The 57671-nt window shown below is 35.7% G+C and carries 53 protein-coding genes, 1 tRNA gene and 1 riboswitch (2 of these 55 only partly in view); of the genes, 19 read left to right on the top strand and 35 right to left on the bottom strand.

The window, feature by feature from the left end; genetic code table 11:
- A protein-coding gene (locus tag RAH34_RS11370) for an FKBP-type peptidyl-prolyl cis-trans isomerase (RefSeq protein ID WP_306596223.1) crosses the window boundary here: on the bottom strand, nucleotides 1–337 show its 5' portion. Its footprint begins 176 nt before the window's first position; 337 of the gene's 513 nt are visible here — the first part of the coding sequence; the start codon lies at nucleotides 335–337; the stop codon falls past the left edge of the window.
- Nucleotides 338–508: 171 nt separating this feature from the next.
- Complete coding sequence (locus tag RAH34_RS11365) at nucleotides 509–1579, bottom strand: branched-chain amino acid aminotransferase (protein WP_114822524.1); 1071 nt, start codon at nucleotides 1577–1579, stop codon at nucleotides 509–511.
- An 85-nt stretch (nucleotides 1580–1664) separates the two neighbouring features.
- Between RAH34_RS11365 and mnmD the strand changes: the two genes are divergently transcribed.
- Together mnmD and RAH34_RS11355 are read left to right on the top strand one after the other, a co-directional pair.
- Entirely contained in the window at nucleotides 1665–2339 is a 675-nt protein-coding gene (mnmD, locus tag RAH34_RS11360; protein ID WP_047431425.1) for a tRNA (5-methylaminomethyl-2-thiouridine)(34)-methyltransferase MnmD, read from the top strand.
- Between the two features lie 200 nt (nucleotides 2340–2539).
- Nucleotides 2540–2956 (top strand): NUDIX domain-containing protein, encoded by a 417-nt coding sequence (locus RAH34_RS11355; RefSeq protein ID WP_079241390.1) that lies wholly within the window; start codon nucleotides 2540–2542, stop codon nucleotides 2954–2956.
- Nucleotides 2957–2981: 25 nt separating this feature from the next.
- Here RAH34_RS11355 and RAH34_RS11350 read toward each other — a convergent pair whose 3' ends face one another.
- Nucleotides 2982–3686, bottom strand: coding sequence for a DUF4294 domain-containing protein (locus RAH34_RS11350; RefSeq protein WP_114822525.1), 705 nt, complete (start codon nucleotides 3684–3686; stop codon nucleotides 2982–2984).
- 51 nt (nucleotides 3687–3737) lie between these two features.
- On the opposite strand from RAH34_RS11350, the gene RAH34_RS11345 reads away from it, so the two are divergent.
- Nucleotides 3738–4811, top strand: coding sequence for a M42 family peptidase (locus RAH34_RS11345; protein ID WP_306596222.1), 1074 nt, complete (start codon nucleotides 3738–3740; stop codon nucleotides 4809–4811).
- A gap of 340 nt (nucleotides 4812–5151) precedes the next feature.
- The gene (gene rpe / locus RAH34_RS11340) at nucleotides 5152–5802 is read left to right on the top strand and encodes a ribulose-phosphate 3-epimerase (protein ID WP_034698534.1); all 651 of its coding nucleotides are present in this window, start codon (nucleotides 5152–5154) and stop codon (nucleotides 5800–5802) included.
- A 205-nt stretch (nucleotides 5803–6007) separates the two neighbouring features.
- Here rpe and RAH34_RS11335 read toward each other — a convergent pair whose 3' ends face one another.
- From RAH34_RS11335 to RAH34_RS11325, 3 genes are read right to left on the bottom strand one after another with little or no spacing between them, the layout of a single operon-like run.
- Complete coding sequence (locus RAH34_RS11335) at nucleotides 6008–6493, bottom strand: DUF1772 domain-containing protein (protein ID WP_306596221.1); 486 nt, start codon at nucleotides 6491–6493, stop codon at nucleotides 6008–6010.
- Nucleotides 6494–6530: 37 nt separating this feature from the next.
- On the bottom strand, nucleotides 6531–7616 hold the full coding sequence (locus RAH34_RS11330; RefSeq protein WP_306596220.1) for a DUF692 family multinuclear iron-containing protein: 1086 nt from the start codon (nucleotides 7614–7616) through the stop codon (nucleotides 6531–6533).
- Nucleotides 7617–7631: 15 nt separating this feature from the next.
- Complete coding sequence (locus RAH34_RS11325; RefSeq protein WP_034698538.1) at nucleotides 7632–7853, bottom strand: hypothetical protein; 222 nt, start codon at nucleotides 7851–7853, stop codon at nucleotides 7632–7634.
- Nucleotides 7854–8007: 154 nt separating this feature from the next.
- On the opposite strand from RAH34_RS11325, the gene RAH34_RS11320 reads away from it, so the two are divergent.
- The gene (locus tag RAH34_RS11320; protein ID WP_306596219.1) at nucleotides 8008–9855 is read left to right on the top strand and encodes an alpha-L-fucosidase; all 1848 of its coding nucleotides are present in this window, start codon (nucleotides 8008–8010) and stop codon (nucleotides 9853–9855) included.
- A 79-nt stretch (nucleotides 9856–9934) separates the two neighbouring features.
- Here the strand turns inward: RAH34_RS11320 and RAH34_RS11315 are convergent, their stop codons facing one another.
- The 9 genes from RAH34_RS11315 to RAH34_RS11275 form a co-directional block, all read right to left on the bottom strand.
- Nucleotides 9935–10351 (bottom strand): nucleoside-diphosphate kinase, encoded by a 417-nt coding sequence (locus RAH34_RS11315; protein ID WP_034687444.1) that lies wholly within the window; start codon nucleotides 10349–10351, stop codon nucleotides 9935–9937.
- A gap of 661 nt (nucleotides 10352–11012) precedes the next feature.
- The gene (gene rsgA, locus RAH34_RS11310; protein WP_306596218.1) at nucleotides 11013–11939 is read right to left on the bottom strand and encodes a ribosome small subunit-dependent GTPase A; all 927 of its coding nucleotides are present in this window, start codon (nucleotides 11937–11939) and stop codon (nucleotides 11013–11015) included.
- Between the two features lie 163 nt (nucleotides 11940–12102).
- Nucleotides 12103–13182 carry a chorismate mutase gene (locus tag RAH34_RS11305; protein ID WP_047431451.1) on the bottom strand — a complete coding sequence of 360 codons (1080 nt, stop codon included), beginning with the start codon at nucleotides 13180–13182 and terminating at the stop codon, nucleotides 12103–12105.
- 400 nt (nucleotides 13183–13582) lie between these two features.
- Nucleotides 13583–14158 (bottom strand): hypothetical protein, encoded by a 576-nt coding sequence (locus tag RAH34_RS11300; RefSeq protein WP_306596217.1) that lies wholly within the window; start codon nucleotides 14156–14158, stop codon nucleotides 13583–13585.
- A 38-nt stretch (nucleotides 14159–14196) separates the two neighbouring features.
- The gene (dnaX, locus tag RAH34_RS11295) at nucleotides 14197–15282 is read right to left on the bottom strand and encodes a DNA polymerase III subunit gamma/tau (protein WP_306596216.1); all 1086 of its coding nucleotides are present in this window, start codon (nucleotides 15280–15282) and stop codon (nucleotides 14197–14199) included.
- A 97-nt stretch (nucleotides 15283–15379) separates the two neighbouring features.
- Entirely contained in the window at nucleotides 15380–16012 is a 633-nt protein-coding gene (locus tag RAH34_RS11290) for a TetR/AcrR family transcriptional regulator (RefSeq protein WP_047375406.1), read from the bottom strand.
- A gap of 5 nt (nucleotides 16013–16017) precedes the next feature.
- The gene (locus RAH34_RS11285; protein WP_114822533.1) at nucleotides 16018–17274 is read right to left on the bottom strand and encodes an aminotransferase class I/II-fold pyridoxal phosphate-dependent enzyme; all 1257 of its coding nucleotides are present in this window, start codon (nucleotides 17272–17274) and stop codon (nucleotides 16018–16020) included.
- 428 nt (nucleotides 17275–17702) lie between these two features.
- Nucleotides 17703–18059, bottom strand: a complete 357-nt coding sequence (locus RAH34_RS11280; protein ID WP_114822534.1) for an AraC family transcriptional regulator — start codon at nucleotides 18057–18059, stop codon at nucleotides 17703–17705.
- Nucleotides 18060–18152: 93 nt separating this feature from the next.
- Nucleotides 18153–18890: a response regulator transcription factor gene (locus RAH34_RS11275; protein ID WP_306596215.1), complete on the bottom strand. Its 738-nt coding sequence runs from the start codon at nucleotides 18888–18890 to the stop codon at nucleotides 18153–18155.
- Nucleotides 18891–18980: 90 nt separating this feature from the next.
- Here RAH34_RS11275 and RAH34_RS11270 point away from each other — a divergent pair, with 90 nt between their 5' ends.
- The 3 genes from RAH34_RS11270 to RAH34_RS11260 all read left to right on the top strand — a co-directional run bounded on the left by RAH34_RS11270 (nucleotide 18981) and on the right by RAH34_RS11260 (nucleotide 23983).
- Nucleotides 18981–19628, top strand: coding sequence for a DUF1349 domain-containing protein (locus tag RAH34_RS11270; protein WP_114822536.1), 648 nt, complete (start codon nucleotides 18981–18983; stop codon nucleotides 19626–19628).
- Nucleotides 19629–20375: 747 nt separating this feature from the next.
- On the top strand, nucleotides 20376–23366 hold the full coding sequence (locus RAH34_RS11265; protein ID WP_306596214.1) for a HAMP domain-containing sensor histidine kinase: 2991 nt from the start codon (nucleotides 20376–20378) through the stop codon (nucleotides 23364–23366).
- A 5-nt stretch (nucleotides 23367–23371) separates the two neighbouring features.
- Nucleotides 23372–23983: a response regulator transcription factor gene (locus RAH34_RS11260; protein WP_114822538.1), complete on the top strand. Its 612-nt coding sequence runs from the start codon at nucleotides 23372–23374 to the stop codon at nucleotides 23981–23983.
- A 132-nt stretch (nucleotides 23984–24115) separates the two neighbouring features.
- On the opposite strand, the gene RAH34_RS11255 is transcribed toward RAH34_RS11260, so the two are convergent.
- Nucleotides 24116–24961: a hypothetical protein gene (locus RAH34_RS11255; RefSeq protein WP_114822539.1), complete on the bottom strand. Its 846-nt coding sequence runs from the start codon at nucleotides 24959–24961 to the stop codon at nucleotides 24116–24118.
- 272 nt (nucleotides 24962–25233) lie between these two features.
- On the opposite strand from RAH34_RS11255, the gene RAH34_RS11250 reads away from it, so the two are divergent.
- The 6 genes from RAH34_RS11250 to RAH34_RS11225 all read left to right on the top strand — a co-directional run bounded on the left by RAH34_RS11250 (nucleotide 25234) and on the right by RAH34_RS11225 (nucleotide 29960).
- Nucleotides 25234–26190: an AraC family transcriptional regulator gene (locus RAH34_RS11250; protein WP_114822540.1), complete on the top strand. Its 957-nt coding sequence runs from the start codon at nucleotides 25234–25236 to the stop codon at nucleotides 26188–26190.
- A gap of 116 nt (nucleotides 26191–26306) precedes the next feature.
- Nucleotides 26307–27509, top strand: coding sequence for an MFS transporter (locus RAH34_RS11245; RefSeq protein WP_306596213.1), 1203 nt, complete (start codon nucleotides 26307–26309; stop codon nucleotides 27507–27509).
- A gap of 196 nt (nucleotides 27510–27705) precedes the next feature.
- Entirely contained in the window at nucleotides 27706–28119 is a 414-nt protein-coding gene (locus tag RAH34_RS11240; protein ID WP_114822542.1) for a hypothetical protein, read from the top strand.
- Nucleotides 28120–28259: 140 nt separating this feature from the next.
- Nucleotides 28260–28859: a Crp/Fnr family transcriptional regulator gene (locus tag RAH34_RS11235; protein ID WP_306596212.1), complete on the top strand. Its 600-nt coding sequence runs from the start codon at nucleotides 28260–28262 to the stop codon at nucleotides 28857–28859.
- A gap of 65 nt (nucleotides 28860–28924) precedes the next feature.
- A complete protein-coding gene (locus tag RAH34_RS11230; protein WP_306596211.1) occupies nucleotides 28925–29545 on the top strand; it encodes a hypothetical protein in 621 nt (206 codons plus the stop codon).
- A gap of 13 nt (nucleotides 29546–29558) precedes the next feature.
- Complete coding sequence (locus RAH34_RS11225; protein WP_306596210.1) at nucleotides 29559–29960, top strand: DoxX family protein; 402 nt, start codon at nucleotides 29559–29561, stop codon at nucleotides 29958–29960.
- A 175-nt stretch (nucleotides 29961–30135) separates the two neighbouring features.
- Here the strand turns inward: RAH34_RS11225 and RAH34_RS11220 are convergent, their stop codons facing one another.
- Entirely contained in the window at nucleotides 30136–30783 is a 648-nt protein-coding gene (locus tag RAH34_RS11220; RefSeq protein WP_306596209.1) for a DUF1062 domain-containing protein, read from the bottom strand.
- A 495-nt stretch (nucleotides 30784–31278) separates the two neighbouring features.
- On the opposite strand from RAH34_RS11220, the gene RAH34_RS11215 reads away from it, so the two are divergent.
- Nucleotides 31279–32694, top strand: coding sequence for an aldehyde dehydrogenase family protein (locus tag RAH34_RS11215; protein WP_306596207.1), 1416 nt, complete (start codon nucleotides 31279–31281; stop codon nucleotides 32692–32694).
- A 114-nt stretch (nucleotides 32695–32808) separates the two neighbouring features.
- Nucleotides 32809–33606, top strand: a complete 798-nt coding sequence (locus RAH34_RS11210; protein WP_306596206.1) for an AraC family transcriptional regulator — start codon at nucleotides 32809–32811, stop codon at nucleotides 33604–33606.
- 1 nt (nucleotide 33607) lies between these two features.
- Here RAH34_RS11210 and RAH34_RS11205 read toward each other — a convergent pair whose 3' ends face one another.
- Nucleotides 33608–34318 carry a hypothetical protein gene (locus RAH34_RS11205; RefSeq protein ID WP_306596205.1) on the bottom strand — a complete coding sequence of 237 codons (711 nt, stop codon included), beginning with the start codon at nucleotides 34316–34318 and terminating at the stop codon, nucleotides 33608–33610.
- Between the two features lie 208 nt (nucleotides 34319–34526).
- Nucleotides 34527–36830 (bottom strand): 5-methyltetrahydropteroyltriglutamate--homocysteine S-methyltransferase, encoded by a 2304-nt coding sequence (metE, locus tag RAH34_RS11200; RefSeq protein WP_306596204.1) that lies wholly within the window; start codon nucleotides 36828–36830, stop codon nucleotides 34527–34529.
- Nucleotides 36831–37008: 178 nt separating this feature from the next.
- Nucleotides 37009–37195, bottom strand: a riboswitch (cobalamin riboswitch).
- Between the two features lie 195 nt (nucleotides 37196–37390).
- Between metE and RAH34_RS11195 the strand changes: the two genes are divergently transcribed.
- Nucleotides 37391–37852 (top strand): Lrp/AsnC family transcriptional regulator, encoded by a 462-nt coding sequence (locus RAH34_RS11195; protein ID WP_079241360.1) that lies wholly within the window; start codon nucleotides 37391–37393, stop codon nucleotides 37850–37852.
- 84 nt (nucleotides 37853–37936) lie between these two features.
- Here the strand turns inward: RAH34_RS11195 and RAH34_RS11190 are convergent, their stop codons facing one another.
- From RAH34_RS11190 to RAH34_RS11180, 3 genes are all read right to left on the bottom strand, one after another.
- Nucleotides 37937–38479 (bottom strand): hypothetical protein, encoded by a 543-nt coding sequence (locus RAH34_RS11190; RefSeq protein WP_306596203.1) that lies wholly within the window; start codon nucleotides 38477–38479, stop codon nucleotides 37937–37939.
- A 71-nt stretch (nucleotides 38480–38550) separates the two neighbouring features.
- Complete coding sequence (locus RAH34_RS11185; RefSeq protein ID WP_306596202.1) at nucleotides 38551–38919, bottom strand: VOC family protein; 369 nt, start codon at nucleotides 38917–38919, stop codon at nucleotides 38551–38553.
- 7 nt (nucleotides 38920–38926) lie between these two features.
- Entirely contained in the window at nucleotides 38927–39787 is an 861-nt protein-coding gene (locus tag RAH34_RS11180) for an alpha/beta fold hydrolase (protein WP_306596201.1), read from the bottom strand.
- A gap of 271 nt (nucleotides 39788–40058) precedes the next feature.
- Here RAH34_RS11180 and RAH34_RS11175 point away from each other — a divergent pair, with 271 nt between their 5' ends.
- Together RAH34_RS11175 and RAH34_RS11170 are read left to right on the top strand one after the other, a co-directional pair.
- Nucleotides 40059–40202 carry a hypothetical protein gene (locus tag RAH34_RS11175; protein ID WP_002980068.1) on the top strand — a complete coding sequence of 48 codons (144 nt, stop codon included), beginning with the start codon at nucleotides 40059–40061 and terminating at the stop codon, nucleotides 40200–40202.
- A 26-nt stretch (nucleotides 40203–40228) separates the two neighbouring features.
- On the top strand, nucleotides 40229–40375 hold the full coding sequence (locus RAH34_RS11170; protein ID WP_165835290.1) for a hypothetical protein: 147 nt from the start codon (nucleotides 40229–40231) through the stop codon (nucleotides 40373–40375).
- Between the two features lie 116 nt (nucleotides 40376–40491).
- On the opposite strand, the gene gwsS is transcribed toward RAH34_RS11170, so the two are convergent.
- From gwsS to RAH34_RS11105, 13 genes are all read right to left on the bottom strand, one after another.
- A complete protein-coding gene (gene gwsS / locus RAH34_RS11165) occupies nucleotides 40492–41580 on the bottom strand; it encodes a grasp-with-spasm system SPASM domain peptide maturase (protein ID WP_306596199.1) in 1089 nt (362 codons plus the stop codon).
- A 163-nt stretch (nucleotides 41581–41743) separates the two neighbouring features.
- Nucleotides 41744–42385, bottom strand: coding sequence for a hypothetical protein (locus RAH34_RS11160; protein ID WP_306596198.1), 642 nt, complete (start codon nucleotides 42383–42385; stop codon nucleotides 41744–41746).
- Between the two features lie 188 nt (nucleotides 42386–42573).
- Nucleotides 42574–43617, bottom strand: coding sequence for a hypothetical protein (locus RAH34_RS11155; protein ID WP_306596197.1), 1044 nt, complete (start codon nucleotides 43615–43617; stop codon nucleotides 42574–42576).
- A gap of 93 nt (nucleotides 43618–43710) precedes the next feature.
- A complete protein-coding gene (locus RAH34_RS11150; protein ID WP_306596196.1) occupies nucleotides 43711–44754 on the bottom strand; it encodes a hypothetical protein in 1044 nt (347 codons plus the stop codon).
- A 74-nt stretch (nucleotides 44755–44828) separates the two neighbouring features.
- Nucleotides 44829–45089 carry a hypothetical protein gene (locus RAH34_RS11145; RefSeq protein ID WP_047423286.1) on the bottom strand — a complete coding sequence of 87 codons (261 nt, stop codon included), beginning with the start codon at nucleotides 45087–45089 and terminating at the stop codon, nucleotides 44829–44831.
- Nucleotides 45090–45631: 542 nt separating this feature from the next.
- Nucleotides 45632–45716: transfer RNA gene (locus tag RAH34_RS11140), tRNA-Ser, on the bottom strand.
- A 216-nt stretch (nucleotides 45717–45932) separates the two neighbouring features.
- Nucleotides 45933–46427, bottom strand: a complete 495-nt coding sequence (locus RAH34_RS11135) for a hypothetical protein (RefSeq protein WP_306596195.1) — start codon at nucleotides 46425–46427, stop codon at nucleotides 45933–45935.
- An 82-nt stretch (nucleotides 46428–46509) separates the two neighbouring features.
- Entirely contained in the window at nucleotides 46510–46887 is a 378-nt protein-coding gene (locus RAH34_RS11130) for a hypothetical protein (RefSeq protein ID WP_306596194.1), read from the bottom strand.
- 148 nt (nucleotides 46888–47035) lie between these two features.
- Entirely contained in the window at nucleotides 47036–47626 is a 591-nt protein-coding gene (locus tag RAH34_RS11125; RefSeq protein ID WP_306596193.1) for an SMI1/KNR4 family protein, read from the bottom strand.
- A gap of 17 nt (nucleotides 47627–47643) precedes the next feature.
- Complete coding sequence (locus RAH34_RS11120; RefSeq protein WP_306596192.1) at nucleotides 47644–52377, bottom strand: RHS repeat-associated core domain-containing protein; 4734 nt, start codon at nucleotides 52375–52377, stop codon at nucleotides 47644–47646.
- A gap of 18 nt (nucleotides 52378–52395) precedes the next feature.
- Nucleotides 52396–53655, bottom strand: coding sequence for a lipopolysaccharide assembly protein LapB (locus RAH34_RS11115; RefSeq protein ID WP_306596190.1), 1260 nt, complete (start codon nucleotides 53653–53655; stop codon nucleotides 52396–52398).
- On the bottom strand, nucleotides 53655–55817 hold the full coding sequence (locus tag RAH34_RS11110) for a type VI secretion system Vgr family protein (protein WP_306596189.1): 2163 nt from the start codon (nucleotides 55815–55817) through the stop codon (nucleotides 53655–53657). Before RAH34_RS11110 ends, RAH34_RS11115 begins: the two co-directional genes overlap by 1 nt.
- Before the next feature lie 552 nt (nucleotides 55818–56369).
- Nucleotides 56370–57671, bottom strand: partial view of a S41 family peptidase gene (locus RAH34_RS11105; protein WP_306596188.1) — the 3' portion only. The gene runs 462 nt beyond the window's last position; the window shows 1302 of its 1764 coding nt (coding positions 463–1764); the start codon falls outside the window, past its right edge; it ends in the stop codon at nucleotides 56370–56372.

Raw genomic sequence — 57671 nt, 5'->3', positions numbered from 1 at the left:
CTCTTCTTTCAAAAGGCTGATCGTAGATTTTCGTCTGATCAAAATCATACAGATCATAAGAATAGGAAATTGTAGTTTCATCTTTCCTTCTTTCTCTCTGATCATAACCTTCTACCGTTACCCAATAATTAAGCTGCGTAGGATAATACTTCACAGACTGACCACTGATCCAATCCTGAATCTGCCCTCTTTCTATGACATTCAAATTTTTCATCCTGTTCTTAGAAACATCCAGATCTTTTTGGCTTAAAACCCCGCCTACAGGAGGATGGGCCGTCTGTGCATTTCTGTTGCAGCTCAACAGGCTTATGGCTGATATGAAGAGTATTTTTTTCATAAACTTTTGCGAAAATACACATTTCGCGAATCAATTACAAAACTTGACCCAGAAATATGTGAATGTTGTAAGGCATTGATCTCCGCCAAAACGTTTCGTATATTTTACGTACATACATAGATACGAAAAAGCCGGGAAAAACCCGGCTTTCATATCGTTATATCAATACTATTATACTGTTTCCAAAGCGTGATCTACCATCACTCTCCATCCGAATGGATCTTCAGACAGGTTGTTTTGAAGATCTACCAAATCTTTCTTAAGAAGAGCTGCGTAGCTTTCTTCATCTGACAATCTTGGAAGCTCAAGTTTTTCACCCTGGTATCCTAAAGCCTGGAACTGTGTAGTTACTACTGCTGTACCTACACCCCATACTTCTTTAAGCTCGCCATTCTTTAAAGCTTCAATCACTGTTTTCACAGGAATTGGTTCTACTTTTACTTCAATACCTCTTTTCTTAGCTAACTGGATGAAGCTGTCTCTTGTTACTCCGTCAAGGATTTTCTCAGACGTCGGAGGTGTATAGATGGTATCGTTAATTCTTACAAATACATTCATTGTACCACTCTCTTCAAAATATTCGTGAGTAGCATCATCCGTCCAGATGATTTGCTCATACCCTTCTTCAATGGCCAACTGAGTTGGATAGAAAGAAGCAGCATAGTTACCTGCAGCTTTTGCAGATCCTACTCCTCCGTTTGCAGCTCTTGAATAGTGATCAGAGATTTTCACAGATACCGGCTCAGAATAGTAGCTCTTCGCAGGTGTTGCAACGATGGCAAACATATATTTATTAGATACTCTTGCTTTCAAAGCTTCTTCTGTAGCAAAAATCAAAGGTCTGATATAAAGAGACATTCCTTCCCCCTGTGGAATCCACTCTCTGTCAATATCTACTAACGCCTTTAATCCGTCTAAAAACATTTCTTCAGTCACTTCCGGCATAGCAAGACGCTTCGCTGACTTATTGATACGTTCAAAATTCTTTTCTGGCCTGAAAAGGAAAACCTGCCCGTCTTTGTCTTTATAGGCTTTCATACCTTCAAAACAAGCTTGTCCATAGTTTACTCCCATCATGGCAGGTGTAAATGGAATCGGACCGTAAGGAACTAATTTTACATCACCCCATTTCCCATCTTCGTACTCACAAATGATCATATGATCAATAAAAGTACCACCAAATGAAAAATTGTTAGGGTCAAATGTAGAAATTCTGGAGTTTTCAGTTTTTTGAATTATCATTTTTTAAAATTTTTACGATGTTCTACAAATTTAACATAATTTTCTAAATATAAAAATTTTAGAGTAAATTTGACAAAAAAATAGCTTGAAAAGAGAAATAAAGACCACAAACGACGGAAGTAAAACATTGTTTATCAATGATTTAAATGAAAACTACCATTCTCATCACGGAGCCCTGCAGGAAGCCGAACACGTGTTTATCAAAAATGGACTTAATTTGATAAATGATTGCGAAATTAATATTTTAGAACTCGGTTTTGGAACAGGTTTGAATGTTTTGGTAACAATTAATGAATATTTAAAAACTGACAAAAATCATGTCATCAATTATTTTTCGCTTGAAAAATACCCCATAAATGAATCCGAAGTTAAGGATTTGGCTTACTTTGAACTTTTCGATAACCCAGAGTTTAAAAATATTTATCAGAAAATTCATCTGGCAGATTGGGAAAAGTCAGTAGAAATCATTAGTGGATTCAATTTAAAAAAGATAGAATGTGATTTTTTCGACCTGAAAGACATTGATCTGCCAAAAATCAACCTCGTCTATTTCGACTGTTTTGGAGCCAGAGTACAGCCAGACCTTTGGGAAAAGCCATTATTCGAACTGGTTTCTGACAAAATGGCCATTAACGGATTATTAACCACCTACTCATCTAAAGGCAGCGTAAGAAGAATTCTTCAGGAGCTGAATTTCCAGGTCGAGAAAAAACAGGGACCTCCAGGAAAAAGAGAGATGATTAATGCAATTAAGTTGTAGAAGGAAGCTTGAAGATGGAAGCTGGATGTTTACAGCCGAGTGCTAAATTAATTTTGATTTTTTATTTTAAAATAATAATCAATATAATATGATTCAATATTATTAAATGGTATTAAACTTCCAGCTTCAAGCTTCCAACTTCCGGCTTTTTCCAACAAAATTCCTTACATTAGCTATACAAAATATTATACATTATATATATGATAGATAAGATCAACATCAGAGTGTATGCATGTGCAGTAAAAGATAAACAAGTTCTGACTCTATTTGAAGAATATGCCGGTGAGCCTTTAATGAAATTTCCGGGCGGCGGATTGGAATACGGTGAAGGAGTACTGGAATGCCTGCATCGCGAGTTTGATGAAGAACTGAATGTAAAAATCAATGTGCTGGAACATTTCTATACTCAGGAAAACTTTCTGGTATCGCGTTTCAAAGAAAATGAGCAGCTTCTTACCATATATTATATAGTAGACATCGTTAACGAGGAAGACTTTATTATTTTGGATCCCTGCATCGAAAAAACAGAATGGATTGATATCGACAGACCGGATAATCCTTTTCCTCTGCCCATAGATAAAATTGTATTTGACAAATTAAAAGAAAAATTCCTGTAAGTATTCTTACAGGAATTTTATTATATTATTTCTTTACTTTAAAATCGTTCGCTCCGGGATAAGGCTGGAGATAACCGGAATTCCAATTAGACTGCAGTAATGATTCTATGAATTCATCACTTCTGTTGCTATGAGGATCATAGCGTTCTTTCAAATCAATATCAGCCATTTTTCCTTTTACATTCCACCAGAAAGCACTCCATCCGCCTCTTAATTCTTTGATAATCTCAAATACGTTTTTTCCGGTTGCTCTGTTCATCAGCTTTGCAAAAACCTGCCCTTCAGTAGTTGTAAGATCTCTTAATTGTTTTTCATATTGATCAGCAAGCATATTTTGTCTTTCTCTTACAAACTTTCTTTTGGCTTTGCTGTCCAGATCAGTCATATCTTTCTGTATATCTCTGTACTGCTGCAATGCGGTAACAAATAACGGATATACTCTGTAGAGCTTTTTATTCAGAAAATAATAGTAATTCTTATCCAGCTGATTGTTAAACCTCGGTTTATTAACCAAAACCAGCTCATCTAATACTACTACCGGTTCGCCATTGATCTCATACACTTTGATCTTTTGCTGTTCGTCGTAATAGTATTTATTCCCAAATTCATCCACTTTCAGGGATTCAGGCGGATACTGATTGAGTGGTTTTGCCACTATTCCATCTTTCTGACCAAAAACACTGACTCCAAAAAAGAAGATAAAAAGGCAGATAATCTTACTAAAATTCATTATTTTTACACTTATAAGAAGAAAAATTAAACGCAAAAATCATTCCTTTTTATGAAATTTGAAAAGAAATCTTTGAAATTTTTAGAGAAATATTTAAACACATCATCTCCAACAGGTTACGAACACAAAGGACAAGAAGTCTGGATGGACTACATCAGACCTTATGTGGACAAAATAGAAGTAGATCATTACGGAACCTGCTACGGAATCATCAATCCTGAAGCTGAATTTAAGGTAGTGATTGAGGCACACGCTGATGAGATATCATGGTATGTCAATTATATTACAGATGACGGATTGATCTACGTCATCAGAAACGGAGGTTCAGATCAGACCATCGCCCCTTCAAAAGTGGTTCATATTCACGGTGAAAACGGAATTGTAAAAGGAGTATTTGGATGGCCTGCGATTCATACCAGAACCAACCAGAATGAACCGACTCCAAAAATCGAAAATATCTTTATCGACTGTGGCGCTACTTCTAAAAAAGAGGTAGAAGAAATGGGAATCTTTGTAGGATGTATGATCACCTATCCGGATGAATTCTTTGAAATGAATGACAGATATTTTGTCTGCAGAGCCTTGGATAACAGAATCGGCGGTTTTATGATTGCTGAAGTTGCCAGACTTTTAAAAGAAAATAAGAAATCAATCCCATTCGGGCTTTATATTACCAACTCCGTACAGGAAGAAGTAGGTTTATACGGAGCAGATATGATTGCTGACACTATCAAACCGAATATTGCCATTGTAACAGATGTTACCCACGACACTACCACTCCGATGATTGAAAAGAAAAAAGAAGGAGATCAGAAATGTGGTGCCGGGCCGGTAGTATTCTTCGCTCCAAGCGTTCACCACACCATCAGAGAACTGATTATTGGTACTGCAAAGACCAAGAAAATTCCTTTCCAGAGAGCTGCCGCCAGCAGAGCTACCGGAACTGACACAGATGCTTTTGCCCATTCCAATGGTGGAGTACCAAGTGCTTTAATTTCCTTACCTTTGCGATATATGCATACTACGGTAGAAATGGTATCTAAAGAAGATGTAGGTAATGTCATCAAACTTATCTATGAAACAGTTCTTAAGATCAAGCCGGAAATGAAACTGAAGTATCATTAATTACAATGAAAAATGTCTTTTATCATCTGATCCGGAAACCAACTTTTATATCGGTTTTAACTGCTGTCTTTTTTAGTTACATCATCTTTCTGGCTGTATATAAAATATTTGATCCTCCCAAAATAGGGTCGGCATATAATATGATTCTTGAGATGTTGTTAATTGTCAGCGTTGTGCCTGTAGGATTATTTATAATTGACAGATTATTAGTTATTAAAATTAACAATATCAAATTAACAATCATTGAGGCTATTCTATTCGGAGGTATTTCTCTGTATTATTTTTTGGTTGTTAATCCATTTTAAAGAAAGAAATCTAAGTAAAAGTATAAAAAGTAAAAATGAAAACGAAGCTTATTGCTCCATCCCTTTTATCAGCAGACTTTGGGAATCTGCAGAGAGACATTGAAATGCTGAACAATTCTCAGGCCGACTGGTTCCACATTGATGTCATGGACGGAAGATTTGTTCCTAACATTTCTTTTGGTTTTCCGGTAATGAAAACCGTTCAGCAGCATGCTAAAAAATTTGTAGATGTTCACCTGATGATCGTGGAACCTGAGAAATATGTTGATGAATTCATCAACCATGGTGCTGATCTTGTTTCTGTACATTATGAAGCATGTACCCATCTTCACAGAACTATTCATCACATTCAGAGCAAAGGAGCAAAAGCAGGTGTTGTTTTAAATCCTTCTACTCCGGTATTGATGCTTGAAGATATTATTGCAGATGTGGATCTTGTATTATTAATGAGTGTAAATCCAGGATTTGGAGGACAGAAGTTCATTGAAAATACTTACAAAAAGATTGCAGAAACCAAGGATCTGATCTTAAGCAACAACTCTACAGCGCTTATCGAGGTAGACGGAGGAGTAAATCTTGACAACGCTTCTAAATTATTTGAAGCCGGAGCAGATGTTCTTGTTGCAGGAAATGCTGTTTTCTCAGCGGAAAGTCCGGAAAGAACCATTGAACTTTTAAAGATATAAAAGGATCAAAATAATAAACAAAAGGCAGCCAATGGCTGCCTTTTCTCTTGTTTGGAAATTTAAGTCGTCTTGGTTATAATCTTTTTTTCAACTTATTTGAAAATGTTTAAAACTATCTTGCTAACAACACAAAGATCTGAATAAAACCAGACGCACACATCGGTAGAAATACGTAATTTAATAATAGGTATTTTCACTTAATCCATTATAATTCTTTATGCCAGACACAGGCGCAAACTACAAAAATGATCGAAATAACTGAAAAGACCGTTCTGATATTATTCAGAAAATTCCATCTGTTTTCAAAATTTTCCCGCATCTGTCTGATGGCTTCTGCTGTAGAATTGGAAATATCAAATTTATCTAAAGCGTCATTCATCGGAACATTTCCGGCAACTGTTACACCGAAAACACCAATCAGATAAGCCAGTGTGGCCAAAAGAAGAAAGATAAAAACAGGCTGCTGGCTCCGGAGCAAAAATGTAGCTACAGGAAGAAAAATCACCGTTCCCATAAAGCTCATAAAGAAAACGGGGTTCAGAATTTCACGGTTAATATTCTGCATCGCCTTGAGATATTCTGTATCAGAAAGTTTTCCCAGTCCCAGAACAACCGAGCACGAATAAGCATAGAAAAGTCCTCCTATCAGAGCAGTGAGGACAGCGGTAATGATCAATACTAATGTTGTCATTTTCATATATTTTGATTTTGGTTATCAGAGAATAGAATTAATAGGGATTCCATTTTTTAATGATATTCTGGGCAGTAAGAATCATTTCAGCATCCCAGTTTTCTGTTTTGAAATAATGAAGGTCCAGATCCTTAATGGTTTCAACATTTGCATTATCATACAGAAGTCGGGTAAGCTTTGACTGCTCTTCATGTAAAAGCAAATCTTCCAGAGGTTTAGCAGAAAATTTAATTTCCTCTTTACGCCAACCGTTTTGTTCCCTCAGCTTCAGGTCTGAAGTTTCAATGATTGTTCTGACTTTATTAAAATCTTCCAAAAAATTATTCCTTTCTTCTTCTGTTTTCAAAGTGTGCCCTAGTCTTTCAATGATAATATATTCCAGATTTGGGCATTTTTTCATCACAGAGGGCAACACAGAAAGGATATCTTTAGGGATGACATCATCATGAGTATCCCTTCTCACCTGCTTTTTTCCATATACGCTATCCTGCCAGCTTCCTCCGGAAAGATGAATTTCTTTTACCTTGTCCAGTGGATACAAATCAATGATTTCGTGCATCTCTAATTCGAAATTACAGGACTGGCAGTAAATATTATGAAGATCAAGAATCAGAAAGCCATGGGTATCTTCCGTAAGCTTGTCAAGAAAAATGCCTTGTTCTTTAACATCTTCAATAGAAAATGAGAATGCCAGATTTTCTATCCCGACAGGAATACTTACAGCATCCTGAAGTCTGTATAATCTGTCTTTTCCTATTTGTAAAGTTTTGGAATGTAAAGATACCGGTAATGGTACTCCCTGATGAAAATTCTCAGTGTTCATGAACCCAAAATGTTCCGTGATATGATTGTATTTCCGCAGGCGCACTTCTTCTTTAAGTTTTTTTAACCATTCTTCCTGCCTTTCATTCCATGTTGCATCAAATAAAGAATAATAAACCCCATGTCCTATCAAGCGGTTATTTTCAGCGTAGAAATTCAACAGATCCCGAAGCCAATCCGGCTCATTGGTATGATAAAGGGTATCAAAAGACCATTCCATCACTTCGATGGAATTATCCTGTAATAATGGCAAAATAGCAGAAACAAAATCTGCTTCCGCCATCATTGATACTCCTAACATTGGCTTTCTCATCTTCTACCCCATTCCGCAAGCAGGACAACCATGACCACGAAGCACAAGGGTATCTTTTTTAACAACCGGCTTGGGTGTTCCCGGTTTTTTCTTTTCAACCGTATCCGTGGAAGTCGCTTTCTTTACTTTTTTAACAGGCTTTTTCGTTTTAGCTTCAGGTTTAGTAGTCTGTGCAGATACCCCTACCGCTAATAAACTCGCCATTAATATTGCTGGAATTTTCATAATTTCTTTTTTCAGATAATTTTACAATAAACGTTCCATTTATAAAAATACAATAATAAGAAACGTTTTGATAACAATTATCAGTAAATATCCGAAACTATTCTACTCTGTAATGTTTTCTTTATCTATATTTAATGTTAAAATAAATCTATATATGAAAAGCAGTCTGATTAAAGCTGTTTTCCTTGGATTGATATTATCTGCACATAGTATCGATGCACAGGTTCAGGCGGTTGACAACAGCAAAAAAATGGAATGGTTCAACAAGGCAAAACTGGGTATTTTTATTCATTGGGGAATCTACTCTGTCGATGGAATCTCAGAATCCTGGTCATTCTTCAATAATTATATTAATCACGAAAATTATATGAAACAGCTGAATGGTTTTTCAGCTTCAAAATACCAGCCCAAGCAATGGGTAAACCTCATTAAGGAATCCGGAGCAAAATATGCTGTCATTACCACAAAACATCATGACGGAGTTTCACTATGGAATTCAGGAGCAGAAAAAGCAACAACTATCCCTCAAAATTCTTTGGCTAAAAAAGATGTGCTAACCCCTTTTGTTTCCGCTCTGAAAAAATCAGGATTAAAAACAGGGCTTTATTTTTCGTTGCCGGATTGGAGTCATCCGTATTATGACATCAATACCCGGACAAAAAAACGCTACGAGCTCAAAAATGATCTAAAGCGCTGGCAGAATTTTATCAGCTATTATCAAGGTCAGCTCAATGAGCTTTCTTCCCAATATTCTCCGGATCTTCTTTGGTTCGATGGAGACTGGGAGCATACTTCCGAAGAATGGAAAGCGGCTCAGACCCTGGATTTACTCAAAAAATACAATTCTAATATTATCATCAATTCAAGGCTCAATCATCACGGAGATTATGATACTCCTGAGCAGGGCATTCCTGTTGTTCCGCCACAAAATCCATACTGGGAGCTTTGTTATACCATGAATGATTCCTGGGGATATCAGCCTTTTGATAAAAATTACAAAACCCCCAATATGATTGTCAGAACCCTGGCAGATGTGATCAGCATGGGAGGAAATCTGCTTCTTGATATGGGTCCGAAATCCGATGGAACGATTCCTGAAGAACAAATTGAAATTCTGAAAAACCTGGGACGCTGGACGTCAAAAAACCAGCATGCCATCTATGAAACCACCCGCGGTATTCCTTTTGACAATTATAAAGGGAAATCTTCTTTGTCGACCTCTAAAAAATCTTTATTCCTTTATCTGGAAGAAACCAAAAAATTCACAAAAATTTACGGACTGGCAACAAAACCTCTTTCAGTAAAGATCATCGGAGATCCGGCAGCTGTTATTACAATGGATTATAATGCTGAGAAAACACTGACACTGAATTTCTCCAATGTAAAATTTGACAAAGATGTCACTGTGGCAGAAATTACTTTTGACAGCCCTCCTTCATTTTTGACCGATTTTAAGAAGGAAAAATATTCTCTTCCCGAAATACTGGAAAGCAAAAATACCCAGGAAGCCGTCTATGATATCGCCAATGCTCTGAACGATGATCAGAATTTAGTTACCCATGAAGGTCTTACCCAAGATGGCCTTGACATGAAAATTAAGAAAACGTCTAAAACAAATCCGGAAACCATCGAATGGATAAGCAAGCATGCTGAAGCTTTATTTGAGACAGGAAAAGGACTTCCGGCTGGTCATTACTCAGGATTGAGCGCTTTATCAAAAGATAAACAGACGCTTTATCTTTTTGTGGAAGGAGCACCTACCGGTCCTATTGCTCTGAAGGGAATAAAAAATGAGATTGCCAGAATAAGAGTAGTTGGCGAAGGTACTATGCTGCCTCATACCATCTACAACAAGCTGTACTGGAGCGACAGACCGGGAATTATTTATATTGACGTTCCAAAGGAAAAATTGGATAAGCAAATGACCGTCATTGCTGTCTTACTGAATAAACCTCTGGAACTCTACAGAGAAAATGTGGGAGCTATTGAAAACAATCTTTAGTATATCTTAAAGATCAATTCATATAAAAACAAAATCCGGAGAAAATTCTCCGGATTTTTTATTTTGTAAGATGATTTTCTTAGAAAATCTCTCTTCCTGAAAAATGGAATTGAGCTTCGATTAATGCATTCTCGTCAGAATCTGAACCGTGAACAGCATTTTCTCCGATGCTTCTCGCAAACATTTTTCTGATAGTACCTTCTGCAGCTTCTGCAGGGTTAGTAGCACCAATTAATGTTCTGAAGTCTTCAACTGCATTATCTTTTTCTAAAACTGCAGCAACGATAGGACCAGAGCTCATAAATTCTACTAATTCTCCATAAAATGGTCTTTCAGCATGTACTTCATAGAATTTTTTTGCATCAGCAACTGTAAGCTGAGTTAATTTTAAAGCTTTGATTTTAAAACCTCCTTCAGCAATCTTACCTAATATAGCACCGATATGTCCGTCAGCAACAGCATCAGGCTTAATCATAGTGAATGTAATGTTAGACATAAATGTATATTTTTTTAATGGCGCAAAATTACAAAAAATATCTTTGATTTTTATTTTAATTTTTTTTTAACATAAAAATAACTTTTATTAAGAAATCGTAAACTAAACTTTGGCACAGTAATTGTTTATTCTATTCCGATTCTCATGTTTAATTTGAGTTTTCATGGTTATTAGTTTTTACCCAGCTTCGGCTGGGTTTTTTATTTGCAAAAAACAGCCTTATTTTTTATTAATTATATAATTTTACAATTAATATTGGATCATATTTAATGATTTTCTCCATTTTGTTTCAATTGGTGAAATAATTTTATTTTTTAAAAATCCAATCTCATGGTGGTCAGAAATATGACAAAAGTGGAGTTATCTGCCAAAATTGTAAAGTTGAAAAGTAGAGTTATTTAAAAACGAATATTTTTTCATTTAAAATTAAAAAAAATAATTACAAGAAATAAAATATCCAGAATACATTAAATTGATCTTTAAAAAAAATAATAACAGTAAATATTATTCTTTGAGAAAGTGACCCTTGTCAAGGTTTGAAACCTTGACAAGGGTGCCATTTCGGCAAAACAGTTCTAAACAAAAAAAAGAGACCATCTAATGATAGTCTCTGTATTATTTCTAACAAAATCTGTCCCTGTTAAATAAAGGATTTTATTGATTATTTTTGGGAAGCTTCTTCTGCCTCGTCCATCAGTTTAATGTAAGTAGCGTAACGCGAATGCTGAATCTCGCCTGTTTCAAGAGCATCGATAACAGCACATTTCGGTTCATTGATATGAAGACAGTTGTGAAACTTGCACTCTTCTCTCTTTTTAAAAATTTCAGGGAAGTAATGCTGTACTTCTTCTTTTTCAATATCAATCATTGCAAATTCACGAACCCCCGGAGTGTCGATAACGTTTCCGCCAAAATGCCAGAAATGCATCTGGGCGAAAGTTGTGGTGTGCTTTCCTTTCAGGTGAGTGTCAGAAATCTCAGACGTTTTTAAGTTTAATCCCGGCTGCAAAGCATTCACTAAAGTAGACTTTCCACAACCAGAGTGACCGAAGAACACTGAGGTTTTATCTTTAAGAATATCCTGAAGCTGATCCAGATTCAATTTTGAATAGGAGGAAATTTCCAAAGTATCATATCCAATTTCCTGATATAGGAATTCAATGTCCTTTACAATTTCAATTTCTTCTTCGTGTAAAACATCGATCTTATTAAAAAGAATCAGTGGAGTAATATTATAGGCTTCACAGCATGCCAGAAACCTGTCCAGAAATCCTAAAGAGGTTTCAGGATGTTTCAGAGTAAAGATAAAGCAAGCCAAATCAATATTGGACGCAATAATATGGGCTTCTTTTGAAAGGTTTACTGATTTTCTGATCAGATAATTGGAGCGCGGTTCAATTTTTGTGATCCATGCGATATCATCTTGCTCCAGTTGAAACTCAACAAAATCTCCTACTGCAAGTGGATTGGTAAGTCTGGTTTTTATTAATTTGAATTTCCCCCTGATTCTGGCCTCGAAAATTTTATGTGTTTCCAATTCCAAAACCTGGTACCAACTGCCTGTAGATTTAATGATTTTTCCTTTCATAGATAATGCTGGTGCAAATATACGCAATTAGGGCTTAGCATTCAGGAAATAGGTTTAAAAACACATGTTTCAATTGCCCTAAATGCTGATGTCTAAGCCCTAATTTATTTTTTAGCTGAAAATTTAGTAGAAGTATTAGTCTCTTTTACTTTTCATCTACAGCTTATCTCTCAATCATAATATTATTCTGAACCTCAATAGACTCTTCGTGAATTGCCTTGAATACTTTTTCAATAAACTCCTGAGACATCCCTGTTTCTTTTGCTTTTTGAGTAGCGTACTCAGTGATCACTTTCCAACGTTCAGGCTGGAAGATCGCAATGTCGTTCTCTTTTTTAAGTTTACCGATCTTTTCAGAAATTTTCATTCTTTGAGAAAGAAGTTCAATTAACTGGAAGTCAAGATCGGAGATCAGAGTTCTGTGTCTTCCCATCTCTCCTTCAAAACCAGCAAGATTAGAACTTCTCACTTTCAGATTTCCGATAAGGTCTGCAAGAACTTCCGGAGTAATTTGCTGTGAAGCATCACTCCATGCTTCATCAGGATTGCAGTGAGATTCAATGATCGCTCCCTGGTATCCCACGTTAAGGGCTTCCTGTGTAATATCAGCAAGACCAGTTCGGTTTCCGCAGATGTGAGAAGGGTCGATTAACATTGGAATATTTGGAAACTGACTCTTGAAATCAAGGGCAATCTGCCAGTTCGGGTTGTTTCTGTATTTTGTTTTCTGGTAGGTTGAAAATCCTCTGTGAATAACTCCCAGGTTTTTAATATCCTGTCCTAAAAGCCTTTCCAAAGCACCAATCCATAATGCAAGATCCGGATTAACAGGGTTTTTCACGAATACAGGCTTATCTGTTCCTCTTAAAGCCATCGCAATTTCCTGTACTGTAAACGGGTTCACTGTAGAACGTGCTCCGATCCAAAGAACATCTACATCTGCTTCAAGGGCTGCAAAGACATGGTGTGCGTTGGCTACCTCAGTCGCTGTTTTAAAACCGTACTCTTCTTTTACTTTTTTCAGCCAGTTCAAACCGATCACTCCTACTCCTTCAAAACCGTTTGGTTTGGTACGGGGTTTCCAGATTCCTGCACGGAATACGGATACATTGGCATTGGATTCTTTAATTCTCCTGGCCGTTTCAAGCATTTGAGCTTCACTTTCCGCGCTGCATGGTCCTGCAATCATTAGAGGCTGTGTAAGCCCATCGATCCACTCATTTTTTAAATCATTTAAATTCATTATTCTAAATTTTATTGTTTTTTTATATAATTTTTTCGTTAACAGCAATAGCCCTTTGGATTATAAAATTTAATTTATAATTCTTTTCAAAAAATGCCGTTCAAAATTGTTTAAAGGAATCAGGAAAATAATAGGGCTCTACTTCTCCTGTATTTTTTGGAAAGAAATTCAGTTAACAGTACCAATAAAATCGGTAATACGTTCTGAAATTTCTATAATAAGAAGCAGAAAAACTAAAATAACCGCTAAAAAAGTAATTAGCGGGTGCAAAAAAAGACTGATATGTGTTAGTCAAATTTTCCATTTTATTCTGGAAATGTCTTTATTTAGCGTTTCTGTTTATAATTTGTTTTTGTCAAAAAATGATTTTCGACAGAAATATTTGACAAATATATAAAAATTATGTCAAATCAAACTTCATTAAATCATCAAGATCTTTCAAAAGTGGATTTTTTTCTATAAATTTTTCAAACATTTTTCTTTTCGTCACCACCTCAATCTTCAGATTTTCAACGTCTCTGACGTATTCTATCTCAATAATATAATTCTGAATTTTTCTTTTAAAATGATTAAAAAATTCTCCACTTATTTTATCAAATTCTACTTTTGCAGAATCTGAAGGGAACAAAACTTTGATTTTATGCTCTTCAGCTTTTACCAGTTTGAAGGTCTTGACAGCATTAAATACAAAATTATTTTTCACCTGAAGCTGTTTAAGCATAATTTTCCATTCCACCTGCAGGTCTGTATCTGTAAAATGGTTCTGAGGAAGATTATCAGTTTTTACCACAACATCTTCTGTTGTTTCTGCTTTATCTTCTTTATTCAAAAAGGAATTGATGCTGAAACCGGAAGAGATTCCCGGTCTAGATAATGGTTTGTTGGTTTTTGCTACTGAAACTTCCTGAACTGTCTGGGAAGCTGCAGGTTGTAGTTCTGCTTTAACTTCTTTCTTCTCCGGGGCTTTTTCCGGCATCTTCACCTCCTGCTTCTCACTGAGAAACGGAGCCAGTATCAGGAACTTTTTTTTTTAGTATCGCCTAAATTAGCTGTCAGTGAAGCCAGCTGCATTAAAGCAATTTCAACCGTAAGTCTTGGGTTTTTGGAATTCTTATAATTAATATCTGCATGATTACAGATTTCAATACCATCTATAAGCTGCTGGGCGGCCCACTTCTGTCCTTGCTCTACAAATTTAGCCTTGGTCTTCTCTCCCACTTCAATGAGTTCCATGGTGGAAGCATTCTGCGCCATCATCAGATCTCTGAAATGATTTCCTAATCCGGCAATGAAAATATGGGGATCAAAACCTTTCTTTACAATCTCATTGAAAGCGAAAAGCACTTCAGGAATTTTGTTTTCATTGGCGAGATCCACAATGTTCAGATATTGATCATAATCCAGAATATTGAGTACTTCGGCGGCTTTTGCGAGGGTAATATTTTTCTGGGAGAAGGTAGAAAGTCTGTCGAAGATAGAAAGTGCATCTCTTAATGCACCGTCTGCTTTCTGGGCAATCAGATACAGGGCATCATCTTCGTACTGGATGCTTTCTTTCTGGGCAATATTTCTCAGATGATTCTGTATGTCTTCAATAACAATTCTCTTGAAGTCATAAATCTGACAACGGGATAAAATTGTGGGGATAATTTTATGTTTCTCCGTGGTTGCCAAAATAAAAATAGCGTGGGCAGGCGGCTCTTCCAGTGTTTTAAGGAAAGCATTGAAAGCGGCAGAAGACAGCATATGAACCTCATCAATGATATATACTTTGTATTTACCAACCTGAGGTGCAAAACGTACCTGATCTATAAGTTCTCTGATATCATCTACAGAGTTATTGGATGCAGCATCCAGTTCATAGATATTGTAAGCAAAGCCATCTTCTGAAACCGAGCCATCTTTCTCATTGATCTTTCTTGCCAGAATTCTGGCACAAGTAGTTTTACCCACACCACGAGGACCGCAAAAAAGTAATGCCTGAGCTAATTGACTTTCTTCAATTGCATGTTCTAAAGTATCCGTAATATGGGATTGTCCTACAACCGTATCAAACTCCTGAGGACGATATTTTCTTGCAGATACTATAAAATTTTCCATTGGTCAAAAATAAGAAATATAGTTTTAATTTGAAAATTAAAAGTTTTCAAATATCAACAAAAACATATTTCTGCTCAAATCGGAAAACTTTTAACTTCTACTTTTTTTTGCTGTATGCAAAGTCAATTAACTCAACAATAGCGCCTTCAATCTCTTTTCTGCCTTCTTCAGTTTTCAGGTCAATCCCACAAAACTTATTGGCATTGTATCCTGTGTAAAGGTTAAGATAGTAAGCTCCGGAAACAATCAGAGCCATAATTGCTCTATGTCTTGTAGCTACCCCTTCACCAAAGTAAGGATCTGAGATGTTTCCAAATAAAACCTCTCCTACTTCTTCACGTTGTTCTACGAGTTTCTTGAGAATAGGTTTACTTTCCGAAAGCTCCCAAAGGATAATCTTCTGAAGTTCTTTATTTTTCTTCAGGTTTTCGAACTGGTTCAATACAACCATTTTAGTAAGTTCGTGCCCACCGTCCGAGAAATCCATATCAACATCCTGGTTGACCTGGCTCCAGTAATCCTGAGATTTGATATACTCATCGATCAGTTTATCTGTACTTCCAAAGTACTCATAGATCAATTTTTTATCAAATCCGGCAACGGCAGCAATCTTGCTTACTTTTAATCCGGAATATCCTTTTACTCTTAAAATTTTACCAACTGCAGCAAGCAGTTTCTGCTTTGTTTTTTCTTTGTCCCTAATGGGGCCCTGCACTACTTTTCTAGGCATAATTATTATTTTTTCGCAATATGCAATTTTTTATTAATATCATCAAACGCATTAAGCGTTTTGTCGAGATGTTCTTTTTCGTGTCTTGCCGTTACACTCATCCTGATACGTGCGTCTTTTCTTGGTACAGCCGGGTAAAGAATCGGATTGGTATAGATTCCTTTTTCTATTAGTAGTTTTCCGGCTTCACCTGTTACATAAGGATCTCCAATTTTTACGGGAATAATTGCAGAGCACGTAACACCTGTATCTAACCCTAAATCGTCAAGTCCTTTTTTGAAATAATTGATGTTATCCCAGAGTTTTTCTCTCCAGATTGGTTCTTCGTCAATTAAATCAATGGCTTTAACAATTCCTGCGGATGATGGTGGAGCTGTAGCGGAGAAGATCTGCTGGCGGGAATGGAACCTGATGAATGCAGCTATTTTTTTATCTGCAATGACATATCCTCCCAGATTTCCAAATGTTTTGCTGAATGTACCTGTGATGATGTCTACTTTATCCAATAACCCAGCCTGTTCCAAAGTACCTCTTCCGGTTTCTCCAAGGATGCCGACACCATGTACGTCGTCTACCATCAGAAAGGCATTGTACTTTTTCACAAGGTTATAGATCTCATTAATACGGGAGGTATCACCATCTTGGGAATACACACCATCCACAATAACGAGTTTCGTACGGTACAGATTTTCAGATACCTTCAAAATGTGTTCCAAAGATTCCAAATTATTGTGAGGAAATGTTTTTTTATTGGTAAAAGCACATCCCTCGTGCACGCTGGCATGTACAGCCATATCTAAAATAGCAAGATCTTCTTTCTGCATTAAACATTGTAAGCTCGCACTATTAGCGGTATACCCTGTTGTAAATACTACGGCTTCATCTTCTGTTCTTTTAAAGAAGCTTGAAATTTTCTTTTCTAAAGCATTGTGGTAATCAAAATATCCGCCAATAAGAGGAGTTGCTCCTGTACCGGTACCATATTTTTCTATTCCCTCAATAGCAGCTTGTTTTACTTTCGGGTGCTGCGTAAACCCTAAATAATCACTTGATACAAAACTAACAAATTCTCTATTGTGATCTGCAATATTTACGTTCAGTATTGCATTCGTTCCTGAAGTATTCTTCAGTCTGTAGTTCATGTGGCCATTAGACTTTACAAAGTCTAAATATTCATAAAAAATTTCAGCCCTTTGAGCCATATCATTATCTGGTATATTCTCAAAGTCTTTAATAGTTGCTGTTGTGAAATTGATGCTCATCCTTAATCTTGTTTGTTGTGGTTTAAAAGAAACAAATATATAACTATTTAAAAGGCCTAAGCGTCTCCGCTAAGATTAAATATTATTAAAGACACAATATTTATCTCTTATTATCTGGAAACCAAAGTATTTAAATATACATCTATCTTTTTTAACGTTTTTCGCTTTTGAATTAATTAGTTTTTTCTTACCTAAATTTAATAAAAAAATCAAACAATAAAGAAATTTTAATACATAAATAATAAAAAAATGTAATTATTTTTCACAAACAGCTCATTTATAAAAGATTATTTTTTTATTATTTTAACATTTTAATTCACTAAACAGCTTTAAAAATACAACAATTTGAGCGTTCAAATCCCTATCCTGAGATAAAAACCAGCGCAAATCTCTTGCAACAACAATATTAAACAAAAAAAGTAGTCAATTTAAACTTTTTTGGAATTTCTGAAATTTCCGGGAGTAAAGCCGGTCATTTTTTTGAAAAATTTTGAGAAATTGGAAGGATCATAAGTAAAAATACGGGCAATTTCTGCCACAGATTGGTCGGATCTCACCAGCATTTGCTTGATCTGATCAATAATTTTTTCATCATAGAAGGAACAAGGGTGCTGTCCGGTTTCTTTTTTAACGGTATCAGAAAGGTGCTTATGGGACACAGCAAGCTCTCTGGCAATTTCATTCAGTTCCATAAATTCAGGAACAGCTCCGGAAATAACGTCCTGAATATGCTTGTCTAAAAAAGTAAAATACTGACGGGTAATTTCTTCGCTTCTTTTCATCATGTCTGGTTCTTGCTAATCTGTATTCAAGATATAAAATTAGTCATAAGAGACAAAATAACACGGTGAACTTTTCGGATGTTTGAATCTGAATATTTAAGAAAAACTGTCTTTAAAAGCCTGGGTAGAATTTTTTACTTTCAGCTTTTCCAGGATATTCTGACGGTGTCTGTTTACTGTATTAATGCTTATAGAAAGAAGATCTGCAATTTCTTTGCTTGCATAGCCCTCTCCAATACATTTTAAAATCTCCAATTCTCTGGCACTTAATATATTTTTATAATCGAGTTTATCTTTTACCACCACTTCCCCTTTTATGACATTAACAATCATAAAATCTGAAACATTAGGTGAAGTCAATGCCATATTATAAAGACAAAGCGCCAATCTTAACCGTCCGTTATCGGGAGAATAAACATAAAACATACGATGTTTCACCCACCTGTATATCTCATTTTTATCCTTCATTCTTATTTTTGAAACGACACTATATGCTTTACGTTCGCTTATTTCCATGAGATCCAGTAATTTGAAAAAACGGAGTTCATGGATGTATTTTTTCAGACGGTCATCAGGATGTATTTTTTTCAGCATCTCTTCTTCCCATATGGAGTCTATTTCTGCAGGGTTTTCATCCATTTTTAGCCCGAGTTCATCTGCAGCGGCAGATTTGTAAATAAAACTCTTATTCTCCTGCATATCACTCAGTACACATATTGCACCTTCCATCTGAGAGTATGCTAATGCTCTCTGTTTATAGATCTCCAGATCAAGCCGGCATTTTTTTGAACTGTTATCAAGTAATCTGTCACTAAGCTGTTCGCGGATTTTCATAATGGTTATTTATCAGTATTGACGGAAATGAGGTTTAATAATACTTTTGCTAAAATAATAATTTACCCTTAGAAATTATCCCCAAAGAGAATGAAGAAACTGATTATCGGCCTATGCACCTTATTCCTGATTCAAAAGTTTTCCGCTCAGAGCCTTGAAAAAATGAACTGGTTTAATGAACCTGAAAAATGGGAAATCAAAAACAACAGCCTTTCTATGTTTGTAACACCCCGAAGCGATTACTGGAGGATTTCCCATTATGGATTCACGGTAGATGATGCTCCTTTCTATTATGCTACTTATGGCGGTGAGTTTGAGGCAAAAGTAAAAATAACCGGCAGTTATAAGGCAAGGTTTGACCAGATGGGACTTATGCTGAGAATAGATCAGGAACATTATATCAAAGCCGGAGTAGAATTTGTAGATGGCAAATACAATCTCAGCACGGTGGTCACTCACCATAAAAGCGACTGGAGCGTCATTACGTTAGAAAAAACGCCTCCTGCCCTATGGATAAAAGCGGTGAGAAGATTGGATGCTGTTGAGATATTTTATTCTTTTGATGATAAAAATTATATCATGATGCGGAATGCACCTCTTCAGGATAACATTCCTGTAATGGTTGGGTTAATGGCAGCCTGTCCGGACGGAGAAGGGTTCAATGCAGTTTTTGAAAACTTCAGGGTAAAACATCTGCCGGATCAGCGCAGACTGAAGTGGCTTGAAACCCATCAATAACGATTGAATTACACTTCAATATACAGTCAATTTTATTCACCTCCCATCATTTCCGGGAGGTTTTTTGATTAAAAAGGGGTTCCGGGAGTTTGACATAAAAAAAGAGACTGTTTACTTTTTGATACAGTCTCTTTTGTTTTGAGATAAAAACCGTTTGTGTTCTTAGAATCATTATTTTAACAATAAAGCTTCTATACTTTTGTTGTGAGAATATTTTTGCAAAAATATGAATATCCATAAGGCCTGACAAAGTTATCATGTAGAATAAACCGTCTTTTTTTTGTCAAACTTTTACTACAAAACTAAGAATTGGACAAAACTTCAACTATTAATTAAAAAACTAAAAAAATTATTCAGACTCAATAGTATTTCTCATTTATAAAATTTTAATACAAACCACAAATCCATTGCAATACGGACATCTACAAATAAGAATTTAAAATGAATACAATATAAATTTATCACTTATTGTTGAAATATAATAATGCAGTAAAGAAAATTGAATGATTTATAGCCTGCAATACATGATAAAACTTATAGAAAACAAAATACCCAATACTAATTTTTCTCCATAATTTCACTATTTTTACACGATCAAAAAATATAAAACACAAAAGACCTGAAAACTTCAATGATAAAAATTTATTTTCAATCGTTCCTGCCCTTTAAAAAAACTTTGACTTGTACAAATACTATTATTAACCGTCTATTGCAATAGCAGCAGATATAGATCAGTTTTGCACATATATGAGAGTTTGGGCATTAATTTTTGCTTGCATCTATCTAAACATTTCCGGGCAGCATTATACGTCTACGTGGTACAACATAGACAATGGGCTTCCACAAAGCAGTGCAAAGGCCATTGTTAAAGACAAATATGGCTTCATCTGGATTTCTACGGAAAACGGACTGGTACGGTATGACGGAAGTTCTTTTATTACCTTTAATAATTTCAGGGTAAATAATCTGCATTTTGGTGAATTCATAGGAGATCCGTGCCTTGACAGTATTACCGTTCTTAATAATTTCCAGGAAAGTAAAATCATTATCAGAAACAGGTTTCCCAAACTGGCCAGCCTTACTGCCGGTGACAAAATGACCTATTCCAATGGTACAGATATTCTGCATCGTATTGCCAATAATATCATTACATCGGATTTCTATAATGACACCCAGTATTTTATTCAGCTTAAAAATTCTGTTTATCATTTTACAGAAAAGAATGCCATCATTTACAAGGAAGGAAAAAAGGAAATAAAAATTACTCTCCCTTTTACCCATAAAGATCTGAACTATATTTTTGTTCTGAATAATCACCTGTTCATCAATGATCTGAAAAAAAGAAAAACCTACTCTATTTACAGGGGACATCTTTCTGTTTCAGATCAACCTACACTTTTTAATCATCCCGACACTAAAATTTATTGGCAGCAGATTACCAATCAGACTTTTATTATCAACCATGACAATATTTATCTTTTAGAAGGAAATGAAAAGGATCTCCGTTTGAAATTTCTTGTAAACTTCGAAGAAATAGGGAATCACTCTTATTGTTCTATGTACTACGATGAGAGTTTCAACAAATTGTATCTGGGAACTCTCAATAATGGATTGAATGTGCTGCAGCTTTCCAATTTCTATATTGCAAGGAAAGAAGCTGATTTTTCCAGTAATGTCTATTTCGCGTCCCTTCCTTTCAGTCAAAATACAATTATTGCTGAGGACGGAACAGAGTTCGGAAGAAAGGGTATCGTGAAAAACCATCTTTTTGGAAACAATGACAATTATCTGATGATGTATGACAATTCCGGAAATATTCTGATCAGAAAGCGGAACCGTATTATCAGGTTTTATAAAAATTCAGGATATAAAAAGAAGGATTCCATTTTTATTAAAAAGGGGCTTGAAACGTTTATGAAAAGCGGAAACCTTTATGGAACAACCTTTACAGACCTTTCTGGAACACAGCTTCATCTGTACAGGAAAGATATATTTAAGCAACCGGATTTCACCTATACTTTTAAAAGCTTTGTCAATGTTTTTTATCAATACAACGACAGTGAAATTCTGACAGGAAACAGCGACGGACTTTATTCTATAACACTTGGAAGCAATACCATCACTCCCATAGTGAAAAATATTCATGTCAAAAGTATTATCAAAACGAAGGATCATCTGATATGGATTACAACAGAGAAAAACGGCTTCTATCTTTTCAGAAATCATAAGCTTATCAAGATGCCGAATGACATGAACGGTTATCTTCAGTCGGCCCATTATATTCTTGAAGATCAAAAAGGGTATTATTGGATTTCTTCAAATAACGGGATGTTTAAGGTTGCAAAAAAGCAATTGCTGCAGTATGCAGAAAACAAAAATACTCCGGTTTTTTATTATCGCTTCACCAAAAAAGAAGGTTTTCTCACTAATGAATTTAATGGAAGTTCAGAACCTAATGCCTACGCTCTTGAGAATGGAGATTTTGTATTTCCTTCAATGGACGGTTTTGTGTTTTTCAATCCTGAGAATATTCAGACTTATTATCCTGGAAGAAGTAAAATTTACATTGAACGGGTAAAAATCGGAAATTCTGAACCTCAGTATTTTCATCAGATTCTTGATTTGAAAAACGACTACAAAACGGCAGATGTCTTTATCGATATTCCTTATTTTTCCAATCCTGAAAATCTTTATATTGAAGCAAAAATATCAGGAAAAGAAAATACTGAATGGGAAAAGATTGCCACAGGAAAAGAATTAAAATATACCATCAGTAATCTTTCTCCCGGAGATTACACCCTGAGTGTAAGGGTATTGATTTCTGCTGACGGAAGATATGAAGAAAAGGCAATACGTTTTAAAATTCAGCCTCTTTTTTATCAGACATTGCTTTTCAGAGTGTCTGCGTCCGTTATTATTCTTATTCTCATCATCATTATCGTTCAGTTAACCACCAATTTTCTAAGGATAAAAAATAAGGCTTTAAAACAAATTGTTCATAACAAAAACTCTGAACTGAAGGAAACCTCTCTTCATCTGGAGGTCGTAAAAAACAACCTGCAGAAAGAAACAGAATATCAGAAAAAACTGGTGGAAACCATCAGCCATGATATTACCACTCCCATCAGATTTATTGCTATGCTGTCCCAGAAACTTCATGAGTCTGATGATGTGGAGCTTCAGAAAAAATATTTTGACAGTATTTATAAATCTTCTGAGCAGCTGTATCAGTTTACCCTGAATCTGAAAGAGTATACTGAACTTTATAAGGCTGAAAATATTTTTGAAGAAAAAGAATATCCCATCAACAGAATTCTGGAAATCAAGAATAAATTATTCTGTGAAATTGCAAAAGAAAAAGGGACTACCATTACCAATCTTACAGAGGGCCTCATTTATTCTAAAGTAAATGAAAGTATTTTAACAGCCATTATTCATAATATTCTTGATAATGCGGTGAAAAATACTTTTGAAGGAAATATAACCCTTACTGTTACAGAAAATCCACAACAATCCACCATACTCATTACTGATACAGGAACAGGAATGTCTGAAGAACAGATTTCTGTTTATATGAACCTGTTCAGAAATCCTAAACTGGAAACCCCCAGTTTTAAAGGAAAAGGCTTGGGTCTGCATATGGTTATCCATCTGGTAAAAAAGATCAATGCTGAAATGAACTTCAGACAAAACCATCCTAAGGGAACTGTTGTGGAAATAACACTCAAAAAAAACTAATCTTTATGAATGAAAGAATTTTAATCGCTGATGATCATTATGTGGTAAGGGCAGGAACCTCTCTGGTTCTTGAAACTGCTTATCCGGGACTGAATATAGATTTTGCGGAAAATTATGACCAGGTAAAAAAGAAGCTTGGAGATCAGCGGTATGACCTTATTATTTTAGATATTGACATGCCGGGAACTCAATATAAGAAAATGGTCCCGGAGCTTAAAGATATACAGAATGATCTTAAAATCCTCATATTCTCAGGATATGACAAAGATGTTGCCATTCAATACATCAGAGAAGGTGCTGAAGGCTATCTGAATAAACAAAGCAGTGAAGAAGAAATTAAAAATGCAGTGAAAACAGTCATTGAAAAAGGTTATTTTTATCCTGCAGAGCTGATTGGACTTATTATTCAGAACAAAAGAAATAATCCGGTAGAAAAATTATCATCCAGGGAATATGAAATTTTCAAACTTCTGGCAGATGGGAACGGAAATCTGGAAATTGCCAACAGACTCAATATTCAGATGTCTACCGTAAGCACTTATAAAAAAAGGATTTTTCAAAAGCTTAGTGTCGGAAATATTGCAGAACTGATCAAAGTTTATGAAATGATGCATTAAGAAAACGGGGCCGGAATTTAATAGTATTCCAGCCCCAGAAAAAACACAAATCTTAGATTTTTAAACAGCTAACCCATTGATTTTGTATATTTTTATTAAATCATTGTATTTTTAGAATCTTCAGGCGATTAATTAATAAAGCCTTTGTACGGAGAGAAACAACTCTCTTGTATTATCTGAAGTATTGGAATCTGTAGTTGTAGCATCACTGCTTCCCGTTGTAGATTTATTATCTACGCGGAATGCATAATACACTCTGTACCATCTTGGCTCCGGTTCTTGTACTGTAATATCGAATGTTACGGTTTCATTATGGGTCTGAGTAAGATAAACACCATCATCAAACTGCCGGTAAGCTCCTGGTGACAATTTAATATTTCCGTTGTCGGAGTCACCGGTATGGGTCGACATTTCTGAAACCCAGATTTTCACATCAGAAGTTCCTACATTATAGAGTCTGGGATTAAAAGTGGTAGCCGCTCCGGTTCCAGCTGAACTGCTGTTAAATTGTGCATCAAGTCTTAGGAAACCTCCCAAAACCGGAAGGTCAGTAAGATAAGTACTGGCTAATGTGGCGGCACCTGAAGTACCTGCAGGAATGCTCCCATGATAATAGATTAAATCTCCAATGGTAATATCATCATCCTGTCCCCCAAAAGCAAATTTCCAGGTGGTCCCGTTAAACATATAATAACCGGCTTTATCTACTTTTGCTGTTTTTACAGAAGGTGCTGTTACAGCCTGGGTTACATAGACCAAAGCTCCGGTCTGGGCTGCCAGATAGACATTATCTTTAGCTCTTAACTGATCTCCAGTCATTCTGGGAGCCATCACTCCATCAGCCGCAGTAGCCACATCGGGCTTTCCTTCTACATGTAATGTTACTTTAGGAGAATCTGTATTGATCCCTACTTGGGAAAATGCAGCTATTGAAAAACACATCATTATGCTGGCAAGAGGTAATTTTATTTTTTTCATTTTAGTATATTTGTTTAAAAATTATTTGATTTATTTAAGAATTGAATAAATCGTTTAGGGTTAATTGACAGATCATCAATCAGCCTATGTTGAGCTAGCTGGTGCAAAGTTATGTGCATTGATCAATCAAACTCAGCCATAATCAATGAAAAACCGGAAACGGCTCAACAAAACACAAACAACTAATAATCAGAATGTTAACCAAGTCATTTTTTGAAAATTGACTGTTATGGAAATATATTGAAATGATTTAAAATTACCTCTTACCACAAATGACCACTGAAAAAGACATAAAAATTGAACAGTACAAAAGACAGCTCGTTTATTATTATAATATTCTGATGTCTGTCATCCTTGCTGTATTTGGTTTGATATACACCTTTATCATTCCTGATAAAATAATGGCATGGTATCTTTTTGGGGGACTTTTTTTAATGGTCTATACATATCTGATTGTACGCAAAACCTACTCGGTGAATGTCATGGTGCATTCTTACATCATTATTGCGACACTTTATAATTTTTATATTATGCTGGCTTTCTGGAACAACTCTATAGCGAGTTTTGTCTGGCTTATCCCCATTCCCCTGGCAGCCTATGTTTTCTTTGAAAGAAAATATGTCTTTATTTACAGTATGTTTGTTTTGTTGAATATTATTGCAGGATACCTTATTTCCAAAACCTTCAGCTTTAAATTCCCGATACACAGACCTGAAGATGTGAGAATTACCGATACGATCCTTATGATTTCCAACGTTGCTGTAATATCACTCCTGCTCTATTTTAAGGATAAAATAAAACGTGTTGAAATTTACCATGAATTTGAGGAAAAGAATTCAAACACAGTAATTCAGCCGGTTTCCGTAGCAGAGAAAGCACCATTTGCAGACGAATTGTTTGAAAAAATTGAATCGGTGATGAGAGATAAACAACTGTATAAAGATGTTAATTTTAATATTTCAAAACTTTCTACAGAAATGGATATTAACAGCAGTTATATCTCTAAATCAATTCGTGCAAAAGGATATCCCAACTTCAATAATTACCTGAATATGCACAGAATTGAGTGTGTAAAAAGGTTACTTCATGAAAATGATATTGAAAAAGTAACTCTTATGTATATCTATACTGAGGCTGGTTTCTCTAATCAGTCTACCTTCAACAGGGTTTTCAAGCAGATGGAGAATATTACTCCTTCAGAATATATCAACAGTCTGCAGCTTCATTGATTTGTTTCACCAATCAAAATCATTGAGATAATGATTTTTAAATCCGGAAAATAATCAGGAAATTTACAAGACTTAATTTTTCTGTCAAACACTGCATTGTAATTGCAAAAAAAATCATGAATTCATCTGAAAAAGCACTTCAGGGAAGCTCACGTTTCCGATATATAAAACTTTGTATTTTCTTTTCGGGACTCTCGGTTTTTGCACAGCTTTATCTTTTCCAGCCGATGCTCCCAATGGCTGCAGAACAGTTCGGAGTGTCTGTAGGTGATACTTCCCTGCTGGTATCATCATCCACAATAGGTATGGCAATGGGATTACTGTTTTTCGCTTTTAAAGCGGACAGCTATTCCAGAAAAAATCTCATGGTTTTTTCGCTGATTTCATCTGCTGTACTTACTATTATTTCTACCTGGATCCCGAGTTTAAGCCTCCTGATTGCTATCGGAGTACTGAAAGGATTCGTGGTTTCAGGTGTCTCAGCAGTTGCCCTTGCCTATCTTACCGAGGAAGTGGATGCTCTCGCAGTACCAGCAGCCATCAGTATGTATCTCAGCGGAAATACAATCGGAGGAATGAGCGGAAGGATAATGGCGACTCTATTTGCGGGAGAATTCGGATGGCGCAATGCTGTTCTTCTGATCGGCGTAGAAAGTTTTATACTCGGTGCTGTATTCTGGAAGCTGTTTCCGGAATCAAAATTTTTCAATCCTCAGAAAACAGATTATCATCTTAAGGTAAAACAGATGAAGTTCTTTCTTACCAATCCTTACATGCTCCGTTTATATTGTACCGCAGCATTATTAATGGGTGTTTTCGTGAGCGTTTATAATTACCTGACATTCAGACTGGAAGCCAAACCATTTGCATTAAGCCACTTTATCATTGCCTTTATCTTTCTGATGTATATTTTTGGCGTTTTCGGAACGATGATCGTAGGCCGCCTTTCAAGGAGGTTTCCCATGAATAATATTCTTAAAGCATCCATCCTGTCTATGATTATCGGAGCTGCTTTACTGCTGTCTGAAAACATTTATATCCTTATTTTTGGACTCGGGCTTTTCACCCTTTCATTCTTCGCTGCCCATACTATGGCCAGCCAGATGACCGCACTGTATGCCAAACGAGGAAAATCTTCGGCTACTTCTATTTACTGGCTTTTTTATTATTTTGGTTCAAGTATTCTGGGAAGTGGTACCGGTTATCTGCTTCATGCCTATTCATGGAATATTTTTATAGGAGTTCTTATCATATCCGTTATCATAGCTCTGCTTCTTACCACTTTTAATACCAATCCAAAAGTGGCAATAAAAAACTAATACCACATAGATACCACATCCAGTATTTCATGATTATGTGACAATTCACGTACAGTGTACTATTTTAACGTATTATTAATTTTTTATATCAAAAATTTAACCTAAAATCATTCAAAACAAGATTTAACAATGCAATGTCGGGCATACTATTTGCTATTTTACTAAAGACAATATCACCATTTAAAATCAAAATATTATGAACGTAGCAGATCTAAAAATCAAGAACTTGGTTGAGTATAAAAATCAGATTTATACCATTACTGAGATCTTTCAAAATGTCGAACAGGCTTATTTTGTTAAAATTGAAAATGATATTCAAAGTATTTCAGTTCCGGCAGCCTCCATCAAACCTATTAAGATCACTGAAGAATGGCTTGAAAAGCTTGGATTCTTAAGAACGTACAGTTCCGAGCAGAGTATCCGGTATGAAAGACCGGAATCTTTCATAAAATATGACATAGACCTGAGTTCCAGAAAAATACTGGAAGGATTAAAGATATACGGGAACGCCATAAAGTGTAAATACATCCATGAGTTTCAGAATATTTTCTCAAGCTTATTCGGAAAGGAAACTGTTTTACATTATGGTTATTTGAAAACAGAATCGTAGTTAAATAGTTCTTAGTTGAGGAAGACCACAATTTAGCCCGTAAATTGTGGTCTTCTTATGTATCATTGTGTCATTTCAACAGGAATAATTTAATATTTCTGTAAATTTGTATCTGTACGCTATACGCACACAATCCCGCAATGAATACAGATACAATACTTTCGCAACTCATAGAGCACTTTAAGGAAATCGTCTTTTTAGAAGAAAAAGATATTGACTGTATTACTTCCAGATTAGAAATCATACAACTTAAAAAGAAAGATTATCTGCTTCGCGAAGGACAGGTTTCCAGACACATGCGCTTCATTGCACAGGGAAGTCTGTATGCCTATCATATTGATGAAAAAGGAAAAGAAAATACCACTCAGCTGGGCATTGAAAACTGGTGGGTGAATGATCTTTACAGCTATCTGAGTGAATTACCTTCGAGAATGTTTATTCAGGCCAATGAAGATACCACCATCATCCAGATCAGTAAAAATAATCTGGAATCATTGTACAAAGAAGTTCCGGCTGTCTCAGAATTCTGGCGTCTGAAAATGCAGTCTGCCTATGTTACTTTACAGGAAAGAACCTTTGAACATTCCCGTGTTGATGCCTACACCAAATACCGCACATTTGTTACTACCTACCGAAATATTGAACAGCGCTTTCCTCAATATATGATTGCTTCCTACCTTGGAATAACGGTAGAATATCTAAGCTATCTGAGAAAAAAACACCTGTCTGACGTTTCTTAAGATTTCTTAAGTTTATTCCGTTCCGGCCTGAATAATTTTGCTCACAGAAATTTAATGAGTGAAATATGAAGGCAAAAATTATCGCTATAACAGCTCTTGCATCAGCTTCCCTGAACCTGAATGCACAGAAACTTTCCTATACCCCGGATCTTGTTTTAGGACACCGCTCCTATACTTATATGCACAATATCAATTATCAGCTGAATGAACAGTTGAAATTGAATAATCTTACCCTATTTGATACAGAGTATACCAGGGACAAGGAAAATATATTCTTCATCAGAAATACTCTCTCGTATAATCTTACCAAAAGACTGAGTGCCAATGCTGCATTGGGAATGAAAAACCCGGGAGCATTTTTCAGTGCTTATCTGCAGTATAAAATTATCCAACCCTCTTATTCTCTCTCCTATTCTATAGGAACTACGTATCAGAAAGGATTTTCCCTGGAACAGTCCATCTCATTTGAATATACACCGTATCTGACAGAAAATTTCAAAGGATATTTCAGTGTACTCGCTATTGGGAATATTGATGACAGCGGATATCCCAGAGGGCTGCAGTTTGTCAGACTGGGAATAAGACACGATAAAATGATGTACGGACTGGCTTCCAATTTCGACCAGTTTAACAACGCAAAAAAGACCCTGGAAAATATCGGGGCATTTGTAAAATATAACTTTTAAATAATTATAAGAAATGAAAAAGAACATTGATTTAGGACTACTTATCACCAGAATAGCAATTGCATTTCCCATGTCGGTGTATGGAATCAGTAAACTAATCCATGGAGTTGGGTTCATTGAAGATATGATGACCATGCACGGTCTGCCATCATTTTTTGCATACGGTGTGTTTGCCGGAGAAATTATAGCTCCTGTCCTGCTGATCATAGGATTCCGGGCTCGTCTGGCAGGGTTGATCTTTGCTGCCAATTGTTTCACGGCTACTATTCTGGCACAAACAGCCAATATTTTCAAACTTAATGAATTCGGAGGCTGGGCTTTGGAACTTCTTGTAATTTATATGCTTGTAAGTTTAAGCTTTTTCTTTACCGGAGCAGGAAAATATGCAGTTTCTACCCAAAATAAATGGGATTAATCCCAATGAGATACCACCAGATCTATTATGAACTCAATATCAGAAGGATCAGAAACGTCTCATATGACTAAATGACATGCGGATAGCCAACTTTGTACAAACAAATTAATTTTTTTAAAAACCAAAGTGAGTATCAATAAAAAGCCTCCCGCTTAATAACCGGAAGGCTTTTTAATTATTGATCATCTGCTGTATTGAGAAAAAAATCTTCTTTTCCCATAAGGTATGTATTAATCAATGCATGCCTGTTGATCTCGATACGATCGCCGTTGGTAATTTTATATTTCTTCTGCAAAGGTTTTTGATTAAAATAAACCGTACCTGAATCAAGCAGGAAGTTCAATTTAGAGGATGAAAGGCCTAAACAGGTTCTGAGTACCGTTGAAACTCTCCTATTAAAATTAAAAAGAGACTGTATTTGAAAAGAAACTATCTCGCTGTCCATATTGATAAGATCTTCTACTGGAAGGTTGGGATATAGAATTTCATATTCCACACTTTCCCAGTCGGCCTCTACATTATTTTTTCTTATTATCTCCTGTGAAAAAGCATATTGCCAGGCCATTTCCGTATTGTTTTCTGACAATTTGTTGAATACTTCTTTACTGATGGATTCTGTTCTGATTCTTGAAAACACCGTCATATTATAGGTGTTGTTGCATTTTACACATCGGTAAATCAGCCATATATCAATATTCTTTTTCTGAGCATTCAGTCTGAATTTATCACTGCATTGAAATCTGTCGCTGCTACATTGATTGCATTTCTTTTTGAGTAAGGGAGTATTTTTCGCTTTTACCTCCCAGATATGTTGGGTGTTCATTACTTATAATCGTGCTTAAAATTCTTTGTTGGATTTTTTCCATAGTATTCACGCATTACAAGGGATCATATGCATCCGGATTATAGCTCAAAGATTATTTCTTAAGCCCATACCTTACTGTGTATTTCAGTTTTGATTAATACTCAAAGCTAAAACAGCAGATAAAATCACCCTTTACAGGTAATACGATAAATAATATGATGAAATAAAAACCTGTTCGGGCAGAATTACCCAAACGAAAGAACGATCAGCCTGTGGTTACGGAGACTGATACTAAGCGAAAATAAGTTTAAGAGTGGTTCTCAAAACGAGTTATTTACTTGGTTATGATAAAAGTAGTTAATTTTATTGAAGAACAAAACATTTTCATATATAAATTCAAAAAGTAAAAATTCAAAGCTTTTAAAATGAACCATACAACAAAGAAAAATTGAACTATACAACAAACCTCTCCTTTCCTTTTCTGCCGAACTTTGTGGTATTAAAATCATCAAAATGAGACAGATTAATAAAATTTACATCAACGGCGAATTTGTTACGCCAAAAGGAACAGAAACTTTTGATCTTATCAGTCCTGTTACCAATCAAAAAACAGGAGAAGTAATTCTGGGAAATGAAGAAGATACCCGAATGGCTATCGCAGCAGCAAAAAAAGCTTTTAAAACATTTTCAAAAACAACTAAAGAAGAGAGAATAAGCCTTCTTAAAAAACTGCATGCAGCGGTAAGTAAAAGAGAAGATGAGCTGGTTCTGGCTATGGTGAATGAATATGGCGGAACATTACAGTTCTGCAGAATGAGTGTTCAAAATGCAATTTCTGCCTTTACAACCACCATCAATACCTTAGAATCTTATGATTTTGAAAGAACAGTAGGACATTCTAAAGTACGTTTTGAATCTTTAGGTGTCGTTGGGATTATCACTCCATGGAATGCCAGCAACAGCTTCATCTGTAATAAACTGGCCACTGCCATTGCTGCCGGATGTACAGCCGTCATCAAACCCAGTGAAATGAGTGCAGTACAAACCCAAATGCTTACAGAATGTTTTCATGAAGCAGGCCTACCGGAAGGAGTTTTCAATATTGTCAACGGGTTAGGAAATGTGGTAGGAAATGAAATTACACAGCATCCTGATATCGCAAAAATCTCTTTCACAGGATCTACATTAACGGGAAAAGCAATTGCCAAAGGAGCGGTAGATACCATGAAAAGAGTAACCTTAGAACTTGGCGGAAAGTCTCCTAATATTATTCTTGAAGATGCTGATCTTGATAAAGCGGTTCCTATGGCTGTTTTCGGAGCTTATATGAACAACGGACAGGCATGCATTGCTCCTACCCGGCTTCTTGTTCCGAAAAACAGGCTGGAGGAAGTAAATGAACTTGCTAAAAAAGCTGCAGGACAGGTAAAAGTAGGAAAACCTAACGAAGAAGACACTCTTGTAGGCCCGATGGTAAGTGCCAAACAGTTTGAAAGAGTACAAAATTATATCCGTCTGGGACAGGAAGAAGGAGCAGTTCTGCTTGCAGGAGGTGAAGGTAAACCGGAAGGCCTTGAAAACGGTAATTTTGTAAAAGCGACCATCTTTACTAATGTTCGTAATGATATGCGTATTGCTCAGGAGGAAATTTTCGGACCTGTACTGTCTATTATTCCTTATACCAATGAAGAGGAAGCCATTGCCATTGCCAATGATACCACCTATGGTCTGGCGGCTTATATCAGCTCTGCCAGTCAGGAACATGCCGAGCGTGTAGCCGCACAGATTGATGCCGGAAGAATCTGTATTAATGGGTTTGCCCATGATCCTTATGCTCCTTTCGGTGGTTTCAAGCAAAGCGGTATCGGGCGTGAGTTTGGTGTATTCGGATTGGAAGCTTACCTGGAACCCAAAGCAATTCTTGTTTAATCTGATATTCTTCACAGCAAAATATTCTTATGATTGTTTTGCTGTGAAGATTCTATCATCCTAAAAAGTTTTGTAAGTTTGAATAAGAATCTATCAAAAATACCTGCCTGAGCTATGAGCGAAAATAATATTCCTTTTCCCATCAATTATTCCTGCCATTTTTCAGAATTCAGGGAAGGAGAACAGTTTGCGCGGATTCACAGTCTGGGGCTTGTTCTTTCCGGAGAAATGGAACTGAATGACGGGATCACAAAAACAATTTTTAAAGAAGGAGAACTCTATTCTGCGAGAAAAAACAGTTTATTGAAATTCGCCAAATATCCTCCTAAAAATGGAGAAATCAGAACGATATCCATCTATTTTGATGATGCCATGCTTCATGATTTCAGCCGCGAGTATGGATATCAGGCCGAAAAGAAAGACAATGTTCCTGCCTATATAAAACCTGAGCAAAAGGCATTACATTCTTTTATGTATTCATTATTGCCTTATGAAGACCTTCCTGCTTCTGAGGAAATTCTTCGGCTTAAACAAAAAGAAGCCCTCCTCTTGCTGTTGAATTATGATCCGGGTCTTAAGGATATTTTATTTGACTTTTCTGAACCATATAAAATTGACATTGAATCTTTTATGAATAAAAACTTTCATTTCAATGTCAATGTAGAGCGTTTTGCTTACTTAACGGGGAGAAGTCTGTCTGCGTTCAAAAGAGATTTTCAAAAGATATTCGGAGTCCCTCCGAGACAATGGCTGCAGCTTCGAAGATTAAAGGAAGCCCATTTTCTGCTTACTCAAAAAGGAAGATCCGTTTCTGATATTTATCTGGATCTTGGATTTGAAAATCTATCCCATTTCTCGTTTGCGTTTAAAAAACAGTTTGGCTATCCGCCAAGCGCATTACAGGCAAAATAACTTAGACTTCCTCTAAAAAGAAATACCTAAAGGCAAGAATCACCAGAATAACGACTGCTATTGTAATGATTTTCACTTTCATATCGCTCTTAAGATTTTCCGGAGCGTAACGCAGTGTTTTTTCATCAAGATAAAAGTCTTTATATACTTCAGGATTGATTTTCAGATCCGGGCGAAACACATGTATACCTTTCAAAAAATGCCCGATAAGATCATAACGGTTTTTAAGTGGAATCACATCCAGATTGATCAGTTTCTTTTGAGGGTTTCTGTTTTCATCTTTTTCATGAACATACAGATTCTTTCTGAAATCGCTATACTTTCCGGAAGCTCTGGATTCTGAAAATATATCTTTTGTATAGGGATTGTCACTCTTTACCAAATCATAGTATTTGATTACTGACAGCACTTCATCATTCCTGTTGAGAAACAGAATTCCCTGATGATTGATGAGCAGACCACTGATTTTTTCATCCTGATTCCTCATCATTTCATACACCAGCCAACCCGCCAGTGAACCTGCAATAAGAAACAGTAATAAAAAGATCATATCAGAAGCGATGTCTGTAGAAGGATCGGATAAAGCATCAATAAAAAACCTCAGTAAAACAACAGCAACGGCAGCAAAAAGAATGACAATACTCCACCTTACTCCTGCAATGTATTGAGGATTATAGGTTTCCGATCTCATTTCAGGAAATGCTTCTTTCATGGTTTTAATGTATAGTATATTAGTTTGCTCAGCTTTTAACATCAATTTAAAAGATCATATGTCAAAATTTGCCGAGCTGCAAAAATAGAATATAAAAATGAATAGAATATTATAGGATATCCATTATTTTAACCTTTAAAAATAACAGATCGTGCTATGAAAATCATAACACGATCTGAATTATTGAATCTAATTATTTTAAATTTTTCTAAACAGCATATTCTACTGAAGCTTCTTTAGCAGCGGCAACCATTGCGATTAAAGCTTTTTCAGTTTCTTCCCAATGTCTTGTCTTCAGCCCGCAATCAGGATTTACCCAAAGTTGATTGGCTGGAATGACATTCTGAGCCTTTCTCAGCAGCTCAATCATTTCTTCTTTTGACGGAACTCTTGGTGAGTGAATATCGTATACTCCAGGACCAATTTCATTCGGATATTTAAAATCTGCAAAAGCATTCAGCAGTTCCATCTGAGAACGTGAGCATTCTATGGTAATGACGTCAGCATCCATATCGGCAATGTTTTCAATAATATCATTGAATTCCGAATAACACATATGCGTGTGGATTTGGGTAGCATCTTCTACTCCACTTGCTGAAATTCTGAACGCTTCCACAGCCCATTTCAGATAATTCTGCCAGTCTGTTTTTCTTAATGGAAGTCCTTCTCTGATCGCAGGTTCATCAATCTGAATAATCCTGATCCCTGCTTTTTCCAGATCCACCACTTCGTCACGGATTGCCAAAGCAATCTGCTTACACGTTTCTGAACGAGGCTGATCATCACGTACAAAAGACCACTGTAAAATGGTAACCGGACCTGTCAACATACCTTTTACCCATTTTTCAGTCTGGGATTGTGCATATTCAGACCAATATACGGTCATCGGAGTCGGGCGGGAAACATCACCAAAGATCACAGGAGGTTTCACACAACGGCTTCCGTAGCTTTGTACCCAACCGTTTTTAGTGAATACAAATCCTTCCAGCTGTTCTCCGAAGTATTCCACCATGTCGTTACGCTCAAATTCTCCATGAACCAATACATCGATTCCGATGTCTTCCTGCCAGCGGATTGTTCTCTGCGTTTCCTGTTTCAATAAGGTATCATATTGTTCTGCAGTAAGCTCTCCTTTTTTGAATTTTGCTCTCCAGCTTCTTACTTCTGTGGTTTGCGGGAATGATCCGATAGTGGTGGTTGGAAATAATGGAAGCTGCAATACTTCCTGCTGTTCTTCTTTACGGATTTTGAAGGTATTTATTCTCTGAGCGTCTTTTTCAGTAACGGCATTCGCTCTTTGTTTTACCTGATCATTATGGATAAGAGAAGAAGTTTTTCTGCTTTCAATGGCTTTTTTATTTTCTTCGAATGCTTCAAGAATTTGTTCATTTTCCGTTCCGGAAGCCAGTTCTTTAAGTGTTACGACTTCTGTCACTTTTTGTTTTGCAAAAGCCAGCCAGTTTTTAATTTCAGGATTAAGATTGGTTTCAAAATCAAGGTCACAAGGTGAATGAAGCAATGAACATGATGGTGCAATGAAGATCCTTTCAGATCCTAATTTCTCAACAGCTTTTCTGATGAAAGACAATGATTTTTCATAATCATTTTTCCAGATATTTCTACCGTCAATTACGCCTAATGAAAGACTTAAGCTTTCCGGAATAATATTCAGAATATCATCCAGCTGTTCAGGATTTCTCACCAGATCAACATGTAATGTATTCACCGGAAGGGAAACTGCAAGTGATGCATTGTCTTTTAATCCGTCAAAATACGTAGCTACAATAAATTTCAGTTTCGGGAAACGTTTTCTGATTTCGGCATACACAGAAAGATAAGTTTCTTTGGCTTTTTCTGTTAAATCCAACGCCAGAAAAGGTTCATCAAACTGAATCCATTCTGCACCCTGATCCTGAAGTTTGGTTAAAATCTCTATATAAACAGGAAGAAGATTTCCAGCCAGATCCAATTTATCGAAGCCTTCTTCTTTTTCTTTTCCTAATAACAGATAAGAAACCAGTCCGATAATTACAGGTTTTGCATTGATTCCCGCTTGTTTTGCTCCTGCAAATTCATTGAAAATCTTATCTGAGCTCAGTTTAAACTGTTGATTTTTATAAAATTCCGGAACGATATAATGATAGTTGGTGTCGAACCATTTGGTCATTTCCATGGCAGTGATATCCAATCCGTCTTTCTGATAGCCTCTTGCCATCGCAAAATAAAGATCCAACTCAGTATTGTTCTTTTTAAGCACTACTTCATGATAACGTGTTGGAATTGCTCCTACAACAAGGCTCATATCCAATACCTGATCATAGTATGAAAAATCATTACATGGGATAAGGTCTATGCCTGCTTCTTTCTGGATATTCCAGTTTTGGTTACAGATAGTTCTTCCTGTATTCAGAAGTTCTTCCAAAAGGATTTTACCTGACCAATACTGCTCGCAGGCTTTTTTGAGTTCTCTTTTGCTACCAATACGCGGATAGCCAAGAATGTGAGTTTGCATTTTTTTAAACTTTTTAATTCAACTTATCGGGAAAGTTCTTTAAAAGGCTTCGTAATGTTTTATCGGAAGAAGTTTCAGGAAAGTCATGACATAGCAGACAGCGTAATTTCCTTTACAAAAGAAAATACCCGAATCCGATATATCATCTGTATGACCTCAAAGCTTCAGACCGCGAAAGCATTGTCAATTCAGTAAAGGCAGGTCTCCTGACTTGTAACAGTTTCCGTCATCCTTCCCGCTTTTGGCAGTGGATCTGCAAGGACAGAAACCTTTGGTGTGTTACTTACAGTTGCGCGACAGCTCGTGATTTGCACACGATTCCCTATTAATCTACCTTAAGTAAAACCTTTCCTGTTTGATGAAGTATCTGTAAAGAACTGTACTTTTACCTTTAACCATGGTCATCAGTAAAAGTTTTTAATTTTGTGTAAAATTAGCAATACAGAATAAAACTACAATCAATATTAAATAATTAAGCAAATTAAACTTTTAAAAATTAAAATTAAAGTATATAATTCTGTACATTTGACTGTTTTAATCATTTAAAAGAATAATATTCTGTGGAACAACTCGATGATAAGGATTTACAGCTGCTCAGGCTGCTCCAGAAAAATGCTAAACTGACCGTTAAGGAACTTGCAAAAGAAGTAAACCTTTCTACCTCCCCTGTTTTTGAAAGGGTAAAAAGACTGGAACAGGATGGTTTTGTTAAAAGATATGCAGCGGTTCTTGATGCTGAAAAACTGAACCGCGGATTTACGGTTTTCTGCCAGATCAAACTCAAAATTCATGACAGATCTGTAGGTTATGATTTTGTAAAAGAGATTTTAGAAATTGAAGAAGTTGCCGAATGCTACAATATTTCCGGAGATTTTGATTTCCTTCTGAAAGTTCAGGTAAGAGATATGAAGCATTATCAGGATTTTGTATTCAATAAGCTGGGATCGGTAGATTCCATAGGGAGTACCCACAGTACGTTTGTGATGGCTGAGGTAAAGAATAACCATGGGCTGACGATATAGCTTTCGCTTTACGTTAATCTGCTTCAGATATAAAAACATCCGTCGATAATGACGGATGTTATTACTATTTTAATTTTCCAGTATTTAATTGGCTGCCCGATCAACAAGCGTTGGTGTTAAACCTAATGATTTCAACCTGTTTTTACTGTCAAAAAACAATGTTGCATAATGTTTTCCTTTTTTAAAAGTCAGTTTTGATCCACCTGGGAATTCACTGTCAGCTCCTAATTTTTGTGTTTTAGCATTGTATTGAGTGAACCTGGTTTTACTATCCTGTAATGTACTTTTATTCAGGACAAGGCCAAAAGGAAGCCCTTCCACTACTAAAGATGTATTGTCTGAAGTTTCGAAAAACATCTCATTGACAGCGTTATTTTTCCCAAGACCACAATAAAGCTCCAGCCCTGTTTTCATGGTCCATTTTGCATATTTTTCTTCATTGGCATCTTCATAAAAAACGGTTTTTACATTTAGTGCTTTTGATATTTTATCAGGTGTCTGTGGAAATATAAATTCTGAATTTTTGTCCAGTAAAGAGTTCAAAGCTGCTGTTTTCTGTGAAAATACAGTCACACTTAATACCAGAAAAAAGAGGGTTACAATGAAATTGAATGGTTTCGTCTGCATGAGAATGTTTTAAAATTTTAATGGTTTGATGGTTAAAGTTATTAAAATTTTCTGCATTATTCTGTCTTTTATTATTTTCTTTCCTGTACATTGAACACAGTACCTGCAGGATCAGTAATCCAGTGCATGTTGTCAGGAAGTTCTTCAATCTCGTCACAGGTTTCCACACCGTTTGACCGTAAGTATTCTGTGGCCGCTTCTACATCCGGAACCGTGAGCTGCAGCCAGGTTTCGGAATGGGTATAATTGTCGACACAATCCAGCCAAATAATATTATTTCCGAATTTTACCTCGTGAGTTCTGGAAACCGTAGGATTATTAATGGGTCTTTCCTCCACTTCTAATTTCAAAATTTCTCTGTAGAAAGCAACTGTTTTTTCATATTTATTTTTGGGAATTTTTATAGCGATATTAATTCCTGCTTCAAATTTTGGATTCATCCTCAAGCTATTTTAAAAAATTATTCAGGTAGTTCAGAATCATTGCCGTCTGCATCATCAGACTCACGTGGGTTTGCCCCGGAGCAATAGCTAACTGAGATTTGGGCATTTCTCCCATGTCCGCAAAAACATCACCTCCCAATAGTTTATAGGTTTTTGAGAGTTCTGTTTTGTCCAGTCCATCATTATCACCAGCTATGATTAAAACCGGTACCGGAATTTTAGAAATATTAGTATCGCCAAGATCAAAAGGCTGTCCGGCAGACACCATCATCTGCTCCAGAAATGGTGTCCATTTTGTTTTATCTGGTGCAACAGCATTATAGGCAGTATGCATAGGACTGTTTTTAAAGAGGTCGGGTTTCATTCCTTCCAGGGCCTTATTGACTTCAGGCAGCCAGCCGTTAGTTTTATATGTTGACGAAATAATAACCAATTTGTTCAGCCTTTCCGGACTTTGTATCGCTAATTGATAGGCCACCTCCCCACCAAAGCTGTATCCTGCAACATCAGCTTTATCAATTTTCAGATAATCCATTACCTTTGTAACATCACTGGCCAAAGTGGCGTGTGATAATTTCCTTTCCGAAAAGGGAGTATGCCCATGTCCCTGTAATTCAATTGCTATTACCTTTCTGTTTTTAGACAATTCCGGGATCAGCTCACCCCAATTGAGATCAATCGTCATGAACGCACCATGTAACAGCACAACAGGCTTTCCTTTACCATAGACTTCATAATACACTTTAATTCCGTTGGCAGGCGCATAGCCACTTTCAGAGGGTTTTGTTTTTTGTCCATATACCTTCGATGCTGTCAGAAAAACCGTTAGGACCAATAATGCAGAGAATTTGAATAAACTTTTCATAATATTATAGATTTGGTGAATTAAACTCTTAATCAAAATTACCAAGTCAATCTGAAAACGGACTTGTCACAGGACAAGATTTTATTGAAACAGGAAACTCTTTCAATACTGGTTTTAAAACCAGTCTCAGCAAATCATTTTACTTAATTCTATGAAATAAACATAAAATACACTGCAATTAAACAATTTAAAAATAAATATTTTTACAATAATTCTACAATAGTTGATAAAATTTGATTAATTTCGAATTGAACTAAACGTAAAAATTATTATGAAAAATTTAAAGAAAATCGAAAGACAGGAATTGAAAACAATTAAGGGTGGAATTGACTGCAGAGGTGGTCAGCTATGTTTAATCGGTGGTAAGTGGCAATGTATGCCTTACGACGGATGTGGTGGTGGAAACCAGCCTTAACTTACGTTTAATGCAATTACTTGACTATGAAAAATTCTAAAAAAATTTCAAGAGATCAGTTGAAAAGTATTAATGGCGGAGCAGTAAGCTGTTCCGAAGCATGCTGTCCACCTCCGGGAATTAAAAGATGTCCGTGGGTGATCTGTATAGCACCATGTGAGATTTTAAGTTAAAAAGACTTTATTCTCAACAATAAACCCTGTGATTTTGAATTGCAGGGCTTTTTATGTTCCTAAATATATAATTTAAATAGAAAAAAATATAAATATCCATTTCGAAAACAGATAATTTATTTACTTACAAAATTTCGCATCCTATAATGCTCAATTGCCTTTTGTTTGAGGGGATTTGTACTCCATTCTTCCCATTCACCAGTATAAGGATTATAACCACATTTCAAAGGTTTGGATATATCGAGACCTTCTTTGTCTACACTTGTTTGTTCGGTGTAAGCTCTGCAATCAGTGCAGATGTAACGAAATTCACAGTCTTTGCAGACGTCAATACTATCTTTGGTTAAGTTCCAATATTTTTTGAATTGAGAATGATTTAAAGCATTTTCTAATGTTGTATCCTTGATGTTTCCGAAACTTTGAGGCATGGAGGGGCAATTTTTAATGTTGCCCTTTTCATCTATTGATATTTTTTTATTAAGACAAGTGTTATGCTGTTTGGCTTCGAGATAAAAGTTACGATTAAGATTGATATTTTTTAAATCAATCAATCCACAACTTAAAGGGATGGTAATTTTATTTTTAATGATACTCAAATGAACATGGTCTAAAGTTTGAAAATCCTGTTCATCCGATGAATGCAATATAAAATGGAGGAATTTATTTGAAATGCTATAGTAATTCTCTTTGATAAATGTAACCAATTGCAAGTCATAATTTGCCACAAGAGACACTTCATTAATACTAGAATCATTAAGCAAACTCAATTTCCTAATTACTTTTATTGTATCGTTTAATTCCAGTTCTGAAAATCTGATTTGTAGATATTTAATTCTCAAATCACAAATTTGTTGTAACAGCACATCATCTAGGACATCTGAATTGTTGATATCCAAAATTAAATAATCAACAAAAGAAGGGGGTTCTTTAAATTCTGATGTATTCTGAAAAGTTGATAATTCTTTTTTTGTATTCAGAATAACTCCTAATTTATTGTCTATAATAAAATTAAGATACTCCTCTAAAGCCTCTAAGCTATCGTTATCCAATTGTTTTTTTAATACGGCATAGTTTTGATATTCATTTGATAGTAAGTCAAAAAAGGCAATCGGAATGAGTTGCAAAAACCTAGTACTAGCATCCAAAATAATAGCATTTTTAGCTCCTCTGGTTATTTTAACCGAGTCAAATAACTTTAAAAACATACTTAGTACAAAAGGGAATAATGTTTTTGTGAACGGAAAATTTTAGTTTTTCCACTTTTTTTGTCTTTATTTTTAGAATATTTAACCTGAGACACACTGTTGCTTTTCTTCCATTCCTGTAGAGAGAATTCAATTCCCTTAAGACATAGTTCTTTTTCTTCTTTCATAATAAATCTGCAATATGCTTTTCTATTTGATAGTTTCCATAATGGCTAACTTGGTGAAACTGTCCTAATGGATTCACTTCTAAAAAATAATAATCATCATGAGACTTTAGCAAGTCAACTGTTCCACACTTAAAGTCCAGGTTCTTTGCTAATTTTAAAATTTTTCTTATAAGTTCTGATGGAAGTGCAATAGGTAGATATCTCTTGTCCTTCTCCCTTATGTTCCTAATATCAACATTATCAGAAAAATCAAATGTAGCAATTGCCCATATCTGCTTTTCAAAAAAGAATGCTCTTATTTCATAAAAACAATCAATCTTTCTTTGGATTAATGAAGGTATAATACTTTCTTTTTTGTCATGAATATTACTTAAGTCTACTTCATGTGTATAATTCAGATACAAGTCATTTTCAACAATAATAGGCTTCATTTCAGAGACTGCCTTTGTAATATAAGGGTGTGTCATGTTAATCTGCTCCAAGTCATCTAATCTAGATAAAATATAAGTATCAGGGACTTTTAAGCCTAGAGATTTTGCCAAAAACAAAACTTCTAACTTATTAACTTCTTTGGTAAAGAGATTTCCAAAGACACGAACCCGATTTACTTTGAAATAATAGTAAATAAACTCCCCCATTTCTATAGAATACTGATTTAAAATCTTCTAATTTATACTCAATTTCTTCAATAGAAATTTTGAAAACATTGCTCTCAAAATCAAAAAAAACTTTGTTAATATGCTGGTTCTCACTTAGACGAACAAATTCTTTATTTTGATAAGACAACCAAGTACAAATCTCATCGGTCATAGTATCATTATCTAAACTAATGAGCAGTATCATCCAACTTAATTAAGTTCTTTTTAAATTTCTCAACATCATTGCTATTGTTAAAATTCCATCCCTCAATAACATTATTTGAGAAAACATAATCTTTATTATTCAAATTGAAAATACTCTTACGAATTTCATCTTCTGTTGATGACAAGCCTATTTGCTTCCTTTTCTCATTAACCTCTCTTATTTTTTTTAAAGATACTTCTGTTCTGTTTTCTGCTAAAAAATCTTTATTAACATAACAACAATCAATTTTCCCATCATTTGTGATAAATTGAGAGATTTTAAAGTACGAATAATTACTTGTATTATTATTTAAATCAAGCAGAAAACCTGCAATATCAGGTCTGATTTTGCCTTCATTCACTGCTTTTATAATTTCATCTGAAAAGTTTACTCGTTGAGGACTATATAGATTACTTGCTAATTGATGCCAAATGATAAGGTAGAAGTCATGAAAATACACCCAATTTTTCATTTCTAGTCCAATATTATATTCATTAGGAAATCCTTTTTTTTTGATTAGCTTCAATAGCTTTATAGAAGCAATACTATCATTTTTAGTAAGTTCATTCTTGTATGTTTGATAATTTCCTCTTGATAATCTTCTGTAATACTGATCTATATTAACTAAAGAATCTAAACTATTTCTATAATTCAAATCTATTGTATTTTGACAAGGTAATTCTTTATACTTCCCAGAATCTCTAAAATTATTTGCTATAAAATGATCATTAAACTTTTTCCCTAAGCATTTTAAGGTTTGATAATGTGTATACGCTGTTTCTAAATCATTTGTTTTTAATGCAACTGTCATACTATTTTGCAAATCTTTAGCATGTGGATATTTAAATTCACTAAATGCCTCTTTGTATAAGTTATTTGCTTTAAGCATATTATTATTAATAATCTCATTTTCTGCATCATTAATTAATTTATAATATCTAATAAGATTTTTATCTCTTAATTCTAAAGTTTGAGACTGACATAATATAACTAGGAATAAAAAAATGTATGATATTGGTTGTTTCATATAATCATAATATTAAAAAAAGAAACTATCACGAAAGTATTTTAATCTCGTGAAAATCATCAAAATGAATACACTTCCTTACATTATCTATAACTAATGATTAGTATTATCTAGCTTAATTAAGTATTTTTTAAACAACTCAGCATCATTATTATTCTTAAACTGAAAACCTTCTATAGTAAAACTTGTAAAAACATAGTCTTTATTACTTAAAAAGAAAATATTTTTTTTAGCTTCCTCTTCAGTTGATGTCAGACCTATTAATTGTCTTTTCCTATTAATTTCTTTTATTTTAGTATTTACTTCTGCCGCTCTCTTTTCTGGTAAGATTGCCTCGGATATATAGCAACAATCTACTTTCTCATTATTAACAGTAAATTGATAAATTTTAAAAAATGAATAATCTTTTGTTCCATTATTTAAATCAAATAATTGTCCTGCAATATCAGGTCTTATCTTTCCTTCATTTAAAGCCGTAAGTATCTCTTTTGAAAAATTAACTTTCTGACTGCTATAGTGATTATTAGCCAGCTGATGCCAAATAATGTAATAGAATTTTTGATAGAACATATTATCTGCGGATGTTAGTCCAATAGTATATTCATTAGGAAATCCTTTCTTTTGAATCAATCTAAGCAGATTTTTGGATGCAATACTGTCGCTTTTTGTCAGTTCTTTTTTATATGCGTCATAGTTGCCTCCTGACAATTTTCTGTAGTACTGATCCAGTTCATACAATGAATCTAAAGTTTTTTTGTATTGTAAATCAATCTTGTTTTCACAAGGTTTCATTTTATACTTCTCACTATTTTTTAAGTTTTCAGATAAAAAGCTAACATCAAACAACTTCCCTAAACATTTTAACGAATGATAAGCATAATAAGCATTTTCAAAATCTTTTAATCTCAAAGCCACATTCATACTGTTTTGTATGTCTTTTGCATATGGATATTTGAATTCTTTAAATGCTTCTTTATATAGATTATTTGCACCTGCTAAATCATTGGAAATAATTTTATTTTCGGCTTCATTTATCAACTCATAATACTTGATAAGATACGGGTTTTTCAACTCAAAATCTTGAGCATTTATCATTGAGGTGACTATTGCAAACAGTAATATTAATGTACTTCTCATTGATATCTAATCTAAAATTGTAAAATGAGAAGCAATCATGCTTCTCATCTTTTCTTTTTTAAAGGTTACAAAGTTTAAGGGTTACAAGATTTATCTATTGGATATGTTCCGTTATACCCCATACCTCCGTTATGGAAATCCAAATCACTTGTATAACCAGTACAAACACATGCACCACCAGGACCTGAAGGTAATTCAACCTCTCCACCTCCAGTAACCGTAGGCTCAAGACCAAAACTAGGTAAAGCAGGGCCTCCTTGTCCTCCTAAAACTGTTGATAATTTTTCATTTTGAAGTTGAAAACTTCCTAATTTTTGTAATGATTTTGTTTTCATCAAATAAATTTTTAAAATATTAATGTTTTGTTATTAGATTCATTGTAAATCAAATTACTCCACAAATGAATCACATAGCAAACAAACACATTCCCCAGAATAAAATCAAATTTTATTAGATTTATTTTTAAATTCCAGTTTTTCAAATCATTTAATATATTAATACAAACATTTACAATAGTTTACATTTCATAAAAAAAACAAATGCTCTCCCTATTGTATCAACTATTTGATTTCTTTTTTGATTTAAATTTTAAACATTTATAATTTGTATTTACAGACTGATCTTATTAAAAAAATACTATTTAATAATCAATATTAAGAACTCATTTCATAATTGGCACATATTCATATAGAAAAATAATGTACTATTTTCAAGGTATAAGATCAATAACAGGTAAGAATTTGGTTTTAGTCAGAAGATAAATCCTTATTTAAGTAAATATTTCTTAAGTAATTATCTTGCGTACACAGAAGAGCAGAAAAGTGGAAAGAAGAAAAAATAAAAAAACCTTAAATCAATTGATTTAAGGTTTTCTTTGCGGAGAGTGAGGGATTCGAACCCCCGGACCTGTTACAGTCAACAGTTTTCAAGACTGCCGCAATCGACCACTCTGCCAACTCTCCTTTAACTCCGGTAGTACCGTTGTTTTCAGTGGTGCAAATATAGAAAGTTTTTTAATACTGACAAAATATTTTTTAAAGAAAATTCGCATTTTCTGGAGTTTTAAAGGGATAGCCGTGTTCTCAGCCTAAGAAAATATAGGCACTACAATCTCAACATCAGCTATTTAAACTCAGAAATAAAACATTTCTACTTGGATCTTTTTTTTTACATATTTTTTATCCGTAATAATATTCGGTAGTAACATCTCCGCTGAAAGCCGGGTATGCATCCTGTTTCTCCATATGCAACTCAAATAATCTTTCGCCGTTTTTACTTCCTCCCCGAATCTTTAAAGAATGCCATCCGTTTTCCAACGATAGCGTAATACTGTTTTCCTCATTAATGGCAGTAATATCTTTTAAATAGCCAATTCCTACAATTTTCACTTCATTATTGGCGCTCTGAAATACCCAGCCTCTTGATTCTACCTCTACTTCATCATCATTCAGAATTTTTTCCTCATTTACAGAAACACGGAATGTGTAATAGTCTTCCTCTACCCCTATAATTGGAATAGCAATTCCTGATTTTGTTATTTCATCCCCATGTTCGTTTTCTACAAAATATTTTAAAATATTATTACCGGAAAGGTGATTTTCTTCCAGATATTTTGCTAAAAGCTGTGGACTAAACACCACGAAACCTTTAAGTTCTGAGAATATTTTTTTCATAATATATTTGAATTGGATTTGGATTACATATTCTATACAGTATTTTTTATTCTAACGATTTAATAGACTTTACAATACTTGCTCAAAAACTAAGAACTCTCCGAGTAGATTTCTGAAAATCCGTATCATTAAGTAACTTCTTTAGTATTTCATTTCTTTCATCTATGTCAGAAATTTTCTTGACGACATCAAAAGCATTATAACATATATCAATATCTTCATCTATGTTTAAAACCAGATTTTTTGCGACAGTTCTTATTTGAGAATATTCTACAAAATTTACCATCGCACTTGTTGCATAGTTTTTAACATCGTAATCTTCTGTATTTTCGATAACTTCAATGAGAGTTTTCATAATCTTGTCTTTGATTTGACCCGGAATTTCAGCAATTTCTAAAATTTTCAATGCTTCAATACGGGCTAAATCATACTCTTCTTCATCTTGAATAATATGATCCAATAATTCCCATTTGGAATGCGCATCTTCAAATTCAATTTTCTTTAAAAATTCTACCCGATCCCAGTCATGTAAATTGAAGTACCCTTATTTGATTGACATTATTATAATTTTTATTCAGTTTAATGCTCGATCTCAAGCCTGCTTCACTTTAATCAATAACTTCCTCAAGCCAATCAAGATACCAACGTTCAAAAGATATTGCCAGGCCATTATCATCCAGTAAAGGATTTATGCCTCCATAATCAGCTCTGTCATCAGTCCAAATTTTTCCACGTTCACTTCCGTTTACAACCAAAAGATATGTACATCCATGCCCAATATGACCAATCTGTAAACATCCATTTATATGGCTAGTATCCATATATGGATTTAATTGGTCTTCATCTGGCCGCTCTCCACCATCCCAATCAATATCAAAAATCCAATCTTCATTCCAGCTTTCAGAATAAGGAAAAGGTATTGATAAATTAATCGCAGGTTTTGTTCTGAGCTTAAAGTCAATCATTGATTCCTGTAATGATAAAAGACCATAATCAGGTCCAATGCAACCATTCCCTACTTTCGTAATAAAATCTCTGTAATCTTCAGGAAACTTAATTTTATTGTTGTTTTCAATAGAAAAAACTTCTGATTCAGGGATAACAGGATTAAGAAAAAACTCTTTTTGTATGATTGTATTCAATTTCCCTGGATTAGCTTTAAGAAAATTTAATTTTTCTTTTATGTAATTTATGTTCATTATGCACTATATAGTATTTATTTATATCCTTTAAATGTAACTTCACCACCTTCCCATTTATAAGATATATCCATTTCATGTTTATTTGCGAAAGCTTCAAGTCCCTTCAAACATCTATCGCAGGGAGGCAAAGTAGATAGCTGTCCTTTTCCTCCTTTTGTCATTTGTCCCATTGATATAATTTCCAAATTAGTTCCTTTTAAATTCCCTCCTTTAGTGCTTTCCAAATGTTCTAATAATTTTGCTTCACTATGTCCTCTAGCTCCAAATCCATTAAAAGGGGCTTTTGATGACCCCGGAGTACTATACCATGAATAACCACCTTTAGGAGTTGTTACAGGAACTCCATCAAGGGAACCTATTACTTCATGTAAACCAAAAACATCAATCCAGGCATTTATATCTTTCACATATCCATATAATGTAGGATTATTTCCTAAAAGACCTATTGGATCTTTACTTATATAATTTCCGCTTTGAATATCATAGTATCTAAAACGATTATAATAAAGCCCATCTATTTCTACATCTTCATACTGCCCAAGCTGTCTGAAAGGAATAAAATATCTATTTCCTTTTAAGTTTTTAAGGTTTCCATAGGCATCATATTCTGTACTCCATATGGTTTGCCCTCCTTCATCAAAAGCCTGAACAGGTCTGCCTATATAGTCAGAAACAATGCAGTAACTTTCTCCATTGATAATTTTGGCACATGGTATATATGAATTTCGCTCATACACCCAGGTCACCACATTCTCCACAGGTTCTTTTCCAACGCTGACATTCCCGTCATCATCTACAACCGTTACAGGAACTTCTTCTGCATCATAGCTCCATTCCTGCAGAAGAACATTACCATCCCAAATATAACGAGTTATTTTCTTCAGACCAATTTTTGAGGTTCTTCTGCCGAGGGCGTCATACTCAAAGCTTACTTCTTTGCCGTCGGGGCGTTTTACTTTGGCCAGCATTCCGTTGGCATTCCAGGAATATGCCCAGTCTCCGGCGGACCATTCCGTGCTTTGAATTTCTGTTGGAGAGTTTTCCGCTACATTGGGTAAATCAGCTCCATCCGGCAGTTTCGGGCTGTTCAGCCAATCTGAAGCAATGGTTTTATAATAAGGATGCGTATTCTCCTGTTCTTCTTTATGCTCAGGTCTGGCATCGTTGATTGGCCGTTTACTTTTTAACAATAAATTCCCTTCTGTATCGTAATGATAGAACCAGTTTTTATCACGCATCAGCTTTCCTCCTTTGTCGTAGACGCGGTCAGTCTGCCGGGCACTTTCATATAAACATCCCGTAGCATCCGGATTTTTGTACTGTACCTCTCCGCTTGAATATTCTGCAGCAACGAGATTTCCGAAAGCATCGTAATCAAATCTTGTTCTTCCTCCCGTCACCCTGTCCAGCATATGCAGCAACCTGCTTCCTGCTCCCCAGTTGTAATCTTTATGGAAGGTAGTATTGGTTTTATTTACTATTACTTTCTGACTTACCGGCATTCCGATATGGTCAAATTCAAAAGTGCTTTCCACCCCGCCGGTCATTTCACGGGAATGCATCTGCCCGTTCCGGCTGATCTCAAGATTCATCTGCCAGGGTGCATGCACTTCCGGAGTAGCGGCAGTTACCGATGTAAGCTGTCCCAGATCATTATAAGAATAGTCTACTTCGGCTCCCAGGCTGCTTTTTAGACCAATCAGATTTGCCTGACTGTCATATTCATATTGAATCGTATGCTCACCCTGTTTTTCACTGGTGACCTGTCCTAATTTATTTCTCTGAAAAGCGACACTGCTGTTTTCATTATCTGCTTTAACCAATAATCCTGAAGTGTCATACTGATAGGCTTCCCAGGTTCCGTCGGGATAATGGGTCTGTGTTAATCTTCCGCCCAGATCATATTCATGAAAAATATCTTTTCCCTGAGGAGTCCTGGTTTTGGTAACCATTCCGTCTTTATCTCTTACAAAGAACTTTTTCTGACCGTCAAAACCTATCTCCCCGGTGACTTCGTCATTATAGTTTCTTTCAAACCGGTAAACTTCTCCTTTCTCATTGGTAATGCTCATCAGGTTTTCATAAGCATCATATCCGAAAACCAACGTTTCTTCTTTTTTATGGGACAAAGCATTTCTACGGACCTGACGTTTAAGGCTTCCCATCGGCGTATAACTCATGAGCCATTCTGCACGACCATCTGTGGCATACACAGGAAGATCATAGGCATCGTAACGGAGTTTTAACGGGAATTGCCCCTGTTCGTTCACTTCAACCACTCTTCCCATTTTATCCCTGTTCCAGAGGGTTCTGTTTAAAGAGCCCGGGCTGAACACCGTCAGCCTTCCATACTCATCATATTTCCAGTACTGCTCGGCTCCGGCAGTGTTGGTGAGCTGAGTAAGCTGACCTCTTTGGTTATATTTATAATAAGTAACAATCTCTTCTCTGCTGCTGCTTTCAGGAATTTTTTCACCGTCTGCATATTCATAGTATACAGTTTCTTCGGCAGGGTCGGTATAGCTGATCAGTTTTCCCTCTTCATCATAGCTCCATGTTTCCGAAGCTCCAGAAGGAGAGAAACGGGCAATTACCTGTCCGAATTCATTGTACTGATAATGGTATTCTTCGCCATCCGGGGTATGGAAAACTTTAATATTTCCCATTTCATCATAGGTATATCCCTGAACTCTTCCTTCCGGGGACCCTATCATTTTCAACTCGTTGTGGGCTGTATAATCGTACCAGGTTTCTCCACCTTCTCCATCTACTTTTTTGTAAACCAGAAAGTTTTCATCATAATGATATTCCTCGGTTTTATTGCTTTGCTTTGGATAGATAACTTCTGTGTAACCTTCCTTATCATGGTAATGAAGTCTTCCTTCCATATATCCATCCGTACCTTTGGTATGAACTACTCTTCCGTTTTTGTCATATTTCCACTGATAGCTCATTCCGTTACGGTTGGTTCTTCTCACCACATGATTTTCTCCATCATAATCAAACACAATGGCTTTTTTATGAATATCCCAGACATGGGTAAGATTACCACGTTCATCGTAATCATACCTGACCTGAAGATCTCTCTGTTTTTTATAACAATAATAAACTTCTGTTACTTTTTTGTGTTCCGGGTGAATCACAGTTTCTATACTGCAGCCACTTTTAACATCTTTTATACTTTTCAGTACAATATTCCGGGCTTCATACTCATATTCGCGAACAGTTCCGTCACCATATTCGATCTTTGCAACTTTATATATCACTCCTTCTGTAACATGATGAAAGCGGGTATAAGTGTAGATATCAGTTCCTTTACGAACAATCCAAATACTGCTATTGGGTCTGTACTGCCATATCTTTTGATCTCTGAAATAAGTCATTTCTTCTCCGATCTCAGGTGCAGAAATCAGCATTGCCATATTTTCGTCCGGGTGCATCCAGCCTGCAAACTTATTATCTTCATCAGGAAGAATAAACAGATCGTGATTATTGAAAACGCCATTTCCAAGAGGTCCGAAATCATAAGGTCTGTCACTGTGCCAGATATTTTTCCAGGTTAAAGGTGTACTGCCCTGAATAATAAAATCATCCCATTCGAAAACCATGGCACCAGTTGCAAAATTCACAGGTTCAAGGCCGTAATGACATAATTTTTTGGATAAGGCATTGGCTAATTTGAATTTATTAAAAGGAGCTTTTTTAAGAACACTGTTGTTCAGCTTTTTTAAACCGTTAGCTCCCAGTTTTCCTAATTTCTTGGTTAAACTTCTCATTAAAAACATTCCGGCAAGACGCATCACCATTTCTCCGGCGGTATAAACATGGGGTACAAAAGCGCCTCCTACCAATACCGGTCCACCCGTATTGATCTGAATATACATGCTTGAAAAGTTATTGTAAAAAGCAAAATAGGCCAGTGGATTTTTTTTCGGCTTATCCGGCATTGCGGGCAGCATTGTCATTCCAAAAGGAAATCCCATACAGGTTAATACCTGCTGAGGCTGGTTACCGCTCATTTTACTTCCCTGCGCCAGAACGGTCTGTGAACCGTAATACACTTCTCCTTCATGGGGAGCTTCCTGAGGAAAAGGAATGATATACACCGGAATAAGTGATGTGACGTGTCTGAACGGAATAACCACTCCCATCACACTGGTTGTAGTGGTAGCTTTATGCCTTCCGTGAACATATATTGAGCCTCCCAGCGGAATATTTTCAGGAAGAGAGGGCATCAGGTTTCGTGCAAATTGTGGAATTGTAATTTTAATGGTGATATAATCCATAATATCAAAAACAATCCCAATAAACGGATGAGGCAAGGGCAAAGGAATAAACATGAAGGAAGGTGGCGGTGGAATGAGCGTCCAGTGGATATCAATGGCCAGCACAATATCAAAATGCTTACTTGTATGCTGAATGGCTGTGGAAGGCATTGCAGGATTATTGACCTTAATCAGTTTTACTTTGCTTTCCGGAGCTGCTCTTTCTGTTGTCACAGCACTGTCGCCACCTCCGCCTCCACTGCTTTCTTCCGGCTGTCCGGCATCTGCTCCTACTATGGATTTAGCCATAGAAACAGGATTCAGGGAATCAAAATTATTTTTCATTCCGTTTTTCCAGCCCTGAGTGGTTTTATCCCAACTTACCGAAGTAACGTCTGCGTTTACCTTCCAGGAGCGGTCCGGGTTCATGTCCGGCTTTGCTACCTTGATCGGTTTTACTGTTTTTTTATTCAGATCTGCCATGATTCTTTTAATTTGAGATTACCCTGCTTTTGGTTTTTCTACACTCACCTTCCAGTCATCACCAAAATAAGTCTTCATTTCATTGTCCAGTATTGTTTTTTTATCGGTGTCGCCTTCATATTTGAGAATAAGCATGGAGGCTACAAACCTCAGGCTGCTCTGTTCTCTTGCTGAAGAATCCATCAATTTTGCTATATCCAGACATTTTTCAAAATATCTGATCATTTTATCTTTTGTAAGAACCGTATCATTCAATGTAGCGATGATTCTGTAACACTCAATCGCCATTGCATATTCTCCTATTTTCTGAGCAGTTTCTGCAGCTTTTTCAAATATTTTTTCTGCTTTAGCCTTTTTGGAGTTCCCTAACAGATAGCTACCATAATTCATATACATCTGAACTTCAAGGGGTGTATCCTGCTCCACTTCTTTCAATATCGTCTGATAGGTATCTTCTGCTTTTTCTTTTTTTCTATCCGCGGTATAAGCCTGAGTAAGCATAAAATAGGCAGAAATCTCTCCTTGTTTGTTCTTTTGTTCCCGGGCAAGTTTTACGGCTGTTTTTAACGCATGTTCAGCTTCTCTGAATCTTTCTTTGCTTAAATGATTACTTGCGATAAGAATCTGCTGTTGAAAATCCGTATCAGGGCTGTTCTTCTTACGGTTGGTATGAGCAGCTGTATTCTGCATCAACTGATGAATGTCGACCTCTATTCTGAACCTGTGTGCTGAAGTGATTTCCGGCAATGTTCTGTAGGTGTGATGTTCTGCCCAAACCAGTTTAATATCTTTATTTTCTGATGTTTCACAGATCCTGCACCACTCTTTCACCCACAAAGAAAGTTCTTCGGTATCGCTGATCCTGAGCGGAGCAATGTAGATGTAGATTTTAGACTCTTTAATATTGGGGAAGTTTTTCTTTAATTCCATTAAAGGATAAAATGCCTTATATGCATCTGTTTTAAAGTTTTCTTCCGGGTTTTTCAAATTCCATTGGGGTATATTTTCTTCGCTTTTTTTCAGCATCTCATAGAACTCAGTCCATTCATCCAATAAGGTCTGTCCGAAGGAGTTCATTCCGTCAAATTCCTGATAATGGAGTAAAAAGACATCATCGCCTTCTTCATCTTCAGAAAGCTTCGACTTGATAAATCCGTCAAAAAGATCGGTTTCATGTTTTTCTCCTATACAGATCAGCATAGGTTTTTCTTCATTTTTTGAAACGACTTTCTGCCATTGTCTTTTTAATTTAACCAGCTCCAAATCTACCGGATTCATTAATTCAGTTTTACAGTTCCACTTACAATATTCGTCTCACTTCCACCTCCTACGTTGATTTTTCCTCCACTACTCAGATTGGCTTCAGTATCACCTCTCATAGAAAGCGTATTGGTTCCGATATCGAGCGTATCAGATTTAATTCCGACACCGGAAGTAGGTTCACCGTCTTCAGGTCCTACTCCAACTCCGATACTCGTTGTTCCACCAACACCAATATTGACTCCCTGTACGAATATTTCTTTTCCTTTAATCTGAATATTTCCCTCTTTATCCATATAAATTGAACTGCTTCCACAATTCAGCGTAATGGAAATTTTACTGTCTATGCTTATATTTCCGGCTCCATCCAGAAAAACAGAATTCTGATCTTTATCTTTTACGGTAATTCCTCCGGCATCATCCAGACTCATTGTATGCCCGCTTTTACTGCTTAAGCTTTTAATATTATTTCCGGCTCCTCCGCCACCGCCAACGCCTCCATGAAACATTCCTCCCATTACAAACGGACGGTCAGGATGCTGGTGTGCGAAATTGACCACTACCTGATCTCCTTCTTCCGGAATCGCCATGAATCCACGATTTTTGCTCACTTTTTCGCTGCCTCCTCCATCGGGAGTCATTACCCTGATATATTCTGTCGTAGTAGAACCATTCTGCCAGTCGAATTGTACTTTAACTCTACCCTGGTTTAAAGGATCTACATTGGAAATTACTTTGGCAAATTGAGCATCTGCTTTCGGGGTATGAAACTCCGGACGGGGAATAAATCCGGTATCCGAAGCTATAGCCTCAAATGTTCCGGTATAATATCCTCTTGCATCTACCTCATGATACATATCCGTAATCATCAGTTTGGTAAAATAGGTTGTTTCACTACTTTCAGCTTTTCTCATTTCTATATCTGCGATACAGCCTGGATAAAGAAATGGCACTGTGGTGATTCCTGAAATCACAAATACTTCAGCGGCCTTACTTCCGGCAGTTCCTTTCTGGGAAGTTTCCACATCCATGAAAGACACTGCTTTTATGGGAGCAACTCTCAACGATGGTGTTGTAAAAGTTTTTTCTGAAATTTCATACGCTCTTTTGGCGATATCAGAGGTATGGTTAATTTTTGAATTTCCTGCTGTTAATTTTTCATTTTTACTGCTGTTATAACCATAAAATGAAGGATTAACGTGCTGAGCTTTCATTTTTATCTTAACATCGCTCACGCTGCTACCATACGTAAGCTTCACAGGTTTTTCCTGAGGCGGAAGCTTTCCGAAATGCAGCACTTCACCATCATAATAGAACTGTTCACCGTAAGCTTCTGCAATCCTGGCAAGATAGTTATAGTGAGTCTCTTCATATTGCGAGCTGTAGGAAACATTTCCATGGGCTGCATCTACTCTGAAATCAAAACTGCTTTGCCCCAGTCCTTCTTTGATTACCTGATCTGCAATACTGTTGAGACTGATTTCCTGTGCTCCGCCAAAACTTTGAATATGAGGAGCTGCATCCAAAAGAACCGTAGGGCTCGATCCTGTAAGAACAATATTTCCCAGGCTTCCTTTTTCCTGGCTGAAACCTACTTCTGTGATCACTCCTACAAAGTTTCTTTCCGGGCCGTCTTCAACGTCTTTATATCTGAAAATGACGGTAATTCTTTTTCCAAGAAAGTTCTGAGCTTCTTCCAGATTGTGGTTTTCTGAACTTCCTAAGGTATCGTGAGCCAGCATCAGATCGAATTCATGATGTTTTACCGCACTTTGTTTTAACTGAAAATGCTTGAAATGTTTTATCACTTTTCCATCAATTACAATTTCAAGTTTTACCACACGATTGATCCCGGCGACCTGGTTTCCGGGTATTGTACTGGCATTATAAATCCCTGAAGTTGGCTGTTTAGTCCATACCTTATCTTCTACCAGTGTAGGAGGGTTCGGTTGTTTAACCTGATTCATAAACATTTGAGAACCGTTTTGAACCAGGCCTGTATACGCCTGAGCCTGAGCCATTTTTTCTGTAGCTTTCTTAATGGTTCCGCTCGATTTTTCCTGTACTTCCTGATCAGCTTTGCTGACAGCCTGATCTGTCAATGTTTCTTTAATATTCTTTACAGCTGAAATTTTATCTTGGGAAACAGGCATTTTGGGTGAATGATCGTCCTGAAACATAATGGTAATATTTTGATTGATTGAGTGTCAGATTTTTTTAAGCCTGAAATTGATCTGAGCAACAAAGTTCAGATACAATTTTCGTTATCCATACTTCATTTGTAAAAATGAATCCGGATATTGAGATCAGAACAGGGTATTAAAAAGGAAAAGTGTAAGAGTAAGTTTACTTCATAACCCTGTTGAATTTCAAGATTTCTCTTGATTTTATGGTTGTAATATGCAGATTTTAATCATTATTAATTTTTTATAATTGGATTGGTGGTAGTACAAAGATAAAACGGTAATTGCTATTCAGAAAATTTTCATCAGGTAATCTGAAATTTTGTCGTAGTTCTACGACTTTTTATAAATAATTCTAAAGTAAATGATTAAAAAAAAGAAATAAACATCTCTATATCAAACAAATATTTAACAATTTTTAATAATTGAAGAACACTAATTTATCACTTAAAATAGAAATAATTTAAAATATTTTTGCTGATTGAAATAAAAAAGCAGCTGTATACTTTTAATGTACAGCTGCTTTATAGATATGATTGAGTTTCTTTATTATTTTCTGATTTCTGATACTTTTTTCAGATAAACATCGGTCTGATCCAAAAATTCATGATCGGTCTGCTGTATGGTAATGTGAGGAATAATTCCCTGTCCTCTTTTCTGATCAGGAAGGTTTTGAGCATCCTGAATGACATGAACAATAGAAAATCCGGTCTGAATTCCTGTATTTGGTAGTTCATACACTAACGGAAGATGGCCATTATGTTCGTAGTATCCACCAACGGTTTCTTTTCCAATCACAATGGCATTAGTATAGGATTTAATGAGAGAAGCCAAATGTGAAGCTGCAGAAGCTACCCTCTGGTCTACGAGAAGGTAAAGCTGTCCTTTAAAAGTTCTTTCATTAGGCATAATGGAAGGATTTTTGTCATCTGCCCAATAATATTTTCCCTGAACACTTTTAGGATAAAGCTGCTTCAGATAGGCATTCAGTCCATGCTTATCCTGTACTCCGTTAGAAAGAAAAAGAGGTGTGATAACCAGTTTTTCTTCCAAAGGAACTTCATTGAACTGGGTATAAGCATAGTGACTATCACGAAATGGTCTTTGCGTAAGATAAGAGAATACTTTTTCATAAAGTGCTCCTGTGCCTCCTGTATTTCCTCTAAGATCAATAATCAGATTCTGTATATTCTCCTTTTCCAGAGTATCCATCATCTGCTCAAGAAAAGCACTGAATTTTTTATAGGCGGGATCTTCTTTTCCGGTTGCAAAATCAAATCCTCTCAAAGATAATCTGTAAATATTTTCTCCTTCTTTGCTGAAACTATATTTTTCAGACAGCAATTTTTTGTCAAAGGCAAGCGAATATCTGGATTCCTGAAGTTTTTTAAAATTTTCCAGCGGTATTCCCGGCAGAGCAATTTCTTTTACAGTGTCATTCCACTTATATTGAATCACATAATTTTTATGGCTGCCAAATTCCATATAAAATTTATCCAGCATTCCTCTTTCAAAACCTGTTGTTTCTTTGTAGGGCATGGAATATCCGTCAGAAAAATAGTATTGAGAAAAGCGGCTGATCATTTCTTTTGCGGAAACTCCGTTGACGGCGAGTATTTCAGCACCAAGAGGTATTGCTGCCTCTTTTGAATCCTGAAGCAGGCGTCCGTCAATATTCTTCAGAGTGATGGGTAAATATTCAGGTTTCTGGGTGAGATAATATGAAGCATGATTGGGTAGATCTGTATAATTATGACAGCTTCCTTCAAATCCGGTAAGTTTGGCAATGACTTTATAGAACTCAAAAATATTTTTACTGTTTCTGGCTTCTTGTTCCGCCTGCTGGTAGAT

This window comes from Chryseobacterium sp. WLY505, from assembly GCF_030846215.1.
GTDB lineage: Bacteria > Bacteroidota > Bacteroidia > Flavobacteriales > Weeksellaceae > Chryseobacterium.
Note: the sequence above shows the minus strand (reverse complement) of the source record. Positions and strands in the feature narration are given on the sequence as shown.

Coding starts and splice junctions, on each gene's coding strand:
- RAH34_RS11365 (WP_114822524.1), bottom strand. CDS start 1,579: ATGATAATTCAAAAAACTGAAAACTCCAGAATTTCTACATTTGACCCT.
- RAH34_RS11355 (WP_079241390.1), top strand. CDS start 2,540: ATGATAGATAAGATCAACATCAGAGTGTATGCATGTGCAGTAAAAGAT.
- RAH34_RS11350 (WP_114822525.1), bottom strand. CDS start 3,686: ATGAATTTTAGTAAGATTATCTGCCTTTTTATCTTCTTTTTTGGAGTC.
- RAH34_RS11345 (WP_306596222.1), top strand. CDS start 3,738: ATGAAATTTGAAAAGAAATCTTTGAAATTTTTAGAGAAATATTTAAAC.
- rpe (WP_034698534.1), top strand. CDS start 5,152: ATGAAAACGAAGCTTATTGCTCCATCCCTTTTATCAGCAGACTTTGGG.
- RAH34_RS11335 (WP_306596221.1), bottom strand. CDS start 6,493: ATGACAACATTAGTATTGATCATTACCGCTGTCCTCACTGCTCTGATA.
- RAH34_RS11330 (WP_306596220.1), bottom strand. CDS start 7,616: ATGTTAGGAGTATCAATGATGGCGGAAGCAGATTTTGTTTCTGCTATT.
- RAH34_RS11325 (WP_034698538.1), bottom strand. CDS start 7,853: ATGAAAATTCCAGCAATATTAATGGCGAGTTTATTAGCGGTAGGGGTA.
- RAH34_RS11320 (WP_306596219.1), top strand. CDS start 8,008: ATGAAAAGCAGTCTGATTAAAGCTGTTTTCCTTGGATTGATATTATCT.
- RAH34_RS11315 (WP_034687444.1), bottom strand. CDS start 10,351: ATGTCTAACATTACATTCACTATGATTAAGCCTGATGCTGTTGCTGAC.
- rsgA (WP_306596218.1), bottom strand. CDS start 11,939: ATGAAAGGAAAAATCATTAAATCTACAGGCAGTTGGTACCAGGTTTTG.
- RAH34_RS11305 (WP_047431451.1), bottom strand. CDS start 13,182: ATGAATTTAAATGATTTAAAAAATGAGTGGATCGATGGGCTTACACAG.
- RAH34_RS11300 (WP_306596217.1), bottom strand. CDS start 14,158: ATGCCGGAAAAAGCCCCGGAGAAGAAAGAAGTTAAAGCAGAACTACAA.
- dnaX (WP_306596216.1), bottom strand. CDS start 15,282: ATGGAAAATTTTATAGTATCTGCAAGAAAATATCGTCCTCAGGAGTTT.
- RAH34_RS11290 (WP_047375406.1), bottom strand. CDS start 16,012: ATGCCTAGAAAAGTAGTGCAGGGCCCCATTAGGGACAAAGAAAAAACA.
- RAH34_RS11285 (WP_114822533.1), bottom strand. CDS start 17,274: ATGAGCATCAATTTCACAACAGCAACTATTAAAGACTTTGAGAATATA.
- RAH34_RS11280 (WP_114822534.1), bottom strand. CDS start 18,059: ATGATGAAAAGAAGCGAAGAAATTACCCGTCAGTATTTTACTTTTTTA.
- RAH34_RS11275 (WP_306596215.1), bottom strand. CDS start 18,890: ATGAAAATCCGCGAACAGCTTAGTGACAGATTACTTGATAACAGTTCA.
- RAH34_RS11270 (WP_114822536.1), top strand. CDS start 18,981: ATGAAGAAACTGATTATCGGCCTATGCACCTTATTCCTGATTCAAAAG.
- RAH34_RS11265 (WP_306596214.1), top strand. CDS start 20,376: ATGAGAGTTTGGGCATTAATTTTTGCTTGCATCTATCTAAACATTTCC.
- RAH34_RS11260 (WP_114822538.1), top strand. CDS start 23,372: ATGAATGAAAGAATTTTAATCGCTGATGATCATTATGTGGTAAGGGCA.
- RAH34_RS11255 (WP_114822539.1), bottom strand. CDS start 24,961: ATGAAAAAAATAAAATTACCTCTTGCCAGCATAATGATGTGTTTTTCA.
- RAH34_RS11250 (WP_114822540.1), top strand. CDS start 25,234: ATGACCACTGAAAAAGACATAAAAATTGAACAGTACAAAAGACAGCTC.
- RAH34_RS11245 (WP_306596213.1), top strand. CDS start 26,307: ATGAATTCATCTGAAAAAGCACTTCAGGGAAGCTCACGTTTCCGATAT.
- RAH34_RS11240 (WP_114822542.1), top strand. CDS start 27,706: ATGAACGTAGCAGATCTAAAAATCAAGAACTTGGTTGAGTATAAAAAT.
- RAH34_RS11235 (WP_306596212.1), top strand. CDS start 28,260: ATGAATACAGATACAATACTTTCGCAACTCATAGAGCACTTTAAGGAA.
- RAH34_RS11230 (WP_306596211.1), top strand. CDS start 28,925: ATGAAGGCAAAAATTATCGCTATAACAGCTCTTGCATCAGCTTCCCTG.
- RAH34_RS11225 (WP_306596210.1), top strand. CDS start 29,559: ATGAAAAAGAACATTGATTTAGGACTACTTATCACCAGAATAGCAATT.
- RAH34_RS11220 (WP_306596209.1), bottom strand. CDS start 30,783: ATGAACACCCAACATATCTGGGAGGTAAAAGCGAAAAATACTCCCTTA.
- RAH34_RS11215 (WP_306596207.1), top strand. CDS start 31,279: ATGAGACAGATTAATAAAATTTACATCAACGGCGAATTTGTTACGCCA.
- RAH34_RS11210 (WP_306596206.1), top strand. CDS start 32,809: ATGAGCGAAAATAATATTCCTTTTCCCATCAATTATTCCTGCCATTTT.
- RAH34_RS11205 (WP_306596205.1), bottom strand. CDS start 34,318: ATGAAAGAAGCATTTCCTGAAATGAGATCGGAAACCTATAATCCTCAA.
- metE (WP_306596204.1), bottom strand. CDS start 36,830: ATGCAAACTCACATTCTTGGCTATCCGCGTATTGGTAGCAAAAGAGAA.
- RAH34_RS11190 (WP_306596203.1), bottom strand. CDS start 38,479: ATGCAGACGAAACCATTCAATTTCATTGTAACCCTCTTTTTTCTGGTA.
- RAH34_RS11185 (WP_306596202.1), bottom strand. CDS start 38,919: ATGAATCCAAAATTTGAAGCAGGAATTAATATCGCTATAAAAATTCCC.
- RAH34_RS11180 (WP_306596201.1), bottom strand. CDS start 39,787: ATGAAAAGTTTATTCAAATTCTCTGCATTATTGGTCCTAACGGTTTTT.
- RAH34_RS11175 (WP_002980068.1), top strand. CDS start 40,059: ATGAAAAATTTAAAGAAAATCGAAAGACAGGAATTGAAAACAATTAAG.
- RAH34_RS11170 (WP_165835290.1), top strand. CDS start 40,229: ATGAAAAATTCTAAAAAAATTTCAAGAGATCAGTTGAAAAGTATTAAT.
- gwsS (WP_306596199.1), bottom strand. CDS start 41,580: ATGTTTTTAAAGTTATTTGACTCGGTTAAAATAACCAGAGGAGCTAAA.
- RAH34_RS11160 (WP_306596198.1), bottom strand. CDS start 42,385: ATGGGGGAGTTTATTTACTATTATTTCAAAGTAAATCGGGTTCGTGTC.
- RAH34_RS11155 (WP_306596197.1), bottom strand. CDS start 43,617: ATGAAACAACCAATATCATACATTTTTTTATTCCTAGTTATATTATGT.
- RAH34_RS11150 (WP_306596196.1), bottom strand. CDS start 44,754: ATGAGAAGTACATTAATATTACTGTTTGCAATAGTCACCTCAATGATA.
- RAH34_RS11145 (WP_047423286.1), bottom strand. CDS start 45,089: ATGAAAACAAAATCATTACAAAAATTAGGAAGTTTTCAACTTCAAAAT.
- RAH34_RS11135 (WP_306596195.1), bottom strand. CDS start 46,427: ATGAAAAAAATATTCTCAGAACTTAAAGGTTTCGTGGTGTTTAGTCCA.
- RAH34_RS11125 (WP_306596193.1), bottom strand. CDS start 47,626: ATGAACATAAATTACATAAAAGAAAAATTAAATTTTCTTAAAGCTAAT.
- RAH34_RS11120 (WP_306596192.1), bottom strand. CDS start 52,377: ATGGCAGATCTGAATAAAAAAACAGTAAAACCGATCAAGGTAGCAAAG.
- RAH34_RS11115 (WP_306596190.1), bottom strand. CDS start 53,655: ATGAATCCGGTAGATTTGGAGCTGGTTAAATTAAAAAGACAATGGCAG.
- RAH34_RS11110 (WP_306596189.1), bottom strand. CDS start 55,817: ATGTTTCAGGACGATCATTCACCCAAAATGCCTGTTTCCCAAGATAAA.